We start from the raw sequence: 54,786 nt of genomic DNA on the forward strand, positions 1-54,786 counted from the left end.
CGGGACCGTCGGCGGACAGGCGGGAATAACGCGAAGGGGCAGGCACGGAATCGACCCTATTCGCTTACGCCGACGCCGTGGTTGGCTGTGGCGCGTAACACGGCCGGCACACGGAGGATCACCCGGATGCGACCGGCCCCTTCGACCCGCGGACTCGGCCTCGCCGACGCCGTTTTCCCGGGCCTGGACTCGATGATCCGGGGCCGGCGACGCACGCCGCGGGCGCCGGGCTCTTGCCCGCGCTGCTCGTCGCTTACTGCAATGCGACATCTTCCGCGCGCCTCGCGGCGATTCACCCGGAATCCGGCGGAACCCAAGTTCACGGCCGGGAAAGGCTCGGTGAATTCTGGGTTACTCGCGGGCCGGGGATTCGTCACGGACAAGACGGCGAGCCGCGCGGTGATGGCGCTGACCGCCGTCGCGTACGCCGCGCCGGGCCTCGGGCAGCCGTGGCGGAGCCTGCTCGCGGCGGCGACGATGGGCGCCGGGCCGCTCGTCGCCTACCCGGTACCGGTGGGATCCTCGAAGCGGCCGGGCTGCTCGCCTTCGCGGGCTATTACGCGGCGGCGCGGACCCTGCGTTCGTCACGCTGGGTCGCCGTTCTCGGCATGGCGAGATGCGTGGTGCCGGCCGGCGCGGGCTACGGCGTTCGCCGGACCCGTCGGTGAGAAATCACCCAACCGCCCGAAACATCCGAAGAAAGTCGGTTGTCCGGGTGTGCGGGCACCTGGTGTAGTCGTGGGGCCGCCGTCGGCAACCGCTTCCTTTGTGGACACTGGAAGGACTGATCCCCTTGGCTCCCAAGCGCTGGTTCACCCTGCTCAGAAACGTCACCACCGCCGTAGCGGCCGTCGCCGCGGCCGCGTCGTTCGCCACCCCGGCGATCGCCACCGCCGCCCAGCCGCCGTCCACCGACGTCGTCGGCGGGACCCGGGCCGCCCAGGGCGAATTCCCGTTCATGGTGCGGCTTTCCATGGGCTGCGGCGGCGCGCTCTACACGAATCAGATCGTGCTGACGGCCGCGCACTGCGTCAGCCGGACCGGCTCGAACACGTCGATCACGGCGACCGTCGGCGTCGTCGACCTCAACAGCACGAGCGCCAAGAAGATCAAGTCGACCTACGTCTACCAGTCCCCCACCTACGGCACCTCGACCGGCGGCGACTGGGCGCTGATCAAGCTCGCGAGCCCGGTCACCGGCCTTTCGACCTTGCCGATCGCGAAGACCTCGACGTACAACACCGGCACGTTCACCGTGGCCGGCTGGGGTGCGGCGACCGAAGGCGGCGCGCAGCAGCGTTACCTGCTGAAGGCGACCGTCCCGTTCGTGGCCGACAGCACCTGCGCCGCCCAGGGCGGCAGCTACCCCGACCTGATCCCGAGCGCGGAGATCTGCGCCGGCAACCTGACCGCGGGCGGCGTCGACACCTGCCAGGGCGACTCCGGTGGCCCGATGTTCCGCCGGGACAGCGCCAACGCCTGGATCCAGGTCGGCATCGTGTCCTGGGGTGACGGCTGCGCCCGGCCGCACGCCCCCGGCGTCTACACCGAGGTGAGCACGTTCGCGTCGAAGATCGCCGCGGCCGCCGCTTCGCTGTAGCCCCAAAGCCGTGAAGGCCTCCTTACCGGCTCTTATGGCCGGTAAGGAGGCCTTCACGGCTTTCAGCGGGTCTTGTCCAAGCGGGACAGTGCGGCTTCGTAGCCGGTCACCAGGTCCGCGACGACGTCGGCGACCGGGCGGACGCCGTTCATCCGGCCGACGATCTGCCCGACCGGCATCGACACCACACTCGGGTCGCCCGCCGCGTGGATCCGGTTGTGCGCGTGGGAAACCAGCAGGTTCTGCAACGGCATCGGCAACGGCTCGGGCGCGTCCGCCGCGGCCCACGCCTCGGTCCAGCGCGTCTTCAGCAGCCGCGCCGGCTTGCCGGTGTAGATCCGCGTGCGGACGGTGTCGGACGACGTCGCCGCGACCAGCGCCTGCTGCATCGCCGCCGACTCGCCCATCGTCTGCAGGTACTCCTCGGTGGCGAGCCAGTACGAGCCCATCCAGACGCCGGACGCGCCGAGCGCGAGCGCCGCGGCGACCTGGCGCCCGGAGCCGATCCCGCCGGCGGCGAGCACCGGCACGTCGACGGCGTCGACGATCTCCGGCACCAGCACCATCGACGCGATCTCGCCGGTGTGCCCGCCGGCCTCGTAGCCCTGCGCCACCACGAAGTCGACGCCGTTCTCGACGTGCCGGACCGCGTGCTGGGCCTTCCCGGCGAGCGCGGCGACCGGGATGCCGCGGTCGTGGCACTGGGCGATGACGTCCGCCGGCGGTGAGCCGAGCGCGTTCGCGATCAGCTTGATCGGGTGGTTGAGCGCGACCTCGACGTGCGAGCGGGCGACCGAGTGCAGCCAGCCGAGCACACCCGCGCGTTCGTCGGTGTCGTCCGGCAGCGGCGGCACCGCGAGGTCGCGCAGCACGCGGTCGACGAATTCGCGGTGACCGTCCGGGATCATCTTCGCGAGGTCGACCTGGGTGCCCTCGGCGGGGATCTTCGCCGGCATCACGATGTCGACTCCGTAGGGCTTGCCGCCGGTGTTCTCGTCCATCCAGGTCAGCACCCGGTCGAGCTCGGCCGCGTCGTTGAACCGGACGCAGCCGAGCACCCCGAGCCCGCCGGCCCGGCTCAGCGCCGCGGCGACGTGCTCCGACGGCGTGAACCCGACGATCGGCAGATCGATGCCGAGCCGGTCGCACAGCGATGTCCGCACTCTGGTGTCCTCCTCAGACGGGCTGGGCCGTCGCCGGTTCGTGCTCGGCGGCGTAACGCTGGGCCCACGGGTAGTCCGGTTTGCCGCTGGGCGAGCGGCCGATCTCCGCGGCCAGCCACACGGTGCGCGGCACCTTGTAGCCGGCGACCTCGTGGCGGACGTGCTCGTCGATCCCGGCCAGATCCGGCTCGGCGCCTTCCCGGAGCTGGACGACGGCGGCGACGCGCTGGCCGGTCCGCTCGTCCGGGATGCCGATGACGAGCGCGTCGAAGACGTCGGGGTGCGACTTCAGCGCCCCTTCGACCTCTTCGGGGTAGACCTTCTCGCCGCCGGTGTTGACGCACTGGGAGCCGCGGCCGAGCAGGGTGACCGTGCCGTCCTCTTCGTAGCGCGCGTAGTCGCCGGGGACGACGTAGCGAACGCCGTCGAGGTCGACGAAGATCGTCTTGCTCTTCTCGGGATCGCCGTAGTAGCCGAGCGGGACGTGCCCGCGGCGGCCGATCAGCCCGATCGCACCGGCCTTCGGCTCGACCAGGTGGCCGTCGTCGTCGAGCAGGATGGCGTCCTTGCCGAAGCTGACGCGCGGGCCGGCGCTGTGGTCGGAATCCTTGCCCACCATGCCGATCCCGGTGAAACCGCTTTCGGACGAGCCGATCGCGTCGGTGATCACGGCGTTCGGCACGAGCGCGACGAACTCCTGCTTGACCGACTGCGAGAACAGCGCGGCGTGACTCGAGACAGCGACGAGCGACGACGCGTCGTAGTCACCTTCGCGGAAGGCCTCGATGAGCGGGCGCGCCATGGCGTCGCCGACGATGGTGAGCACCTGGACCTTGTTCTGCTGCAAGGCTTTCCACACCTCGTGCGCGTCGAAGCGCGGCACGAACACCACCGGGCTGCCGGTGAACAGCGCGCCGAACGCGGCCCACTGCGCGGCGCCGTGGATCAGCGGCGCGGCGGGCAGCCGCGTCAGGCTGCCGGCCTTGCCCTGCTCGGCGAGCGTCCACTCGTCGGGGACGTACTCGCCGGTGACGAAGTTGATGCCGCCGCCGAGGGCGCGCCAGATGTCCTCGTGGCGCCAGAGGACACCCTTCGGGTAGCCGGTGGTGCCGCCGGTGTAGAGGATGTAGAGGTCGTCGTTGCTGCGCTCGTCGAAGTCGCGCTCGGGCGACTGTTCGTTCAGAGCTGCTTCGTATTCGACGCCGCCATAGCTCGCGAAGTCACCGTCGCTGCCGTCTTCGATGACGACAACGTGTTTCAGTTTCGGCGCTTCGGGCAGGACGGCCTTCACCTTGTCGGCGTAGCTTCTCTCGTGCACGAGCGCGACGAGATCGGCGTCCGTGAAGAGGTACGCGAGTTCGCCGTGCACGTAGCGGTAGTTGACGTTGACGGCGATCGCGCGCAGCTTGTACGCGGCGATCATCGCCTCGAGGGCCTCGATCGAGTTGCGGGAGTAGACCCCGATGTGGGATCCGCGTCCCACGCCGTGCGCGGCGAGGTGGTGGGCGAGCCGGTTGGCCCGCGCCTCCAGTTCGGCGAAGGTGACTTGCCGGTCGCCGCACACGACCGCGACGCGCTCCGGCACGGCGTCGACGGCGTGCTCCAGAAGATCCGCGATGTTGAGTGCCACGCCCTCAAAGTAGAACATGTTATCGTTCTGGGCAATGGCAAGGCGTTGTTCGAGGAGGTTTCGATGGGTGAACCGCACGCGCTGGTTTCGCAGGACGGGCCGACGCTGATCGTCACGATGAACCGCCCGGAGGCCCGCAACGCGATCACGGGCGAGATGATGTCGATCATGGTCGACGCCTGGGACCGGGTGGATTCGGACGACTCGATCCGCAGCTGCGTCCTGACGGGCGCGGGCGGCGCGTTCTGCGCCGGCGCCGATCTGAAGTCGATGTCGCGGAACTCGCCTTCGGAGTCTTTCGCCGCGGGCAAGTTCGACCCTGCGCACATCCCGGGCCTCTTGAAGGGCCGGCGCCTGACGAAGCCGCTGATCGCGGCGGTCGAGGGCCCGGCGATCGCGGGCGGCACGGAAATCCTGCAGGGCACGGACATCCGGGTGGCGGGCACGTCGGCTCGGTTCGGCGTGTCGGAGGCGCGCTGGGGCCTGTTCCCGATGGGCGGTTCGGCGGTGCGGCTGCCGCGCCAGATCCCGTACACGGTGGCGGCGGACATCCTGCTGGCCGGCCGTCACCTGTCCGCTGCGGAGGCTCTCGCCATCGGCTTGATCGGTCACGTGGTGCCTGATGGAACTGCGTTGTCCCGCGCCCTCGAGCTGGCGGCGCTGGTGAACGCGAACGGCCCGGTCGCGGTGCGGGCGATCCTCCGGACGATCCGCGACACCGAAGGACTCCACGAGGAGGAGGCCTTCAAGCTGGATTCGCAGTACGGGATCGAGGTTTTCGCCTCGGAAGACGCGAAGGAAGGGCCGCGGGCGTTCGCGGAGAAGCGGAAGCCCGAGTTCCGCGGCCACTGACACCGTGATCCGAGGGGCATCGCCGAAGGACGACAGGCCGAAGGGACGCCACCTACCAGCCCATGTCCTTGGCGACTTCCTCCTGCGCTGCCGCGATTTCCTCGGTTGTCACCCCGGTGACGCCGGCGTCTTGTTCCAGCCGGGACAGCAGGTCGGCCAGCGCCTGCTTCTGCGCCGGGTGCGTGATCGGCACCGCGTCGAGGTCGGTGCTCATCAGCCAGTCGAACAGCACGACGGCATCGGCACGCCACAAACGCACGGTGACAGTGGGCAGGTCTGCGTCCATGCGAACGCATCCTGCCGCAACTCGGGTTACGACACGTATTTCGCTCGTAGGTGGCGCTTGTACAGCTTGCCGTTCGGGTCCCGCGGCAGCTCTTCCAGGTAGTCGATCGACTTCGGCAGCTTGAACTTCGCCAGCCGCGTTGCCGCGTACGTCAGGAGTTCCGAAGTCAACTCAGGCGAAGGTGAGACTCCGGCGACGGGCTGGACCACCGCCTTGATCTCCTCGCCCCAGTCCTCGTGGGGGAGGCCGAAGACCGCGACGTCCGCGACCGATGGGTGCATCACCAGCTCGCCCTCGATCTCCGCCGGGTAGATGTTCACCCCGCCCGAGATGATCAGGTCCGCCTTGCGGTCGTGGAGGAACAAGTACCCGTCGGAGTCCAGGTGGCCCATGTCGCCCAGGGTGAACAGCTTGCCGACGCGGGCGGCGGCCGTTTTCTCCGGGTCGTTGTGGTACGAGAACTCCGACGACCCCATCTGCATGTACACCGTGCCGGTCTCGCCGGCCGGAAGCTCGAGCCCGGCATCGTCCAGGACCTTGATCGTCGAGCCCGGCCACGGGAGGCCGACCGAGCCCGGCTTGCGCAGCCAGTCCTCGCCGTTGATCACCGTGCCGCCGCCCTCGGTCGCGGCGTAGTACTCCGTCACCACCGGGCCCCACCACGCCAGCATCTGGCGTTTGACTTCCAGCGGGCACGGCGCCGCGCCGTGGATCATCACCCGCAGCGATGACAGGTCATAACGAGCGCGGACGTCAGAAGAGAGACCCAGCAGCCGGCGGAACTGGGTCGGCACCATGTGGCTGTGCGTGACGTGGTGCGCCTCGATCAGGCGCAGCATGTCCTCGGCGTCCCAGCGGTCCATCAGCACCGCCGAATGCCCCAGCTGCAGCGAAATCGCCACGAAGTTCAGCACCGCCGTGTGGTAGAGCGGCGAGCCGCACAGGTGGACGTGGTCGTCGTGCGGGCCGAGGCCGAACACGCCGAAGAACCACGTCGACGCCGCCGGCACCTCGTCCGGGTCGGTGCCCGTCAGGGGACGCCGGACGCCCTTGGGCCGGCCCGTCGTGCCGGACGTGTACAGCATCGGCGAGCCTGCCGTACGCCGTGCGGGACGTCCGTCGCCTTCGCCGGCCCCCAGCTCTTCGATCCGGCGGAAGCCGGGGACCTTCCCGACCGCGAAGCGCGCCGAAGCGGGCAACCCGGCTTCGTCGGCCGCGGCGACCGCGACGTCGGCGAAGCGCTCGTGCGCGAGGAACGCCTTTGCGCCGCTGTCGCCGATGATGTATGCGACCTCCGGGCCGATCAGGTGCCAGTTGACGACCACGACGTACAGCCCGGCCTGGATCGCGGCGAAGTAGGCCGCCACCAGCTCGTCGCCGTTCGGCTGGAGCAGCACGACGACGTCGCCGACGTCGAGGCCCAGCTCCTGCAGGCCCCGGGAGTACCGGTTGGCCTTCGCGGCCAGCTCGCCGTAGGACACGCAGCGGCCGTCCGGGTCGACCAGAGCCGTCTTCCCGGGCTCTTCCGCGGCGATGTTCCACAGGCCCAGCGTCTTCGCGGCAGTCGTCGTCATACCGCAAATCTAGAACGCGTTCCACCTACAGGCAACCGTCCGGCAGTGAATCTTGCCGACGAATCGAGAACGTGTTTCACTCAAGCACGTGACCGAGACACCGCTCGCCGCACCCCTGAACGTCGGCTTCGACTACACCCGCTCGACCGGGCCGGTGCTCGGCCGGTTCGTCAACGCGCTGCGCGAGCGCCGCATCGAAGGCATCCGCGGCAGCGACGGCCGGGTGCACGTCCCGCCGGTGGAATACGACCCGGTGACGGCCGACCCGCTCAGCGAGTTCGTCCCGGTCGCCGAGGAGGGCACCGTCGTCTCCTGGTCGTGGTGCCCGCACCCCCTCGACGGCCAGCCGCTGAGCCGCCCGTTCGCCTGGGCCCTGGTCAAGCTCGACGGCGCCGACACCGCGATGCTGCACGCCGTGGACGCCGGCTCGCCCGACAAGATCCACAGTGGACAGCGCGTCCGCGTCCGCTGGGCCGACGACACCGTCGGGCACATCCGCGACATCGCCTACTTCCTCCCCGCCGACGCCGCGGACACGACACCGACCGAGCCCGCTCCTCCGGTCGCCGAGCGCGAAGAGGGCGCCCCGGTCAGCATCGTCATCACGCCGGTGCACCTGCGCTACCAGCACTCCGCCTCCCCCGAGGAGAGCCGCTACCTGCGCGGACTGGCCGAAGGCAAGCTGATCGGCCAGCGCTGCCCCGCCTGCCGGAAGGTCTACATCCCGCCGCGCGGCTCCTGCCCGACCGACGGCGTGCCGACCACCGACGAGGTCGAACTCCCGGACACCGGCATCGTGACGACGTTCTGCATCGTCAACGTCCCGTTCCTGGGCCAGCGGATCAAGCCGCCGTACGTCGCCGCGTACATCCTGCTCGACGGCGCCGACATCGCGTTCCTGCACCTCGTGCTCGGCTGCGACGCGAAGGACGTCCGGATGGGCCTGCGCGTGCGCGCCGCGTGGAAACCGCGCGACGAGTGGTGGACGTCGCTGGAGAACATCGACCACTTCGAGCCGACCGGCGAGCCGGACGCGGCCTACGAAACCTTCGCCCACCACCTGTGAGGTCCTGATGCCAGACGTCGCGATCGCGGGCTTCGCGCACGCCCCGAACGTCCGGGAGACCCCGGGCACCACCAACGGCGTGGAGATGCTCGTCCCGATCTTCGCCGAGGTCTTCGCGCAGACCGGGCTGTCCAAGCAGGACATCGGGTTCTGGTGCTCCGGCTCCTCGGACTACCTGGCCGGGCGCGCGTTCTCCTTCATCGCCGCGGTCGACGCGATCGGCGCGTTCCCGCCGATCCACGAGTCGCACGTCGAGATGGACGCCGCCTGGGCGCTCTACGAGGCGTGGCTCAAGATCCGGATGGGCGAGGTCGAGACGGCGCTCGTCTACGGCTTCGGCAAGTCCAGCGCCGGCCAGCTGCGCCGGGTGCTCGCGCTGCAGCTGGACCCGTACGTCGTCACGCCGCTGTGGCCGGACTCGATCTCGATCGCCGGCATTCAGGCACGGATGGGCCTCGACGCCGGGCTGTGGTCCGAAAAGGACCTCGCCGAGGTCGCCGCCCGCAACCGCGACCTCGATGCCGCCGAGCTGCTGGACACGCCGTACGTCGCGGACCCGTTGCGCGCGCACGACATCGCCCCGATCACCGACGGCGCCGCCGTGGTCATCCTGTCCACAGTGGAACGGGCGAAGGACATCGTCGAGCACCCGGCGGTGATCGCCGGGATCGAGCACCGCGTCGACTCCCCCGTGCTCGGCGCCCGCGACCTGACGCGGTCGCCGTCGACCGAGATCGCGGCGAAGGCCCTCGACCTCGACGGCCTCGACCTCGCCGAGCTGCACGCGCCGTTCACGCACCAGGAGATCATCCTGCGCACCGCGCTCGGGCTCAAGGACGGCGTGAACATCAACCCGTCGGGCGGCGCGCTCGCCGCGAACCCGATGTTCTCCGCCGGCCTCGCCCGCATCGGCGAGGCGGCCCGGCGGATCCACAGTGGAGAGTCCCGCAAGGCCGTGGCGCACGCGACGAGCGGACCGGCCCTGCAGCAGAACCTCCTGGCCGTGCTGGAGGCACGATGACCAAGCAGCTCACGGCCGTGCTCGGCACCGGCCAGACGCACCACCGCGCCAAGCGCACCGACGTCTCGATGCCGGGCCTGCTGCGCGAGGCGATCGACCGCGCGATGCTCGACGCCCAGGTCGGGTGGGCCGACATCGACGCCGTCGTGCTCGGCAAGGCGCCGGACCTGTTCGAGGGCGTCATGATGCCCGAGCTGTTCCTCGCCGACGCGCTGGGCGCGAACGGGAAACCGTTGCTGCGCGTGCACACCGCCGGTTCGGTCGGCGGGTCGACGGCGCTGGTCGCGGCGTCGCTCGTGCAGTCCGGCGTGCACCGCCGCGTGCTCACGGTGGCGTTCGAGAAGCAGTCCGAGTCGAACGCGATGTGGGGCCTGTCGATCCTGCCGCCGTTCCAGATGCCGGTCGGCGCCGGCGCGGGCGGTTACTTCGCGCCGCACGTCCGGTCCTACATCCGCCGCTCCGGCGCGCCCGAGCACATCGGCGCGATCGTCGCGGCGAAGGACCGCCGCAACGGCTCGCTCAACCCGTACGCGCACCTGCGCCAGGCCGACATCACCGTCGAGTCGGTGCAGGCGTCGCAGATGCTGTGGGATCCGATCCGCTACGACGAGACGTGCCCGTCGTCCGACGGCGCGTGCGCGATGGTGCTCGGCGACGAGGCCGCCGGGGACGCCGTCGAAGGCGGCGCCGCCTGGATCCACGCGACGGCGATGCGCACCGAGCCGACCACGTTCGCCGGCCGCGACCAGGTCAACCCGCAGGCCGGGCGCGACGCCGCGGCCGCGCTGTGGGCCGAGGCCGGGATCAAGGACCCGATGTCCGAAGTGGACGTCGCCGAGATCTACGTGCCGTTCTCCTGGTTCGAGCCGATGTGGCTGGAAAACCTCGGCTTCGCCGCCGAAGGCGAAGGCTGGAAGGTCACCGAAGCCGGTGAGACGGCGATCGGCGGGCGCCTGCCGGTCAACCCGTCGGGCGGGGTGCTCTCGTCCAACCCGATCGGCGCGTCCGGCATGCTTCGCTTCTCCGAAGCCGCGAAGCAGGTCATGGGCCGCGCTGGGGACTACCAGGTCGAGGGCGCGCGCGTCGCGCTCGGGCACGCCTACGGCGGTGGGTCGCAGTACTTCTCGATGTGGGTGGTCGGCGCCGACAAGCCGCGTTGATACGCTCGACCCACCATGCCGAGACTCGCCGACCACGAGCAACGCCGCCGCCAGATCGCCGAGGCCGTCTGGCGGATCGCCAGCGCGCGCGGACTGGAAGACGTGTCGCTGCGCAAGGTCGCGGCCGAGGCCGGCGTCTCGCTGCGGCTGGTCCAGTACTACTTCGGCACGCGCGACGACCTGCTGCTGGGCGCCCTCGAAATCCTCAACAAGGACGCCGAAGAACGCACCCGCGCCGAGGTCGGGCCGGCGGCGGACGCGACGCCGCGCCAGGTCCTGCGCACGATGCTGGTGCGGATGCTGCCGCTCGACGACGAGCGTCGCACGCGCTACCTCGTGTACCTGGCGTACTTCGTCCGGTCGCTGACCGATCCCGATCTCGCCGCGGCGTTCAGCGCGGCGCCGCCCGAGCTGGAACGGCTGACCGCGGACCTGCTGGCCTGGGGTCAGCAGCGTGGCGAGGTGCCGCCGGACCTCGACCTGATGCCGGAGGCCGAGCTGCTCCTCTCGAGCGTCGACGGCCTGCAGACCAGCATCATCCTGGGCCAGCGCACGCCCGAGGCGGTGTTCGCGCTGATCGACCACCAGCTCGGCAGGCTCTTCAGTCTCTCGAACGTCGCCACCTGAGCGCGAGCAGCGTCCCGACCACCCCGGTCACCACACCGATCGTGGCCGGCACCGCGACCGGCGGGTCCACCACGATCACCGGCTTCAGTTCCACCGGCGCGGGCGGCTGCACCGGCTTGGGCGGCGCGTCCGAACCGGTGGCCGTCCACGCCGTGACGTAGACGAGCATCCGCGCGATCAGCGAGATGAAGAAGATCAGGCCGATCACCGAGCCGAACGCGATCCCCGTCGGCGAGCTGCCGATCAACCGCAGGTAGAAGCCACCGGCCAGCTTGAGCGCCTCGAACCCGAGGGCCAGGGCGATCGCGCCGCGCACCGCGCTGCGCACGCCCACCGGCTGACGCGGCAGCCGGGTCAGCACCCAGAGGAACACCAGCCAGTCGGCGGCCAGCGAGAGCGGCACCGAGGACACGGAGACGAGCTGGTGCCCCCAGCTCGTGTCGTCGAGGCCGGCCAGCCGGAGCAGGTAACCGCCGAGCGCCGTGCCGGAGATGGTGATCGTGAACGACACCAGCAGCGCCGCCGTCAGGCCGAGCAGCGCGAGCAGGTCGACGGCGATCAGCCGCAGCAGCGACTGGTCCGACCGGTTCTGCCCCCACAGCGCGGTGAGCGAGTCCCGCAGCGCGTTCATCCAGTTCCAGCCCGAGTAGAGGCCGATCACCAGGCCGAACGCGCCGACGCTCGTCCGCTGGTCGACGAAGCCGGTGAGCAGGTCGGTGGCCTTGTCCCCCAGCCCGCCGGGCAGCGTGCTGACGATCGCGCGCACCATCGTGTCGAGCAGGTGCGGCTGGCTGGCCAGCACGAACCCGGCCACCGACGACGCCACCATCAGCAGCGGCACGAGCGACAGCAGGCTGAAGTAGGTGATCGACGCGACGTAGTGGTAGCCGCCGCTGTCGACGTAGCGGTTGGTCGCGCGGGCGATGTGGTCCAGCCACCGGTACCGGGCGCGGGCCCGCGCCCAGGGGCTGGGGGCCTTGGGGGAACTCTTCACGCACACTGTCTACCCAGCCGGGAGCCTCCTCGCGCACCCAACACGCACTCCGGGCACCCCATCACCCGCTCGCCGGACGTCCGGGGGCCCGATCGGGAGGCCGGCCAGCGGCGTCAGCCGAGGACGACCAGGTCGGACCAGTCGTCCTGGGGCAGCTCGGCGTCCGTCGTCGCGAACACCGAGCTGCCCAGGAAGTCCAGGCTGCAGCCGAGGGTGGCCAGGAACGACGTGTCCGCGGCGTCGCGGCCGGTGGAGATCCGGAGCATGGTCTGGCGCGGGGCGAGGTGCGTGGCGTCGAAGACGTACCAGTGGCCGTCGATCGCGGCCTCGAAGACGGCGTGGAAGTCCATCGGCGACAGGCCGGGCGCGTAGACGCCGACGTACCGGGCCGGGATGTCGAAGTACCGGCAGAAGGTGACGCACACGTGCGCGAAGTCGCGGCAGACGCCTTCGCCGGCGAGGAGGGTGTCGATCGCGTCGTCGGTCGGCCGGGTGGCGCCGACGGTGTAGAGGAGCCGGTCGTGGACGTTCCGGACGATGGCGTCCACAGTGGACCGCGCGTCCGGGTGGCCGTACAGCTCCGGCGGCGCCAGCCCGCCGATCCGGTCGGACGGGCAGTACCGGCTCGGCCGGGTGAACACGGCGACGTCGGCGAGGGTGACCGGCTCGGGTTCGGCCTCGGCCAGGTCGCGCTCGGCGTGGTAGGTGACGCGGTGTTCCCCCAGCGGCAGGTCGAAGACGTCGGCGCGGGTGCCGTGCTCGAACAGGACGGCGTCGCTCCCGCCGCCCCAGGAGACGGTCAGGTCCTCGGTGTCGGCGTCGGCCGCGGAGACCGAGATCGCCGCCCGGCCGGGTTCGGTGACGCGGATGGTGAACTCGACGTCGACACTCGCTCGCGGGGCCATCGCGCCATGATGACAGCCGGGCCGCGTGCGACCATCACCCCATGGTGAACATCGTGGTCTTCCATTCGGTGCTGGGACTGCGGCCGGTCGAACTCGGTGCCGCCGAACGCCTGCGCGCGGCCGGGCACGACGTCGTCACGCCGGACCTCTACGCCGGCTTGACCGCGGCCACGCTCGACGACGGCTTCGCGCTGATGGACCGCGTCGGCTGGGCGGCCATCAGCCGACGCGCCGCGGAGGCGGTGCGCGGCCTGCCGCCCTCCACCGTGCTGCTGGGAGTGTCGATGGGCTGCGGCGTGGTCCAGAGCGTCCTCCCGGACCGTCCCGCCGCGGCCGGTGTCCTGCTGCTGCACGCGTTGGCGGTCATTCCCGCGTCGGCGCGCGACGGTCTGCCGGTGCAGGTGCACGTCGCCGACCCGGACCCGATCGCGCCGCCGGCCGAGGTCGCGGCTTGGCGTGAGGCCGCTCCCGGGGCCGAGGTGTTCACCTACCCCGGCGCCGGTCACTTCTACACCGACGCCGAGGATCCCGGGTACGACGAGGTCGCGGCCGCCCTCACCTGGCGGCGCGCACTCGGCTTCCTCCGGACGCTGCCTCAGGCGGACTAGGTTTCCCGGTGGCGATCTGCTTCCTGCTCGACATCGACTTCGACTTCGGGACCGACTCGGCCGAGGCCGCGCGCCGGCTGATCCGGGCCGGTCCGCGCCTGCGGGCCGGCGCACTGCGGATGATGGTCGGCACCGGATCGCGCGTCAACGCCGTGCCACGAGGGGTCGGCTACGGAGTGCCGGCGGAGTTCGCCGAGCGCACCCGGCGCCTGGACCTCACGGCCGAGGAGCGTATCCGACGACGTCCACCGGAAGCTGCCCGCTGCGAAGGGTTCGAGCCGTTCGCGCCCGGCTACCAGTGGCTGCCCTGCCGAGGCGAGACAGCCACTTAGCAGCCGGAACCCCCGCTCAGGCGTAGCGGACCGGGTAGTGCTTGATGCCGTTGAGCCAGCTGGACCGCAGCCGGACCGGTGGCGCCGCTTCGGTGATGTCCGGCATCACGTCGGCGATGGCGTTGAAGATCAGGTCGATCTCCAGCCGGGCGAGGTTGGCGCCGATGCAGTAGTGCGAACCGGTGCCGCCGAAGCCGACGTGCGGGTTGTCCTCCCGCAGGATGTCGAACTTCTCCGCGTCGTCGAACACATCGGGGTCGAAGTTCGCGGAGCTGTAGAACATCCCGACGCGGTCGCCGCGCTTGATGTGCGCGCCGCCCAGCTCGGTGTCGCGCGTGGCGGTGCGCTGGAAGGCGACCACCGGGGTGGCCCAGCGGACGATCTCGTCGGGCGCGGTCTTCGGACGCTGCTCCTTGAACAGGTCCCACTGGGCCGGGTGGTCCAGGAACGCCTTCATGCCGTGGGTGATCGCGTTGCGCGTGGTTTCGTTGCCGGCCACCGCGAGCAGGATGACGAAGAACCCGAACTCGTCGGAGCCCAGCGCCTCGCCGTCGACGTCCGCCTGGATCAGCTTGGTCACGATGTCGTCCATCGGGCACTTGCGGCGGTCCTCGGCCATGTTCCAGGCGTAGCCGATGAGCTGGGTCGACGCCTCGAGGGGCTCGACCTGGTACTCGGGGTCGTCGTAGGCGACCATCTGGTTGGACCAGTCGAAGATCTTGAGCCGGTCCTCCTGCGGGACGCCGATCAGCTCGGCGATGGCCTGCAGCGGCAGCTCGCACGCGACGTCGGTGACGAAGTCGCCCGTGCCCTTCTTCTTCGCCTCGAAGACGATCTTCTCGGCACGGTCCCGCAGCGTGTCCTCGAGCTTGGCGATCGAGCGCGGGGTGAAGCCCTTCGACACGATGCGCCGCAGCTTCGTGTGCTGCGGGGCGTCCATGTTGAGCAGGACCAGGCGGTTCGCGTTGAGGCGGTCCTCGGTCATGCTCTCGTCGAAGCGGATGATGGCGGTCTTCTCGCTCGACGAGTAGAGCGTGCTGTCGCGCGAGACCTCCTTGACGTCTTCGTGCCGCGAGACGACCCAATAGCCGTCGTCGCCGAAGCCTGCGGTGTTGGTCTTCTGAGGGTTCCACCACACGGGGGCGGTCCGCCGGAGCTCGGCGAACTCCGCCAAGGGCAGCCGGTGGGCGTAGAGGTCCGGGTCCGTGAAGTCGAAACCTGCGGGGATGAGCGGAGCGGCCACGTTGCCTCCCACGGTTCGGCTTTTGAAACACGTTCTAACCGGATTGAAGCATACGGTGTTAACTAACGGAAGGCCGTTCAGTGAAACCCGTTAACTTTACCGATGAGGCCAGGTGAACGAGCGCTCACTCGGTCAAGATCGAGATCACGCCAACACTGCGGCGCCTTGCGCAGAACGATAACTTGTTCTAGTTTTCGGGTTACTCGACAGTCTTCCCGAGGAACCTCCCGACGAAGGGGACGAGATGGGCGTGCCGGTCATCGTCGAAGCCGTGCGGACTCCGATCGGCAAGCGGGGCGGCCTGCTGGCCGGCCTGCACGCGGCCGAGCTGCTGGGGGCCGCGCAGCTGGCCCTGCTGGACCGGGCCGGGATCGACCCGGCGCTGGTCGAGCAGCTGATCGGCGGTTGCGTCACACAGGCCGGCGAGCAGTCGAACAACGTCACGCGCACCGCGTGGCTGCACGCGGGCCTGCCGGAGACGGCGGGCGCGACGACGATCGACGCCCAGTGCGGCTCGGCGCAGCAGGCGACGCACCTGATCGCCGGGCTGATCGCGGCGGACGCCATCGACGTCGGCGTCGCCTGCGGCGTCGAGGCGATGAGCCGCGTCCCGCTGGGAACGAACCGCGCGGGCGGCTCCCCGCGGCCGGCGTCGTGGTCGATCGACCTCCCGAACCAGTACGGCGCGGCGGAGCGCATCGCCGCGCGCCGAGGCTTGACGCGTCTTGACGTCGACACTTTCGGCGCCGCGTCCCAGCAGAAAGCCGCGGCCGCATGGGAAGCCGGCCACTTCGACCGCGAGGTGGCGCCGGTGAAGGCCCCGGTGCTCGACGCGTCGGGCGCGCCGACCGGCGAAACCCGGCTGGTCGGCCGAGACCAAGGCCTGCGCGAGACGACGGTCGAAGGCCTCGCCCGCCTCAAGCCGGTGGTCGAGGACGGCATCCACACGGCGGGCACGTCCTCCCAGATCTCCGACGGCGCGGCAGCCCTGCTGCTGATGGACTCCGCCCGCGCCTCTTCCCTCGGACTGCGGCCGCGCGCACGGATCATCGCGCAGGCACTGGTCGGCGCGGAGCCGTACTACCACCTGGACGGCCCGATCCGCGCGACCGAGCGAGTGCTGTCGCGAGCGGGCATGACGATCACCGACCCGGACCTGTTCGAGGTCAACGAAGCGTTCGCCTCGGTAGCGCTGTCGTGGCAGCGGGTTCTGGAGCCCGACGAGTCGCGAGTCAACGTCAACGGCGGCGCGATCGCCCTGGGCCACCCGGTGGGCAGCACAGGAGCGCGCCTGCTGACGACGGCGTTGCACGAGCTGGAACGCCGCGACGCAGCGACGGCGCTGGTGACGATGTGCGCCGGCGGAGCCCTGTCGACGGCGACGATCATCGAACGCCTCTGACCCGCCGCCCCCGGCCGCCCGGCCACCGTGTCGGCCACTCCGCCGGCTTGTTAGCCACTCCGGCCGCTCCGGCCGCTCCGGTCACCAAGTTGGCCGCTGCGGTCACCGTGTCGGCCACTCCAGCCGGCATGGTGGCCGCTGCGGTCACCGTGTCGACCACTCCGGTCATCGTGTCAGCCATTGCCGTCGCTGTGTTGGCCGTTCCGGTCGCTGTGTTAGCCACTCCGGTCACCGTGTTGGCCGCTGCGGTCCACCGTGTTGACCACTCCGGCCGGCGTGTTGACCGCTGCGGTCCACCGTGTTGACCACTCCGGCCGGCGTGTTGGCCATTGCGGTCGCCGTTGGCCATTGCGGTCACCGTGTTGGCCGCTCCGGTCAGCGCCTTGGCCGCTCAGTCGCGAAGTTGGCCGCTCCGGCTACCTGCGTTGGCGATGCCCGCGCGGCGGACGTGACCGCCCGGCTGCTCAGCCGACGACGGCCGGGCCGATGTTGTCACCGACTCCGCTCGCAGCACCCGACCGGAACGGCCAACACACCGACCGGAGTCGCCAACACACCAGCGGGAACGGCCAACACACCAACCGGAACAGCCAACACCCGGCGGGCGTAGCGCCGAGCCAGCCGCACGCCGTCGCCGGCTCGGCCACGCCTGTGCCGGAGCCGGCAGGCGCGGTCGACACCTCGGGCTCGCGGTGCTTCTTCTGCCACCAAAGGCATTCCTCCTCGAAGACCCGCCGCCCGCTACTTCACCACCTCCGCCGGGCCGTTGCCCGGCCTGGCGAACTTCACCGTTCCCCTTCCCTCCTTCCAGCTCTCCACGAAGAGCGTGTCCTCGGCCACCCACGTCAGCACGACCTCCTTGAGGTCGAGCCGGAACAGGTGACACGGTTCGTCGTTTCCTTGCAGCGCCGCGATTTCCGCCGTGTCCGTCAGCTCCGCCACCACACCCGCCAGCTTCGCGTCGCCGCCCTCCTCGATGCCTGGGTAGGCGTGGATCGCGAACCGGTTGTCGCGCCGCAGGTCGCGGGCCTTCAGCGCGTCCAGCATCGACCCGATGTACGCCTCCTCGCCACGGAAGTCCACCTCGGAGCCGCTCACCCGGGGCGAACCGTCGCGCCGCAACGTCGCCAATACGTGCGACTCCCCCGCCGTGAACCGCGCGTGCACGCGCGAAGCCAGCGAGGGTGACTGCGCCGAGAACTCCTGCCAACTCGTCATGCCCGGCAGCGTCCCACCCACCACCGACAGTTTTCAGAGCCCGCCCACGACCAGGTGAACGAACGTCCCGGACAGCCCGTAGGTGCTGACTCCCGCCAGCGCCCGCCCCGGGTAAGGCCATTCGACCGGTGAAGACGCGAGCGCGAGACCGGCCCAGTCGACCGCCGAGGTCGGACGCGGGCAGTGCAGGGTGGCCGGAATCCGCCGTTCGCGGACCACCAGCGCCGTCTTGAGCAAGCCCGCCAGGCCGCCCGCGGCCTCCGGGTGGCCGATGTTCGACTTCACCGAACCCACCAGGCACGGCTGACCCGCCGGCCGCCCGGAGCCGATCGCCGCGCTGATCGCCTGCAGCTCGACGACGTCCCCCGCCGGGGCCGCGTTGCCGTGCGCCTCCACGTAACCGATCTCCGCGGGCGCGATCCCGGCCTGCGCGCACGCCCGGGCGATCACCTGCAGGTAGCCCTCGACCGACGGCGCGATGATCGCCTTGGCCGTCCGGCCCTTGCTCGCCTGCGCGCTGCCGAGGATCAACGCGTGGACGCGGTCGCCGTCGGCCAGGGCATGCCCCAGCCGCTTGAGGACGACGACGCCCGCGCCGTCGCTGCGGACGAAACCGTCCGCGTCCTCGTCGCCGAAACGGCAACGCCCGGTGGGCGACAGCATCCCCGCCGCCGAGTAGCCGAGCGTGTGGTCGGTGCCCAGGACCAGGCTGACGCCGCCCGCCACCGCCGTGTCGCACTCCCCCGTGCGCAGGCTCTGGCACGCGAGGTGCACGGCCAGGGTGCCCGACGAACACGCCGCGTCGACCGTGGCGCACGGGCCGCGCAGGTCCCACGCGTAGCTGATCCGCCCGGACGCCATGCTCCGCGCCGCCGCGCCCGCGATCGCGTACATGTCGGCCGTCCCCTGCCGGCCGTCCCAGTGCTCGCCGGTGCTCTGCCCCATGAAGACGCCGATCTCGCGGCCCTCGACGCCGTCGAGCCCGGCGTCGGCCAGCGCGTCGCGCGTGGTCGTCAGGAGGACGCGGTGCTGCGGGTCGAGCACCGCCGCTTCCCGTTCGCTCACACCGAAGAACCCCGGGTCGAACTCTTCGGAGCCGAGGAAGCCGCCCGCCAGGCTGACGAGCCGGCCGCGGCGGCGGGGCACCGGGTCGTACAGCTCCGCCGCGTCGAACCGGGCAGCCGGTGCGGCGCCGACGACCGCGTCCCCGCGCGTGTCGAGCAGCTCCCAGAGCGCGTCCGGGCCGGCCGCGCCGGGGAACCGGCAGCCCATGCCGACGATCGCGATCGGCTCGTTCATCGTTCTCCTGTCGGGATGTCCACTGTGGACGGCAGATTCACCCGTCCGTGGCAGCGCGGGTTCCCGCGGCCGCGCACACCCTATGTGATCATTCAGGCCGCCCGGGTGATCGCCTCGGCGATCTCCCCTTCCCCGGAGGAATCCCCGTTATGTGTGGCATCGCGGGCTGGGCCGACCCCAGCTGCCCGCTCCCGGACGGCGGCATGACCGTGCACCGGATGACCGAGACCCTCGCCGCCCGCGGGCCCGACGACGCCGGCGTCTGGGCCGCGGCGCACGTCGCGTTCGGGCACCGCCGGCTCGCCGTGCTCGACCCCGCGAACGGCCGGCAGCCGATGGTGGCCTACGACGACCGGGACGAGGCCACGACCGTCCTGTCCTACAGCGGCGAGGTGTTCAACCACCGCGAACTGCGTGTCGAGCTGGAGCTGCTGGGGCACAAGTTCCGCACGGACACCGACACGGAAGTCGTGCTGCACGCCTGCCTGGAGTGGGGCACCGACGCCCCGCGCCGGCTCAACGGCATGTTCGCCTTCGCCGTCTGGGACGCGCCGCGCCGCCGGTTGCTGCTGGTTCGCGACCGGCTCGGCGTCAAGCCGCTCTGCTACGCGCGCCGCGGCGACGGCGTCCTGTTCGCCTCCGAACCCAAGGCGCTGTTCGCGTCCGGCTTGGTCGCCCCGGCCGTCGACGACAACGGCCTGCGCGACTTCCTGGCTTCGGTCCGCACCCCCGGCATGACGCTCCACCGCGGCGTCCACGAGGTCCGGCCGGGCACGATGCTGCTGGTCGACGCCGACGGCGTCCGCGAGCGCCGCTACTGGTCACTGGACGCGCAGCCGCACGAGGACGACCTCGCCACGACCGTCGACCGGATCCGCGAGCTGCTGGAAGACATCACCGAACGGCACGTGCGGGCCGACGTCCCGCTCGGCGCGCTGCTGTCGGGCGGGCTCGACTCGAGTGCGCTCGTCGCGCTCGGCCAACGGTTCACCGCCGGGCCGCTCCGCACGTTCTCCGTGGGTTTCGCCGGCGAGTTCGTGCCCGACACCCTGCGCGCCACGCCGGACGCGCCGTACGTCCGGGACGTCGTCGCGCACTGCGGGCTCGACCACCGCGACCTGGTGCTCGGGTCGGCGGCGCCGGCCGATCCGGCGGTGCGCCGGGCCGTCGTGGACGCGCGGGACGCGCCCGCGACCGGCGACATGGACACGTCGCTCTTCCTGCTGTTCAAGGCGGTGCGCGAGCATTCGACGGTGGCGCTGTCCGGGGAGAGCGCCGACGAGGTCTTCGGCGGCTACCCGTGGTTCCACCAGCCGCTCGCCGAGGGCTATCCGTGGCGTTACTTCACCGGCCGCAGCGGGACGTACCTCGCGCTGCTGCGCGACGACGTCGCCGCCGAGCTCGCGATCGGCGCCCATCGCGAGGCGCACTACCGGCAGTCGCTCGCGGAAGTGCCGGTGCTGCCAGGGGAACCGGCCGAGCGGCACCGGATGCGCGAGGTGTTCCACCTGCACCTGACCCGCTGGCTGCCCGACCTGCTCGACCGGAAGGACCGGCTCAGCATGGCCGTCGGGCTGGAGGTCCGGGTGCCGTTCTGCGACCACCGGCTCGTCGAGTACGCCTTCAACGCGCCGTGGTCGTTCCAGACGTTCGACGGCCGGGAGAAGTCCCTGCTGCGGGCCGCGGTGTCCGACCTGCTGCCGCGCAGCGTCACCGAGCGGGTCAAGGCGCCCTACCCGGCGACGCACGATCCCGGTTACGACGTCGCGATCCGTTCGCAGGCGGCGGATCTGCTGGCCACGCCGAACGCGCCGGTCTGGACGTACCTCGACCCGGCGCGGCTGAGCGAGCGCCTGGCGCGCCCGGAGACCGACCGGGCGACGCGCGCGGGCATCGACTTCGCGCTCAACCTGGACCTCTGGCTGACCCGCTAACCGGGCCGGTGCGCGTCGACCTCGATCTCGATCTTCATGCGCGGGTCGGCCAGGCCGCACACCAGCATCGTCGCGGCCGGGCGGACCTCGGCGAACGCCTTGCGCAGCACCGGCCAGCACGGCTCGAAGTCCGCCCGCGACGGCAGCAGGTAGCGCACCCGGACGACGTCGGCGAGGGTGCAGCCGGCCTCGGTCAGCGCCGCCTCGATGTTACGGAGGCACTGGGCCGCCTGCTCGACGACGTCGTCGGAGATCGTCATGGTCGAGTAGTCGAAGCCGGTGGTGCCGGAGACGTACACGCGACCACCGTCGACGACCGCGCGGGCGTAGCCGATCTGCTCCTCGAAGGTGGAGCCGCTGAGAATGGTTTGACGCGCCATACGCGCACGCTAGCGGCTCGCGCCAACCGGTTTATCCGGCGTCGTAGACCGACCGCGCGATCACCCGGGACGACGTCGCCGAGTCTGGCGGAGCTGAGTAGCACCGGCGAACATCGGCTCGAGATCCGAACATGAGTGAAAATTCAACCCTAAGATCACCCTGTGACATAGGTCACATTATGTGTGCAAACCTACGGTTCCGTAGCTTTGCCAAGCGAAAGTTTCACATTGCCCTTGCGCAATGCAAGACGCAAAACCATGCCCGACTACGTTGCGCAACAAACGTGAGCCGAGCCGGGGAACCACCCCCGGACTGCGGCTCACGTCTTGACCGCAGTAAGCCGGACTCGACGAAGAGAACAGACCCTGCGCAGCACTTATGCTACCAACAGCCAAGGTCGAATGTTTCAGAATCAGCATTTTCGAGCCAATTATTTGTCAAGTCGGCATTCACTCGTCCGGATTCCCACGGAGCGATCTCCATCGACATAGGTAGTCACCCAGGGTAAACAATCAGACTCGAGGTCGCCATGATCAAGAGAGGTCTGCCTTACTTGACCACGGACGGGTTCACACGGCTGTAACGCGGCGTAACGCCTAGGTCCCCCGCTGACCACCATCTAAAGTCCTGTTAACTCAAAACGGTGACGGGCGCACTGACCACGCGAGCACTCCCGCCATCTCTGCACGGACTCGACGAGGAAACAACCCAGCAAAGGGGTACAACCGTTATGGTACAGACCAGTCGTGATCATTTGACCATGATTGTCTTCTCGGTCGTCGTGATCTTTTACTTGATGTTGATCGCGTATCTCGCGCGGCTACTGCTCGCACGACCGACCCGGCACCCGGTGCTTTTCCTCGCGGCCGTGACATCGCTCGTCGCGACACTGCCGGTGATCTTGTCCGCGCTCTCGGCGGCGGTGGCCTGACCATGCCCAGCTCGCACAGTAGTGACGCTCAGTCGTGGGACGTCATCCAGCAGCTTCCCGTTCAGGACTACAAGACCCTGCGGCGCGCGGGACGGATGATCGAGTGCAGAGGGGGCACGAAGATCTGCAACCAGGGCGAACTGGACGCCCCCGTGTACTTCCTCCGCACCGGGATCGTGAAGGTCAGTCGCACGGCACTTCCGGGGAGCCCGGAAATGATCGTCGACGTGAGCGGCGCCGGCGACATCTTGGGCGCGGAAGCGTGCCTGCGGAACAAGCAAAGTCACGTGTCCCTCACGGCCACGAAGGACGTGACCGCGCTCGAGGTGCCCCGGGTCGCCTTTCTCCAGTTCCTGGAGCGCCACCCCAAGGCAGCCCTCCTCCTCATGGCGGCGATCGCCGAGCGTGGTCGCGTCCGCGACGCGACGCTCGCCTTCGCCGCGCACAAGGTCCACGATCGCCTCCTGGCCTTCCTCTACCGGCAGGCACAGCGGCACGGCACCGAGGACGACTCCCACGCGGTCACCATCGACATCGGTTTCAGGCTGGTTGACGTCGCCGCTGCGATCGGCGGCTCCGTCGCGTCCGTCAGTACGGAACTGGAGAGGTTCAAGGCCGACGGGCTCATCGAGACGGGATACAAGTCGATGAAGGTGCCGAAGCAGGTTTTCCGCGATCACCGCAAGCTGCTGAAGGCGGAGCCGTACTTCATCGACGACGTCGGCGAAGGGCAGCAGAGATGAGCGCAGGTGACGGACGACGCCACGATGTCCACCTCGATGCGGCATACATCCCTCCGGCCGATGGAGTAACGCAACGTACGTCGCAAGCCGTCCTCGGGCTGTTACAAGATCACCGAGCCCGGACCGGATAGTCGTTCACCGTGCCCGGAGTCGGTCGACGTCAGGAGCACCTTGCCGAGTGCCTCAGGCGCCGTAGACCGGCTCCGGGTCGGTCGCCTCCGACAGCAGTTCCGCCACCACCGGGCCCAGCTCGGCCGGCGCCCAGCGAGCGCCCTTGTCGCGTTGCGGGCCGTGGCGCCAGCCGTCTGCCAGGCCCACTCGGCCTCCGTCGACCTCGAAGACCCGGCCGGTCACTCCCGACGACTCCACGCTGCCCAGCCAGACCACCAGCGGGGACACGTTCTCCGGGGCCATCGCGTCGAAGCCGTCGTCGGGGGCCGCCATGTCGAACGTCTTCTCCGTCATCCGGGTGCGCGCGGCCGGGGCGATCGCGTTGACCGTGACGCCGTAGCGGCCGAACTCCGCGGCCGCGACCGTGGTCAGGCCGAGGATGCCCGCCTTCGCCGCCGAGTAGTTGCCCTGGCCGACGCTGCCGAGCAGGCCCGCGCCGGAACTCGTGTTGATCACCCGCGCGGTCCGCGTGCGCCCCGCTTTCGCCTCCGCGCGCCAGTACTCCGCCGCGTGCCGCAGGGGCGCGAAATGGCCCTTCAGGTGCACCCGGACGACCGCGTCCCACTCCTCCTCGGCCAGGTTGACCAGCATCCGGTCGCGCAGGAAGCCCGCGTTGTTGACCAGGACGTCGAGGCCGCCGAAGGCGTCCAGAGCCGTGCGGACCAGCGAAGCCGCGCCGTCCCAGGACGCGACGTCGTCGGTGTTGGCCACCGCTTCCCCGCCCGCCGCGTGGATCTCGTCGACGACCTGCTGCGCCGGGCCCGCTTCACCGCCGCGGCCGTCCAGGGCCGCGCCGAGGTCGTTGACGACCACCCGCGCGCCCTCGGCGGCGAACGCGAGCGCGTGCGCCCGGCCGATCCCGCGTCCGGCTCCGGTGACGATCACGACGCGCCCTTCGACCAGCCCGTTCATTTGTTCTCCTCCATCGCGTCAAGAAACGCCGGACGCTCGCCGCCGCCGTGCACCACGAGCCGCGCGCCGCTGACGTAGGACGCCAGCGGTGAGGCCAGGAACACCGCGCACGCGCCGACTTCCGCCGGTTCGGCGAGCCGGCCGAGCGGCACGGTCGCGCCGAGCGCCGCGGGGTCGCCGTACCCGTTGTCCGTGCGCACCATGCCGACGTCGAGCGCGTTGACCCGCACCTTCGGCGCCCATTCGACGGCGAGCGTGCTGGTCAGGTTGTCGAGCCCCGCCTTCGCGGCGCCGTAGGACGCGGTCCCCGGCGACGGCCGCAGCGCGCTCACGCTGCTGATGTTGACGATCGAGCCACCACGCTCCTGGCCCTGCATGACGGCGTTCGCGGCGCGCGAGACGATCAGCGGCGCCAGGAGGTTCAGCCCGATCACCTTCTCGTGGAAGCGCGGCGAGGCCGTGGACGTGTCCGCGAAGGGCGCGCCGCCCGCGTTGTTCACCAGGACGTCGAGCCGGCCGAAGCGTGCGGTGATCGCCTCGACCAGCGCGGCAACGGCGTCCGGATCCCGGATGTCGCAAGGGAAGAACGCCTCCCCCGGCGACGACTCCGGCGTCCGCCGCGCGCAGGTCACGACCCGCGCGCCCGCCTCTTCGAAGGCCTGCGAGATGCCCAGGCCGACACCACGGACGCCGCCGGTCACCAACACGACCGCGCCGTCCAAGCCGAGTTCCAGGGCCACCGGTGACCTCCCGCTTTTGTCGTCCCGATGCTAACGTACCAAGCAAGTGCTAGGTTGTTAACCGCGAGAGGGTGCCGATGACGGTTTCGACGCACACCCCGGAGCCCGGGATCGCCGTGATCACCGTGGCCGCTCCCCCGGTGAACGCGCTGACCGTGCGCGGCTGGTTCGACCTCGCCGAGGCGATCGGAAAAGCCGGCCGTGACCCAGCCGTGCACGTGGTCGTCCTACGCGCGGAAGGCCGCGGGTTCAACGCCGGCGTCGACATCAAGGAGATCCAGCGCGACCCCGGGTACGACGCGCTGATCGGCGCCAACGAAGGCTGCGCGGCGGCGTTCTCGGCGGTGTACGACTGCCTCGTGCCGGTGATCGTTGCGGTGCAGGGGTTCTGCCTCGGCGGCGGCGTCGGACTGGTCGGCAACGCCGACATCGTGGTAGCCAGCGAAGACGCCGAATTCGGACTGCCCGAAGTGGACCGTGGCGCGCTCGGCGCGGCGACACATCTGGCGCGGCTCGTGCCGCAGCACCTCATGCGCGCCCTGTACTACACGGCGTCGAAGATCAGCGCGCAGCAGCTGCACCACCACGGCTCGGTGTACGCGGTCGTCAAGCGCGAAGAACTCGACGAAACCGCGCTCGGCGTCGCCCGGCAGATCGCCGCGAAGGACACGCGCGTGATCCGCGCGGCGAAGCAGGCCATCAACGGCATCGACGTCCAGCCCGTGCACCGCAGCTACCGGTTCGAGCAGGGGTTCACCTTCCAGCTCAACCTCGCCGGCGTCTCGGACGGGGCGCGCCAGGAGTTCTTGGAGAAGGGAAAGCCTTGAGCGACAAGCGGATGAGCGTCGACGACGTCGTCGGCGAACTGCGCGACGGCATGACGCTCGGCATCGGCGGCTGGGGTTCGCGGCGCAAGCCGATGGCGCTGATCCGGGCCATCCTGCGGTCGCCGGTGAAGGACCTCACGGTCGTCTCGTACGGCGGCCCGGACGTCGGGCTCCTGGCGTCGGCGGGCAAGATCCGGCGTTTGGTCTTCGGGTTCGTGACGCTCGATTCGGTGCCGTTCGACCCGTGGTTCAACCGGGTCCGCGAAGCCGGGTCGATCGAGGTCACCGAATACGACGAGGGCATCCTCGGTACCGGGCTTTCCGCGGCGGCACAACGGCTTCCGTTCCTGCCGACGCGCGCCGGGCTCGGCTCCGACGTCATGACGTTCTCGCCGTCACTGAAGACCGTCCGATCGCCTTACGAGGACGGCGAGGAGCTGCTGGCCGTGCCCGCGCTGCGGCTCGACGCGGCGCTCGTGCACCTCAACCGCGCGGACGCCCGCGGCAACGCGCAGTACCTCGGCCCGGACCCGTACTTCGACGAGCTGTTCGCCCTCGCCGCCGACAAGTGTTACGTGTCAACGGAAAAAGTGATCCCCACCGACGAGCTGACGGCGACCGCGCCGGTGCAGAGCCTGCTGCTCAACCGCGCGAGCGTGCACGGCGTCGTCCAAACCCCGCGCGGCGCGCACTTCACGTCCGCCGCACCGGACTACGGCCGGGACGAACGGTTCCAACGGCACTACGCCGCGGCGGCGAAGGACCCGGACGCCTGGCCGGCGTTCGCGGACCGGTTCCTGGCCGGCGACGAGACGGACTACCAGCGGGCCGTCACGCGGTTCGCGGAGGAGGCGGCATGACGCGCGCGGACGTCGCGGTCGTCGCGTGCGCGGAGCTGTTCCGCGGCGACGGCGAGATCCTGATCAGCCCGATGGGCTACGTCCCGGCGCTCGGCGCGCGGCTCGCGCGGCTGACGTTCGAGCCGGACCTGCTGCTGTCGGACGGCGAGGCGTACCTGCTCGAAAGCCCGGTCGGCAAGCCGGTGATCGAGGGCTGGCAGCCGTTCCGGAAGGTCCTGGACACCGTGGTGCCGCACGGGAAGCGGCACGTCGTGATGGGCGCCAACCAGGTCGACCGGCACGGCAACCAGAACATCTCCGCCATCGGCGACCACCAGAAGCCGAAGAAGCAGCTGCTCGGGGTGCGCGGCGGGCCGGGCAACACGGCCAACCACCGCACCAGCTACTGGGTACCGCGGCACAGCACCCGGGTGTTCGTCGACCAGGTCGACGTCGTCTCCGGCGTCGGTTTCGCCCGCGCACGCGAGGCGGGGCTGCACTACCACGACGTCCACCGCGTGGTGACCAACCTCGGCGTGCTGGACTTCGGCGGGCCGGACCACGCGGCGCGGCTGGTGTCGACGCACCCCGGTGTCACGGTCGACGAGGTCGTCGCGGCGACGGGGTTCCCGCTGGTCACCGACGGCGTCGCCGTCAGCAGGGAACCGACCGCCGAGGAACTGGACCTGATCGCCCAGCTGGATCCGAAGTCGCTGCGGGAGAAGGAAGTCCCGGAATGAGGACGCGGCTGACCGAGCTGACCGGCGTCCGGCACCCGGTCGTCCAGACCGGGATGGGCTGGGTGGCGGGGCCACGGCTGGTGTCGGCGACCGCGGAGGGCGGCGGGCTCGGCATCCTCGGCTCGGCGACGATGACGTTCGACGAGCTCGAAGCCGCCGTCAAGGAGGTGAAGAGCCGGACGTCCGCGCCGTTCGGCGTCAACCTCCGCGCGGACGCCGACGACGCCGGCCGCCGCGTCGACCTGCTGATCCGCGAGAACGTGCGGGTCGCGTCGTTCGCGCTGGCCCCCAAGAAGGACATGATCGCGAAGCTGAAGGACCACGGCGTGGTCGTCGTGCCGTCGGTGGGCGCGGCCCGGCACGCCGAGAAGGTGGCGTCGTGGGGCGCGGACGCGGTTGTCGTCCAGGGCGGCGAAGGCGGCGGGCACACCGGCGGGGTGGCCACGACGCTGCTGCTGCCGTCGGTGCTGGACGCCGTCGACATCCCGGTGGTCGCGGCGGGCGGGTTCTTCGACGGCCGCGGGCTGGCCGCGGCACTGGCGTACGGCGCGGCCGGGATCGGCATGGGCACGCGGTTCCTGCTGACGCAGGAGAGCACCGTGCCGGACGCCGTCAAGCAGGCCTACCTGGCGCGGGACCTGAACGGCACCGTCGTCACCCGTAAGGTCGATGGCTTACCTCACCGTGTGTTGCGGACGGGTCTGGTCGACGGACTGGAGACGTCCGGGACGCTCGGCGGGCTCGGCCGGGCCACGGCGAACGCCGTCCGGTTCCGGCGGCTGACCGGGCTCTCCTGGACGTCGCTGGTGCGCGAGGGCGTCCGGATGAAGCGCAGCGGGCAGCGGACGTGGGCGCAGGTGCTGATGGCCGCCAACACGCCGATGCTGCTGCGCGCGGGGCTCGTCGACGGCGACCTCGGGGCCGGCGTGCTGGCGTCCGGGCAGGTCGTCGGGCTGCTCGCGGATCTCCCCCGGGTGGGTGACCTGATCGAACGGATCGTGAGCGACGCCGAAGGAATCCTGCGCGGGCTGTGTGCTTGACTTTCCGGCATGATCTCGGAAAGCCGTTGCCCGGTGGAGGACGGTGAGCTCCAGGTCCGCCGCGGCGGCGCGGGGCCGGTGCTGCTGCTGATCGCGGGCGGTACCGGATCGGGTGACGCCTATCGGGCGCTGGCGAAGCACCTGTACGAGCACTTCACGGTCGTCACCTACGACCGGCGCGGCCACTTCGGCAGCACGGACACCACGACCGGCCCGGTCCCGGTGTCGCTGCAGGCCGACGACGTGCTGGCGGTGCTGAACCACGTGACCGACGCGCCGGCCCGGGTGTTCGGCTCGAGCGCGGGCGCCCTGATCGGCCTCGACCTGGTGGCCCGCCACCCGGGCAGCGTCACGACGCTGGTCGCGCACGAGCCCCCGGCGGTCCACCTGATGCCGGACGCGAGCGGCTGGCTCGAAGCGGCGGCCGAACAGGTGCGGTTGGCCCGTTCGGGTGACCTGATCGGGGCGGTGACGCGGTTCGCGGACGCGATCGCGGGGGCGGCGCTGCCCAACCTGCCCAACATCCGGCTGCCCCACGAGGCCGACTGGATCCGGCTGTTCGACCGCGAGCTGACGCCGTTCTTCGACTACCTGCCGGACCTGCGAGCGCTGCGGCGGGCGAGCACGGAGATCCTGCCGGTGGCGGGCGAGGGCAGCCGAGGCCGGTACCACTACCAGCCGGCGAAGATCCTGGCGCTGGAACTGGGCTTGCCGTTCACGGAGACCCCCGGAGCGCACCTGGCCCCGCAGCGAAACCCGGCGAAGTTCGCCGCGGCCCTGCGGGACCTGATCTCCCCGGAACTCCCGTAATCGGGCTTTCGCCCCTTTTCGGCAGCGAAAAAACCTCGCCGCCGTAACGCGATCCGCCATCGCCGCGACCCATGGACCGGTGCGGCCGGTTTCGGTGGCGAAGGGGCGGACATGGAAAGCAAGACCCGCGGTGGTTTTGTCATCGCCGGCAGCGTCATCGGTTTCCTCGGGTTCGTCCTGCCGTCCTTGTACGGCGCGACTTACGAGCCACCGCCCGGTTCCCCGCTGGCGCACGTCGTCCTGACCGGCCTGAAGGACTTCGGCGGCGGGGTCGGGGGCGGGAACTTCGCCGTTTTCAACGGTTTCGCCGGACCGGTGAATTTCCACCCGACGTTGTATTCGCTCATCGCGCTGACCTTGATCGGAATCGTCGGCCTGAACTGGAACATCGACAACGCGACCCTGATCGCGAAAGTAGCGGGCTATTCCGTCAGCGCCGTCGCGATGCTCTGGCCGATCGCGCAGTTCATCTGGGAATTCCGCTACGACCGCACACCGGCCACGATCAGGGACGTCTTCGTCGCCGATCTCGGCGGTGGGCAGAACGCCGTCACCGCGGCCCAGTACGTGCACGGCGAGCTGGGCCTCGGCACCCTGATCCTGGCGTTCGGCCTGCTGGTCGCCGGGGTCGGCGTCAAGCCGATCGTCGGCTGGCCGCTGCTCGGCGTCACCGTCACCGGCTTCGTCGTCCTGGTCGCGGTCAGCTCCTAGACCACCCGGGTGCCGTCCTTCCAGACCTCGCGGATGGCGGAAGCCAGCCCCGGGAAGTCGTACGGGTCGCCCGCCACCACCACGAGGTCCGCCCGCAGCCCCGGCTCGATGCGGCCCAGCTCGCCGTCCAGCCCCATCAGCCGGGCCGCCGACGACGTCGTCGCCTCCAGGACATCGCCCGGGGTCATGCCGCACGCCGCCATCAGGGCCAGTTCCTCGAGGTTCGTGCCGTGCGGGCCGACGCCGCTGTCCGTGCCCATCGCGATGCGGACGCCGGCGGCGTACGCGCGCCGGACCGAGTCGCGGTGGGCTTCCACCACCTCGCGGGCTTTCGCGACGACCGCCGAGGGCAGGTCGACCCCCGCGTCGGCCGCGCGGACCACGTTCACCGGGGCGATCAGCGTCGGGACCAGCCACGTGCCGTGGCCGAGCATCAGCTCGATCGCCTCGTCGTCGAGGTAGATGCCGTGCTCGATCGAGCGGACGCCCGCGCGGACGGCGTTCTTGATGCCCGCCGCGCCCTGGGCGTGCGCCATCACCGGACGGCCCTGCATCGCCGCCTCGGCGACCAGGACCTCCAGCTCTTCCGGCGTGAACTGCGAATGCCGCGGATCGTCACGCGGCGACAGCACACCCCCGGTCGTGCACACCTTCAGCACGTCCGCGCCCGCGCGCAGCAGCGTCCGGGCGACGCGGCGCATCTCGTCGGGGCCGTCGGCCCTCGCGTCCGGGCGGCCCGGGTGCGGCACCAGCAGCGGGACACACATGCCCGACGGGCTCCACGCGTCGCCGTGGCCGCCGGTCTGGCTGATCAGCCCGATCGAGATCTGCAGCCGCGGGCCCGGGATCAGGCCGTCGTCCACCGCCTGCTTGATGCCGAGGTCCGCGCCGGACGCGTCGCGGACCGTCGTGATGCCCAGCCCGAGGGTCGCCCACAGGTTCCGCGCGGCCTCGTAGAACTGGTAGGAAAACGGCTTCTGCACCCGCGCCAGCAACCCGATGTCCGACACCGTGACGTGCACGTGGCAGTCGAACAGCCCTGGCAGCAGCACCGCGCCGGCGCAGTCGACGCTCTCGTCGCCGTCCAAGTCCGTCCCGACCTCGACGATCCGGCCGTGCTCGACGACGACGTCGGCCGCCGCCGGGTCCGAGCCGGTGCCGTCGAACACCGAACCGCCGGTGAACACCGTGCGAGTCACGCCGCCTCCTGGGGAGAAACCTGTCGTTGGACCAGTGCGGCCGAGGCGAGGACGACGACGTTCGCGCCGAGCCCGACCAGGCCCACGTTGACGGTGCCGACCAGGTGAGTGTCCACAAAGGTCAGCCAGATGACGACGAGCTCGCCGGCGACCAGCCCGGCGAGCACCGGTCCCTTGCCGACCGGCACGCGCCGGAGGAAGCCCAGCAGATTGGCCGGGGCCAGCTGGACCGACCCCGAATAGGTGAGCAGCAGCAGGTTGGCCAGCAGATCCGGCCGGAAGATGCCGAGCACGAGCGCAAGAGTACTCGCGAGCACAACCGCCCCGTGATTGATCCAGAACTGCTTGCGGCCGCTGCGCACGCGGACTACGTTGCGCGCCACCAGCGACGAGATGCCGATCAGGATCCCGGCCGCCGGGACCATCGCGGTGGCCGTCGCGGCGACCACGACAACGCCGGTCACCCAGCCCGGCAAGGCATCCTTCGACAGCGTCAGCAATACGCCGTTCGGGTCTGCTTTGTGAGAGGCGCTGTCCTTGGGCACCACGAGGATCGCGGCGAACCCGATGATCATCGGCAGCAGCAGGCACAGCTCGTACACCGGCATCCAGGCGTAGTTGCGCCGCAGCACCTTCGGGTCGCGCGCCGACATCAGCGCCGGCCACGAATGCGGCAGCGTCATCAGACCGACGCCGATGGCGCTGACCAGCATGCTCGTGACGAACCAGACGTGATCGTTCGCTCCACTGTGGACGATCAGCTTCTCGGGGTGCAGCTGCTCGATCTTGCGGAACACGCCCCCGACCCCGCCCGCGAAGTGCGTCGGCACGGCGATGATCAGCACCACCAGCGCGACGAGCATGATGCCGTCCTTGAAGTAGGACGTCGCCGCGACGCCGCGCAGCCCGGCCCACAGCACGAACGCGACGATCAGCACGCTGCCGGTCACCATGCTGAGCGTGCCCGACGCGCTGTCGCCGGTGACCAGCCGGACGATCAGGCCGAGCCCGGTGATCTGCAACTGCAGGTAGGGCAGCACGAAGAGCACGCCCAGCACGGCGGACAGCGTGCCGAGCGTCCGGCTGGAGAACCGGTCCTCGAGGAAGTCGCCCTGGGTGAGGTAACCGCGGTCCTTCCCCATCGTCCACAGGCGTTCGGCCAGGAAGAACAGCACGACGTAGGCGATCGGCACGTACGGCAGCGCGTACATCGCGGCGACACCGCCGGAGAACGCGAGCCCGGCCATGCCGAGGAAGGTGAAGGTGGTGAACACCTCCCCCTCCTGCAGGAACCACATGGTCATGGCGCCGAACCGGCGGCCGCCGACGGTCCACTCCGCCAGGTCGGCGACGGGTCTGCGGCGGCCGACGAAGCCGAGCACGCCGATCAGGACGATGCCCACCAGGGTGAAGGTGAGGATCACGCGTCGTCCTCCTCCCCCGCCGCGCGCAGCAGGCGTTCGGACAGCAGCAGCGCCGGGGTGAACATCAGGCACCAGAACGCGCCCCACACCACCATCCGCGGCAGCCCGAGCCACAGCCCGGTCGTGTTGACGAACGGCAGGAACGGCATCAGGACGAGCGCCAGCACCGGGAGCAGCGGCGGCCAGTGGTAGCTGCGCACGGCGTCACCCGGCCAGGAGCGCGAGCCGGCGGATCGCGAGCTCGGCCAGCAGCGCGGCGCCGTCGCCGAGCACGCTGTCGTCGAACCTCGCGCGGGGCGAGTGGTTGTCCGGCGCGGTCGCCGGGTCCGTCGGGCACGCGCCGAGGAACAGGTAGGCGCCGGGCACGCGCTCGAGGACGCGGGAGAAGTCCTCCGACCCGGTGATCGGTTCGGCCATCTCGGTGAACCGCTCCTCGCCGAAGACGTCGCGGATCGTGTTCGCGACGAAGTCGTACGCGCCGGCGTCGTTGACCGTCGCCGGGTACTCGGGTTCGAAGGTGACATCGATGTCGAGGCCGTGCGCGGCGGCGATGCCCTGGCAGACCTGGACGGCGCGGTCGCCGACGCGCGCCGCCGTCTCCGGCGAGAAGGACCGCAGCGTCGCCTCGAACACCGCGTCGTCCGGGATGATGTTGCGCCGGGTGCCGGCGTGGAACATCCCGACGGTGACGACGACCGGGTCGAAGACGTCGAAGCCGCGCGTCACCATCGTCTGCAACGCGGTCACCATCTCGCAGGCGGCCGGGATCGGGTCGCGCGCGTCGTGCGGTGACGAGCCGTGGCCGCCCTCGCCGCGGACCCGGACGGCGAGCGCGCCGGAGGCCGCCATGAGCGTGCCGGGGCGGGCGGTGAACTGGCCCTTCGCGTAGCTCGCGGCCGAGACGTGCAGGCCGTACGCGGCGTCGACGTGCTTGCCGGACGCCGTCAGGACACCTTCGTCGATCATGTGGCCGGCGCCGTCCCAGCCTTCTTCGCCGGGCTGGAACATGAACACGACGTCGCCGGGCAGGTCGGCTTTGCGGGCGGCAAGGAGCCGGGCCGCGCCGACCAGGCCGGCCGTGTGGAGGTCGTGGCCGCAGGCGTGCATGGCGCCGTCGAGGGTCGAGGTGAACTCCTCGCCGGTGGCTTCGGTGACCGGGAGCGCGTCCATGTCGCCGCGCAGGAGGACGGTGCCACCGGGCTTGCCGCCGCGCAGGACTCCGGTGATCGACGAGAGCTTCTCGCCGAGGGTGAGTTCGAGGCCGAGGCCGTCGAGCGCGGCGAGGACGCGGTCCTGCGTGCGCGGTAGGTGCAGGCCGATCTCGGGGATGCGGTGCAGGTCACGGCGCAGGGCGACCAGATCGTCGAGCAGGACGGCGGCGTCGGAGCGCAGGGTCATCCGCCGATCATGCGAGAGTCGAGCACAATGGCTGGGAAAAACCGACGGAACCACCGTTTCGAGGGCTGATGAGCGAAGAATCCGCCATGTTGGACGAGCAGGACCTCAAACTGGTCGACGCGCTGCAGGCGGCACCGCGGGCGTCCTGGTCGACGCTCGGAAAGGCGCTCGGGCTGGGCGCGGTGACCGCCGCCCGGCGGTGGGACGGTCTCGTCGGGCGCGGCGACGCGTGGCTCACGGCGTACGCGGGCGGCGAGCTCACCGCGCAGCTCGCGTTGGCGTTCGTCGCGATCGACTGCGCGCCCGGCGCGGCTGTGCGCGTCGCCGCGGAACTGGCCTCGGACGTCCACGTCGTCACGGTCGAGTGCCTGGCCGGGCCCTGCGATCTGCTCGTCCACGTCGTCGCGCCGACGCTGCGGGAGCTGGGCGCGCACGTGCTGGACCGGGTGGCGGCGGTGCCCGGGGTGGCGCGTGTGCGGACGGTGCTGTCGCCGCGGATGTTCACCGAGGGCAGCCGCTGGCGGGTGCGGGCGATCTCGCCCGGGCAACGGGAAGCGCTGACGCCGAAACCGGTGCGGCACCGCGCCCCGCTGCGGTTCGACGACGCCGACCGGGCCCTGATCCTGGCGCTCGGCGTCGACGCGCGGGTGTCGGCGGCGGCACTGGCGGCCGAACTCGGCGTCGGCGCGACGACCGTGCGGCGCCGGCTCGACGCGCTGCTGGCCCGCGGCGCGATCCGCGTGCGGTGCGAGATCGCGCGGTCGGCGTCGCCCGCGCCGGTCACCGTGACGCTGTGGCTGCGGGTACCGCCGGACAAGCTGGAGACGACGGCGCGGTCGCTCGCCATGCTGCCGGAGGTCCGGATGTGCGCGGCGCTGTCCGGCGAGACGAACCTGATGCTGGTGGTGTGGCTGCCGACGCAGCACGACACGGTGGCGCTGGAGGGGCTGATGGCCGCGAAGCTGCCGTGGCTGGAGATCGCCGGCCGGGCCGTCACACTGCGGAGCGTCAAGCTGATGGGCCGGCTGCTGGACTCCACCGGCCGGGGCGTCGGCCGGGTCCCGCTGGACTTCTGGGCCGCGGTCCCCGTACCGGAGCACGGGGACCGCAGCTGAGCCGGTCCGGAGGATGAGGGGGGTGAGGTGGAGGGAAGCATCCACCGGACCGGGGACTTCGGGGCCCGCGACCGAGGGGGCGGTCGCCGGGCCGGGATCCGGGCGGAGCGTGGAAGCTCGGACCCGGACTCGCGGGACCGGAAGCGGATCTCGCGTCACTGGGGACGTGACTCACGTGATGGAGGACGTAAGTCGCGTGTCCAGAGGGGAATCTCGTGTGTCTGGAGAGGCATCTCGCGTGACTGGAAGGTCAACTCGCGTGATTGAGGGGTCGACTCGCGTGATTGGGGGGTGGGTGAAGGAGTTCCGGGCCGGCGGGCGAGGGGGGTGAGGTGGAGGGAAGTGCTCGCCGGGCCGGAACTCGAGGGGCGGGGGTCTGCGCCCGCCTTGTCCTCCTTCGTCTGATCCGCGGGGGATCGTTGTGGGGAACGGAATCCCGGCCCGGTGGACGAGGGGGTGAGGTGGAGGGAAGTCGTCCACCCGGCCGGGGCTCGGGGGCGGGACCGTGGTCCCGCGTACTTCGGGGTGGTGCTGACCGGCCCGGCGGACTGGGGGGGGTGAGGTGGAGGGGAAGCGTCCGCCGGACCGGGTCTCGCATTCACGCACCGGCCTGGTGGGCAAAGGGGTGAGGTGGAGGGAAAACGCCCACCGGGCCGGAATTCACGACCGGGACCGTGGTCCCGGGTACTGCAACCGGCCCGGCGAACGGGGGGGGGTGAGGTGGAGGGAAGTGTTCGCCGGGCCGGGGATCGTGGGGCGGGTCAGTACCCGCCGGATGAGGAGGACGTCGCGACTGCCTGCCGGGCTTCGGGTCTGCGGGCCGGGTCGACCTTGCAGCCGCTGGGTTCCACGGCGTACCAGGTGTTCCCGACGCCGTGCCCGTTGGCTTCGCCGGGCGCGTCGTCCTTGCTGTAGCTGTAGACCGGCCAGCCGCCGACGGTCACCTGCATGGTGCCGTCCGAGCGCCGGATCCGGCCGATGAGGCCTGTGTCGACGCTCTCGGCGACGGTGATCCGGCCGTCCACCCGCACCGGCGGCCACGTCTTCGCGCACGCGCCGTCGCAAGTGGACGTTCCGGAGTCCTTGCCGTCCTTGGTGAAGAGGTAGAGCGTGTCACCGGCCTGGTCGGTGAGCACCGGGCCGAGACCGCCGACGTCGGTGGTGCCGATCGTCTTCGGCTCGGCGGGTCCGACGGGCTCGGAGGGCTCGGTGGCCGAGGCACCGCCACTGTCCCGGCCGGCCACCGCCTTCTCCCCCGCCGGCGTGATCGCCGCCCAGTCCGCGCTGACGTTCTGGCCGAGCGCGATGCCCCGGCCGGTGTCCTTGGCGTACCGGTAGACCGGCCGGCCGCCGACGGTCACCTGCCGCTGCCCGTCCGGCCTCGTGACCTCGCCGATGAGCTGCGCGTCCACCCCGGCGGCGAGCACCGGGGCGTCGGAGACCAGCGGGGGCCACGTTTCCGCGCACGCGCCGGCGCACGTGGCCTTCGGGGGCTTGGCACTGTCTTTCGCGTACCGGTAGAGGGTGTGGCCTTCGGCGTCGGCCAGGACCGTGCCGAGACCCTCCACTGTGGACGAGACGAGCTGGGTCCGCCCGGCACCGGCCGGAACCGTGCTCGCCGGTTGCTGCTGCTGTACGCCGAGGGCGACGGGCTGGACCGCGCCGGACGTGGCGTACGGGTTGGACCCGCAGGCCGTGACCAGCGCGAGGCCGGTGACGGCGAGCAGAGCGGCAGCGACCGGGCGAGCACGGTTCATGACGTTCACCCTTCCTGGAAGGTGGCCGGTTGCGAAGGTGGAGCCGTTATTCCTTGCAGGTCTTGCCGAAGTTGACGCAGCTGACGACGCGGCTCATGATCTTCTTGCTCATCACGTTGGCGAAGTCGTCGTGGTCGGAGCGCGGGTTGTGCTTCTCCTGGGCGAACGCGTCCACTTTGTACTGGCCCTTCTGCTGGACGTCCTGCGGGACGTTGTAGACCAGCGTCACCTGCAGCTGGGGCACGTTCTTGAAGCCCTGCGGGCACTTGCCGGCCTGGTCGGAGAACACGATGTGGGTGCGGTGGTTCGCACTGTCGGTGTTCTTGCCGTCCCAGCAGTTCGGGAAGGCGTGGATCCGCTCCACCTTGCTGCCCGCCGGGCAGATCGGGTAGAGGTCGGTCAGCCGGTCCTCGAACCCGGTGCAGGTCCAGCTCGGCCGGGCGTTGGCCGGGCCGTTGGTGCTCTGCTTGGCGTCACCGTAGAGGACCCGCAGGCCGAGCGGCATCGCGACGACGTTCTGCGCGCCACCGCCGATGAACTTCAGGGTCGCGGACTCGGGCTCGACGATCTCGCCGTCGTTGTCGCCGACCTCTTCGTTCGCGCCTTCGGGGCCGCCCAGTACCTCGGACGGCGGTGCCGCGGCACTGCTGCTCTGGTTCTGGCCGCCGTTCTGGCCACCGTTCTGACCGCCGTTGTTCTGGCCGCCGTTCTTGCCGCCGCCCTGGTTCTGGCCGCCACGACGGCGGTCCTGGGCCTGCTGCTGGTCCTGCTGGTTCTGACCGTCCTGCTGCTGGGCGTTCTGGTCGCCGCGCGTCGCGCCGCCACCGGTGTTCTTTTTCTTCTGCTGGCCGTTCTGGTCCTGCGTCGCCGTGTCCGGGGCGCCGGAGTCCTCAGTGGCCTGGCCGTCCTGCGCATTCTGGTCCTGGGCGTTCTGATCCTGAGCCGCCTGGTCCTGCGCGTCCTGGCCCTGTCCGGCCGCGTCCGCGGCCTGGGCGTCCGCCGCGCTCTGGTCCTGCTGGACGTCGCCGGTCTTGCCCTGCTGCGACTGCTGGGCCTGCTGGTTCTCGCTCGCGTTCGCCGCGTCGTCCTCGCGGTCGATGCGGATGACCGGCCAGAAGTAGGCGGACTGGTCACCGTTCTTGCAGGTGGTGTCGCCGGCGAGGAGACTCTTGAGGCTCGAGTCGGCGTCGGTGGTCACGTTGCCGACGTAGTCGTGCAGGTGCTGGGCACCGTTCTTGATCCCGGGCTGGGCGATGAAGTTGTCCGGGTTGTGGTGGGCGCCGTCGGCGTTCGTTCCGCAGTCGACGGTGAAGGAACCCTTGGCACCCTTCTTCTGCAAGGCCGCGTTGACGTTGTTGCCGGCGGGGACCTTGTTGATGTCGATGAAGAACGACGGGTCGGCGGGGTCCGCACTGGCCTCGCCCGTGCGGCCCGTCGAGACCGCGACGGCGAGTGCGCCGACGGCGATCGCCAGGCCGAGCGCGCCCATCGCGATCTTGGTTCGGCGGGCAACACGATGCTTGCCCGTCACGGGGGACCGAGAATTCCGGGGCATGGACTAGTTCACCTCGTTCGTTTTTCCGGGCGCGCCGAACAGCGCGGCAGCCCGGGCAAGAACTACCGATAATTGCGTCGTTATTGGTGCGGAACCCGGGGGAAGTGCTTACCGGGGCCTGCCGCCGTGCGTTCCGGCGTCGCTGCCCGGTGCCACTTGGTTCCGGTTCGGGGGTCTTCCGAGTGCATCGGGGGATGCATTGGGGGATACGGACGCTGGACGGGAGAGGTTCAAAAGCGACCGGTCCGTTATCTGTTCGTTATCTAACATCGTGCAACCGGACAGCGTTCACCCAGGTCACCGGGGATCGGCGGGAAAAATGATTTAACGTTGCACCATGACGAGAACGGTGCCGTCCTCGCCACGGACCTCGAACCGGCCGATCTGGTCCATCGCCATGAACGTGGACCCCTGCAGCCGTAGAGGTTCGGGTGAGCCGGGGATGCCGAAGCCCTTCGGCGGCACGGACCAGCCGGTGACGACGCGTTCCTCGCCCGAGGCGGAGATGGCGACCAGCTGGCAGTTGAGCGGCCCGACGATCCCGCGCAGCTCGAGCTCGACCCGGCTGCCCCACTCGACGGGCAGGACGGTGACGAGCGCGGTGACGGCGGACCCGCCGCTGCCGCGGCCGTAGGTCTGGCCGCCACCGGGCGGCCGGCTCGTCGACGCGGACGGCGGCGCGGTGGACGTCGCGGGGACGCTCGTCACCGCGGACGCCTGCTTGCTGCTCGGCGCGGACAGGGAGGCGGGCGGGACGGCGTCGGCGGGCCGGACGGCGAGCGTCACGAGCGGGCCGGCGACGACGAGCGCGGCGGCCGCGGTCCCGGCGATGATGCCGAGCCGCTTGCGCCGCCGGCGTTTGACGGACGCCTCTTCCATCAGGCCGCGCAGCACGCGGGGCCCGGGGGCGAGGGTCCGCGGGCCGGGCGCGGGCATCGGGGGCTCGGGCCAGCTGCGCTTGACGAGGTCGAGCACGTCCGGCAGCTGGTACAGCTCGATCAGGTCGAGCTGGCAGTTCGGGCAGTTCATCAGGTGGGCTTCGAACTGATTGCTCTCGGCCTCACTGAGCACGCCGAGCACGTACGCGGCGACGTCGGTGTGTGCGGACCCGGCCAACCTCAGCTCACCCCCGCTCGCGCAGGGCTCGGCGCAGGGCGCGGACGGCGTGGTGGATGCGGGACTTGATGGTGCCCGGGGGCACGCCGAGGGTGGCCGCGACCTCGTTCACGGTGCGATCGCGCAGGTAGGTCTGCTGGATGGCCTCCCGCTGCTCGGGCGAAAGGCCCTGCAGCGCTTCGTAGACGATCATCGCGGCGAGCGTGCGGTCCGACTCGTCGGACACCGTGATCGCGTCGGATTCGATCTCTTCGAGCTCCTGGGGACGGACACTGCGGCTGCGCCAGCCGTCGATGACGATCCGCCGGGCGACCGTGAACAACCACGCGCGCAGCATCTCCGGCCGGCGGTCGAGTTTGTCCGCGTTCCGCCACGCCTTGATCAGGGTCTCCTGCACGACGTCTTCGGCCCACTGCCGGTCGTGGCCGGTCAGCCGGAGTGCGAACGCCATGAGGGACCCACCGAACTCCTGGTAGAGCGCCTTCGCCAGATCATCGGAGGCGTCGTTCGACTCGACAACGACGTCTTCCGGATCTTCGACGGGTCTCAGCGCTCGAGTGTGCCGTCCCACGCGGGACATCCTGGTGCCCCGGAGGCCCGGAGTCCAGTCCCAACTGAGCCCGAAAGTTTTTTGAACCGTTTCCGGACCGTGTCCGTATCCCCTACCGAAGACCCCCGACAAGGCGTTGTCCCCCGCAACGCTCCACCTCCACCCCGGACCAGTCGTCCACAGTGGATCTTTCGCGCGCTTTTCCGTTGCACCCCCGGCAACAGCGCGTAGTCATGCCCCACGGAGGAGCAGTGATCCGCATTCCCCGACCGGTGGTCCCCGCCGCCGTGTGCCTCACCGCACTCGCTCTGCTCACCGCCTGCACCGCCGGCGCCGCGACCACCTCAGGTGGTTACGCCGCAGGTGGCGGCATGCAGATGCCCGCCCAGCAACCGGGCCAGATGACCCTCGCCATGCCCCAGCCGATCACGGCCGACCCGAACGACCCCGCGAAGAGCCAGCTCCGCGCGGCGAAGGCGTTCGACCTCGGGCCGATGCTCGTCGACGGGACCGGCTTCACCATCTACCGCTACGACCGGGACACGAGCGACCCGTCCCGGTCGAACTGCGTCGGCGCGTGCGCCACCAAGTGGATCCCGGTCAGCGCCGGCGGCAATCTGGCGCCGATCGGCGTCGACCCGTCGCTGATCGGGCAGCTCACCCGCGACGACGGCACCCAGCAGGCCACTCTCGGCGGCTGGCCGCTCTACCACTTCACCGGTGACACGGAGCCGGCCGACACCGCGGGCCAGGGCGCCGACCAGGCGTGGTACCCGATCGCGCCGGACGGCAAGAAGATCACGATGACCCAGGACGAGTGGAGACAAAATGCGTTCGGCGTCTGAGCTGACCGTGCTGGAGCTCGACCCGCCGTCCGCCGTCGAACGCTCCCGGCCGCTGGTCCGGATCCTGTTCGTGGTCGTCGCGGTGCTGACGCTGCTCACGCCGGGCACGGCTTCGACCGCCCAGACCACCGCGGTCTCGGCCACCGACGCGGTGCTGCTGACCAAGGTCCGCCAGGCCGGTCTGTGGGAGATGCCGTCGGGCATGATGGCCATGCAGAAGGGCAGCCCGCTGGTCAAGGAAGTCGGCTTCGCGATCATGATGGATCACGGCCGGCTCGACGTCGCGACCCGCGCGCTCTCGGCGAAACTGAACTCGCCGGTGCCCGACCAGCCCTCCGACGAACAGCGCGGCTGGCTCCTCGAAGAGATGAACGCGGCCCCCGGGCCGGCGTTCGACCGCGTCTTCGCCAACCGGCTGCGCGCGGCGCACGGCCAGGTCTTCGCCATCCTCGCGCAGCTGCGGGCCGGTACCCGCAACGACGACGTGCGGGCGTTCGCGACCGTCGGCAATCAGGCCGTGATGCGGCACATGACGATGCTCGAGAGCACCGGGATGGTCGACTACACGGCGCTCCCCGAGCCCGCGGTCTCCACCACCGCGGCGCCCGCCGGGGCCCCGCTCGGCCTCGACCCGTCCCAGATCGCCGTCGTGGTGGCGCTGTTCCTGCTGGTCGGGGGTGGCCTGTTCTACGTGCTGCGCCAGATCAAGGGCAACCGCAGCCGCGCCCGGACCTCGTCCCGCCCCACCGCAGCGGTCCGTGCCGGGGGCAGTCATGGTTGAGACCTGGCACGACGCGACGCTCCTGATCACCCAGCAGTTCCAGCCGAAGACCGACCCGGCGGCGCGCGGCCTCGCGGCGTTCGCGGCGCGGGCGTCCTACGCGGCGATGATGCTGACCCTCACCTGGGGGGTGCTCACCGCCACGGGCTGGGTGCGCTCGGTCACCGGCCGCAAGGCGCTGCGCAGCTCGCACATGGTGCTCGCGACCGGCACGATCATCTTCGGCGGCATCCACGCGCTGGGCTTCTTCTACCTGACGATCCAGCCGTACAGCCTGCAGTACCTGTTCCTCCCGTTCCTGTCCGGCCAAGAGGTGCGTCACAGCATCGGCATCGTCGGCTTCGAGGTCATGGTGGCCATCGCGCTCACCGCGGGCCTGCAGCGGTTCACCGCCTACCGCCGCTGGCTGTGGTTGCACCGCTGCGCCTACCCGGCCGTCGCGCTGACCGCGTTGCACGCCTGGTTCGGCTCGATCGCCAACGGTCACCTCGCGGTGGTCTGGCTGGGCGGCATCACGCTGCTCATCCCGGCCGCGACGGTGTCGCTGCTGCGGTTCCTGCCGGCCCGCACCCTCGAACGCATCGGACTCGTGGAAGAGCAGGTGGCTTGACATGCCGCTCCGTTTGCCCGGTAGCGGGCCCCGGATCAGCGTCGACAACGACCGGTGCGAGCTCTACGGCATCTGCGCCATGGAGGCGCCGGACGTGTTCGACCTCGGCCAGGACGGCCGCCTGCGCTTCCGCACGCGGCTGCTGGACGAAACCACCATGGAACAGGCGAAGATGGCCGCTCGCTGCTGCCCGATGCAGGCGGTCGTGATGAGAGGGGACCTCGATGGCTGACGGCGACCGGATCGTCATCGTCGGCGCGGGTGTCGCAGGGTTGCGCGCCGCGGAACGACTGCGGGAACAGAACTTCGACGGCGAGATCGTGCTCATCGGCGACGAGGCCCGGCGCCCCTACCACCGGCCGATGGTCTCCAAGGCACTCGTGATGGGGACCGAACGGCCCAGCGACGTGGGCCTTTCGCACTACCTGCCGGACCTGGACGTGCACTGGCGCCTCGGCGCGCGGGTCACGCACCTCGACACCACCGAGCGGGTCGTGCACCTGCCCGGCGGCGAATCCCTCTGGTACGACGGCCTGATCGCCGCGACCGGCGTCTACCCGCGGCACCTGCCCGGAGCGCCGCGGCACGACCCGCGCGTGCGGATCCTGCGCACGGTCGAGGACTCGATGGCGGTGCGGCGCTGCCTCAACGCCAGCAAGAAGCCGGCCGTCGTGATCGGCGCCGGCCTGATCGGCAACGAGTTCGCCGCGAGCATGCGGCACATCGGCCGGGACGTCACCCTGGTCGGCCACGCGAAGGCGCCGCTGCACCGCTTCGGCGACCGCGTCTCCAGCGGCATCGTCGAGGCGCACCACGAGCACCGCGCGAACCTGGCGATGAAGAGCGAAGTGCGGCACTGGATCAGCACGAAGGACACCGTCGGGCTGCACCTGACGAACAACCAGCTGCTGGTCGCCAGCGTCGTCGTGCTCGCCATCGGCAGTGTCCCGTCGGTCGACTGGATGCGCGGCTCCGGCCTCGACATCAGCGACGGCGTGCTGTGCGACGCGAAGCTGTTCGCCGAGGGCGCCTCCGACGTCGTCATCGCCGGCGACATCGCGCGCTGGCCGAACCTGCGCTTCGACGAGACCCCGCGGCGGGTCGAGCACTGGATCAACGCCGTCGAGTCGGCCCGGCACGCGGCGGACAACCTGCTGCTGGGCCAGTCGAGCGCCAAGCCGTTCACCCCGCTCCCCCGGGCCTGGTCGACGCTGTACGACACGCGGCTGCAGATGTGCGGCATGCCTTCGCTGGCCGAAGACACCGTGACCCTGGCGGACGGGATCACCGGCTTCATCCGCGACGGCCGGCTGGTCGGCGTCTCGTCCTGGGACAAGCCGCGGGCGATGCTGGACTGGATGGCCGAGCTGGACCGCCGGCTGCCTGCCCCGGACTACATCCCGGAGCCGGAGCCCGCTCCCGCGGTGGCCGAAGTCCCGGTCGTCGAGCCGTCGATCGCGGCGCTGGCAGCCGAGGTGCCGCCGGAGTTCGAGAGCGGCTTCGACGCCCAGGCCTTCGAACGCGAGTTCGAGAGCGAGTTCGCGAACAACATCCCGACCACCGCGTTCGCCGCGCAGTCCCTGCCGGTCGTCCCGGCGGGAGTCACCACGGCGTTCCCCGCGCAGTCGCTGCCGACGATGGCCATCCCGATGGGGAGGTAACCAAGACGGGGGCGAGGCTGCGCGCGGCGGCCCTCGCCCCTCGGCCGGTCACCACACACCCTCCGCGGCTGGGTGGTGGTGGTGACCGGCCCCCACAACGTCCCCCTGCCCGCCTCGCGCCCGGACTCGGGCCGAGCGTCCGGCGGGCCAGAAGAGGGCCATCCCGAGGGAACCCGACACCCCTCGAGATGGCCTTCTTCCGGCTCGCCGGACGGGGGTCCGGGGTCGTGCGCCACGGCGGTCCGCTGCCGGGGCGTGTGCCTCGTGAAGGTCTTCCCGCCGGAAGGGTATGCCGACGGGAAGGCCTTCACGGGGACTGAGTGCACAATCGGGGTTGCACCGGCCAGGGCCGGTTCGAGGGAACGGGAACCCTCGAACCGGCCTTCGCTGTGCCGCGTCAGGTCAGGTTTTCGACGATGGTCACGTTGGCCGTGCCGCCGCCTTCGCACATCGTCTGCAGCCCGTAGCGGCCGCCGCGGCGCTTCAGTTCGTGGAGCAGCGTCGCGAACAGCTTCGTGCCCGACGCGCCGATCGGGTGCCCCAAGGCGATCGCGCCGCCGTTGACGTTCACCCGGGACGGGTCGGCGCCCGTCTCGTCGAGCCACGCCAGGACCACGCTGGCGAACGCCTCGTTCACTTCGAAAAGATCGATGTCACCGATCGTCAACCCGGTGCGACGCAACGCGTGCGCGGTCGCCGGGATCGGGCCGGTGAGCATCCAGACCGGGTCCGCCGCGCGGACCGAGAGGTGGTGGATGCGGGCCATCGGCGTCAACCCGTGCTCTCGCACGAATGACTCCGACGCGATCAGCGTCGCGCTCGCGCCGTCCGAGATCTGGCTCGCCACCGCCGCCGTGATGCGCGATTCCGGGGACAGCGGCTTCAAGCCCGCCATCCGTTCCAGGGAAGTGTCGCGGCGCGGTCCTTCGTCCTTGCCGAATTCTCCGTAGGGCGCTATTTCGTCGTCGAACAATCCGCCGTCGGACGCCGCCGCCGCGAGCTGGTGACTCCGCAGCGCGAATTCCTCCATCGCGACGCGGGAAATGTCCCAGTGCCCGGCGATCATGTCCGCGCTGCGGAACTGCGACACCTCACTCGCGCCGAAGCGTTCCTGCCAGCCCTTCGAACCGGAAAACGGATCCTCGAACCCGTATTCGCGCCCGGCGAGCATCGCGGCGCCGATCGGGACCGCGCTCATGTTCTGCACGCCGCCCGCCAGCACGAGGTCCGCCGTGCCGCTCAGCACCGCCTGCGCGGCGAAGTGCACGGCCTGCTGGCTCGAACCGCACTGCCGGTCGACGGTCACCCCGGGCACGTGCTGCGGGTAGCCGGCCGCGAGCCACGACGTCCGCGCGACGTTGCCCGCCTGCGGGCCCAGCGTGTCGACGCAGCCGAAGATGACGTCCTCCACCAGCTCCGGGTCGACGCCCGTGCGCTCGACGACCGCGCGGATCACGTGCGCGCCCAGGTCGGCCGGGTGGACCGTGCTCAGCGCTCCCCCGCGCTTGCCCACCGGCGTCCGGACCGCGTCCAGGACATACGCCTCAGCCACGTCGTCTCCCCTTTGCGATGCCGTCCAGCAGGATCCCGAGGTACTGCTCCGCGACGTCCTGCGCGGTGAGCGCGCCGTCGGGGTTGTACCAGCGCACGGCCACCCACACCGTGTCGCGGATGAACCGGTAGGTCAGCTCGACGTCGAGGTCCGCGCGGAACACACCGTCCGCGACGCCGTCGGTGAGGATGCCGTTCCACAGCTTGCGGAACTCGGCGTTGCGGTCGTTGAGGTAGGCGAAGCGCGGCAGCTGCATGAGGTGCTTGGCCTCGTTCTGGTAGATCGCGACCTGCGCCGGGCGCCGGTGGATCGAGTCGAACGACGCCACGACGACCGCTTCGAGGGTCTCACGCGGCCCCAGGCCCCGGGCGACGATCTCCGCGTAGGAGCCGAACAGCTCGTCGAGGAAGCCGGTGAGGATCTCGTCGGCCATCGACTCCTTGGAGTCGAAGTGGTGGTACAGACTGCCGGACAGGATGCCGGCGGCGTCGGCGATGTCCCGCACGGTGGTGGACACGTACCCGCGCTCGGCGAACAGCCGCGCGGCCAGGTCCAGCAGCTCCGCACGCCGGCTGTTCTTCTGAGAGCTCTTTTGGGGGCTCATCGGGGCACCTCACGCATGTTGCGAACTCACGGACACGACCTCGCCGGTGAGGTACGACGCGTACTCACTGGCGAGGAACACGATCACATTCGCCACTTCCCACGGCTGCGCCGCCCTCCCCGAAACCTCGCGGGCGGTCAGTTCTTCGAGCAGTTCGTCGCTGGTCACCTTGGCCAGGAACGCGTGCATCGCCAGGCTGGGCGCGACGGCGTTGATCCGGACGCCGAGCGGCGCGGCGTCGACGGCCGCGCACCGCGTCAGGGCCATCACGCCCGCCTTGGCCGCGGCGTAGTGCGCCTGGCCGCCCTGGGCCCGCCAGCCGAGCACGGACGCGTTGTTGACGATCGCGCCGCCGTCACCCTGCTCCGCGAACCGGCGCAGGGCCGCGCGGGTGGCGCGGAAGGTGCCGTTGAGGGTGACGTCGAGGACCCGCGTCCACTCCTCGTCGGTCATGTCCACCAGGGACTTCGTGCCGCCGAGCCCGGCGTTGTTGACCACGACGTCGATCCGGCCGAAGTGCTCGACGCTGCCGTCGATGAGGGCCTGCACGTGGTCTTCCTTCGTGACGTCACAGGGGATCGCGTGGACGTCGCCGAGGTCCGCCAGCTCCGCGGCCTTCTCGCCGAGCCGGCGTTCGTGCCAGTCGCTGACGACGACCTTCGCGCCCTCCTCGAGCGCGCGTTTCGCCGTGGCGGAGCCGATCCCGGTGCCGGCCGCGGCGGTCACGACGACCACCTTGTCCCGCAGCAGGTTCGCGCCCTCGGGGTACTTCGGCACGGTGATCACGGACGGGCCTCCCGGGGCAGGCCGAGCACGCGCTCGGCGATGATGTTGCGCTGGATCTCGTCGGAGCCGCCGTAGATCGTGTCGGCGCGGGTGAACAGGTACAGCCGCTGCCAGTCGTCGAGGCCGCCCGGGGTGAGCATCCCGGCCGCGCCGCGGATCGCCATGGCCAGCTCGCCGAGGGTGCGGTGCCAGTTCGCCCAGACGAGCTTCGCGACCGACGCCGTGCCGGGGCCGGTGTCGCCGAGCGTGCGGATCGCGTGCGCCCGCATGACTTCCAGGCCGAGCCAGGCCCGGTCGACGCGCTCGGCGAGCACCGGGTCGTCGAGGGCGCCGCTGTTTTTCGCGAGCTCGGTCAACGCCGCCAGCTCGCGCCGGAAGCCGACCTGCTGGCCGAGGGTGGCGACGCCGCGCTCGAAGGCCAGGGTGCCCATCGCGACGCGCCAGCCGTCACCCGGCTCCCCCACGGCCAGGTCGCGGTGCGTGCGGGCGCCGTCGAAGAAGACCTCGTTGAACTCCGCCGTGCCGGTCAGCTGGACGATCGGGCGAACGTCCACTCCGGACTGTCGCATCGGGACGAGAAGGTAGGACAGTCCCTTATGGCGTTTCGAGCCGGGTTCGGTGCGGGCGACGACAAAACACCAGTCCGCGTGCTGTGCGAGCGACGTCCAGACCTTCTGCCCGGTGATCACCCACTCGTCGCCGTCGAGCCGTGCCGACGTCGAGACGGCGGCGAGGTCCGAGCCGGCGCCGGGTTCGGAGTACCCCTGGCACCACAGTTCTTCCGCGGCGACGATCGGCGGCAGGAACCGGCGCTGCTGCTCCGGCGTGCCGAACGCGATGAGCGTCGGGCCCAGGAGTTCCTGGCCGAAGTGCCCGACCTTGGCCGGGGCGTCGGAGAGGGCGTACTCCTCGTGGAAGACGACCTGCTGTTCGAGGGTGGCGCCGCGGCCGCCGTGCTCGACGGGCCAGCCGACGCAGTTCCAGCCCCCCGTGGCGAGTTCGCGTTCCCACGCCAGCCGCTCCTCGAACGCCTCGTGTTCGCGGCCGGGACCGCCGCGGCGGCGCAGCTTCGCGAAGTCACCACGCAGGTGTTCGGCCAGCCAGGTCCTTACTTCGTCACGGAAGTCCTGGTCGGGCACCGGCACCTCCTCTGGCCAAAAGCGGGGCTCCTGCGTAGGCTACCCTACCAAGCACTTGCTAGGGAGGCCGTGATGACGGAGACCGTCCCGGCGGCGCTCGACGCCGCGGCGGAGCGGTTCCCCGCCCGTGAAGCACTCGTGGACGGCGACGTCCGGCTGACCTGGCCGGAGCTGGCTTCCCGGGTGCGGCGGTGCGCGAACTTCTACGCCGCCGCGGGGATCGGGCCGGGTGACCGCGTCGCGGTCTGCGCGCCCAACACGTGGCACTGGCCGGTCGCGGCGCTCGGAGCGCACTACGCGGGCGCGACGCTGGTGCCGATCAGCACCCGGTTCACCGCCCGGGAAACCACCGACATCCTGACCCGCGCGACGGTCTCCGCCCTCGCCATCACCGGGACGTTCCTCGGCACGGACCGGCTCGCGGCCCTGACCGAACGGCCGCCCACGGTCCTGCGGATCCCCGTCGAGGGCCCGGAAGACCCGGTCGACGGCGTCACCGAATGGGACGCGCTCGACGGCTTCGACGACACGTTCACGAGCCCCGCGCAGCCGGACGACGTCAGCGACATCCTCTTCACCTCGGGGACGACCGGCCGCAGCAAGGGCGCGATGTCGTCGCACCGGCAAGCTCTCGGCGTCGCCGCCGCCTGGGCGGACTGCGGCGAGCTGGCCGAGCACGACCGCTACCTGGTGATCAACCCGTTCTTCCACAGTTTCGGCTACAAGGCCGGGATCCTGGCCGCCACCCTGCACGGCACGACGCTCGTGCCGCAGCGCACCTTCGCCGTCGCCGAGACCCTCCGGCTGATCCGGGACGAGCGGATCTCCGTGCTGCCGGGCGCCCCGACGATCTTCCAGGTCCTCCTCGACGCCCCCGACCGGCCCGCGTACGACCTGTCGACGCTCCGGCTGGCCGTCACCGGCGCGGCGACCGTCCCGGTGGCGCTCGTGGAGCGGATGCAGGCGGAGCTGGGCTTCGATCTGGTGCTCACCGCGTACGGGCTGACCGAGGCCGTCGTGGCCACGATGTCGCTGCGCACCGACCCGCCCGAGCTCATCGCGCGGACCGTCGGCCGGCCTGCCGCCGGGTTCGAGGTCCGCCTCGGCGACCGCGACGAGGTGCTGCTGCGCGGCCCGAACGTGATGCTCGGGTACCTCGACGACCCGGCCGCCACCGCCGAGGCGATCGACACCGGCGGCTGGCTGCACACCGGCGACGTCGGCGTGCTCACCGAATCCGGGCACCTGCGGATTGTCGACCGGATCAAGGACATGTACATCTGCGGCGGCTTCAACGTCTACCCGGCCGAGGTCGAGCAGGCACTCGGCTGGCTGGACGGCGTGGCCGAGGCCGTCGTCGTCGGCGTGCCGGACCCGGTCTACGGCGAGGTCGGCAAGGCCTACGTCCAGCTGCGGCCGGGTGTCACTCTGTCCACTGAGGACGTCCTGAACCACTGCAAGGCCAACCTGGCGAACTACAAGCGGCCCCGGCACGTCGAGTTCCGGGACGAGCTGCCGCGCACGCCGTCGGGCAAGGTGCTGAAACGAGTTCTGCGGGAGGAAGCATGAGCGACATCGGCGAGGAGGTCACGTACGAGGTGCGCGGGCCGGTCGCGGTCGTCACCCTGAACCGGCCCGAGTACCGCAACGCGCAGAACTCGGCGATGACCTACGCGCTCGACGCCGCGTTCACCCTGGCCGTCGACGACGCCGAGGTGAAGGTGATCGTGCTGGCGGGCGCGGGCAAGCACTTCTCGGCCGGGCACGACATCGGCTCGCCGGGCCGCGACGCCGACGTCTCGTTCGAGCGCAAGGCCGTGATGTGGTGGGACCACGTCGACGCGGCGGGCGGCGACCAGCGGTTCGCGCGGGAGTCCGAAGTGTACTTGGGGATGTGCCGCCGCTGGCGGGAGATCCCGAAGCCGACGATCGCGTCCGTCCAGGGCGCGTGCATCGCCGGGGCGCTCATGCTGGCCTGGGTGTGCGACCTGATCGTCGCCTCCGACGACGCCTTCTTCGCCGATCCCGTGGTGCGCATGGGGATCCCCGGCGTCGAGTACTTCGCGCACCCGTGGGTGCTCGGGCCGCGCCGGGCCAAGGAAGTCCTGTTCACCGGCGAGCGCTTCACGGCCCAGCAGGCCCTCGACTGGGGCATGCTGAACCGGGTCGTCCCGCGCTCGGACCTCGAAACCGAGACGATGGCGCTGGCCACGAAGATCGCCGAGATGCCCCGGTTCGGGCTCGCGCTGGCCAAGAAGGCCGTGAACCAGGCCGAGGACCAGATGGGCCTGCGGTCCGGAATGGACAGTGTGTTCGGCCTGCACCACTTCGCGCACGCGCACAACGCCGAGACCGCCGGCGACTCCCTGGCGGGGTTGGACGCCCGGTCCATGCGGGATCGCTGATGGACCTCGACCTCTCCCCCGAAGCCGAAGCGTTCCGCGACGAAGCCCGCGCATGGCTGGCGTCGCACGTCCCCGCCGAGCCCCTCCCGTCGTTCGACACGCCGGACGGGTTCGCCGCCCACCGCGAGTGGGAGGCCGGGCTGGCCGACGCGCGCTGGTCGGTCGTCTCCTGGCCGGCCGAGTACGGCGGCCGCGACGCGAGCCTCCTGGAATGGGTGCTGTTCGAGGAGGAGTACTACGCGGCCGGCGCGCCGTTGCGGGTCAACCAGAACGGCATCTTCATGCTGGCGCCGACGCTCTTTTCGCACGGAACCGACGAGCAGCTGGCCCGGATCCTGCCGAAGATGGCCCGCTCCGAAGAGGTGTGGGCGCAGGCCTGGTCCGAGCCGGAGGCGGGCAGCGACATCGCCGCGCTGCGCAGCACGGCGTCGCGGGTGGACGGTGGCTGGGTCCTCAACGGACAGAAGACGTGGAGTTCGCGAGCGGCCTACGCCGATCGCGCGTTCGGCCTGTTCCGCAGCGATCCCGAAGCCGAACGGCACCGCGGCCTGACCTACCTGATGGCGGACCTGCGCGCCGACGGCGTCACCGTGCGGCCGATCCCGCAGCTCGACGGCGAGCCGGGGTTCGCCGAGATCTTCTTCGACGACGTCTTCGTGCCGGACGCCGACGTCATCGGCGAGCCCGGCGCCGGCTGGAAGGTCGCGATGACCACGGCCAACAACGAGCGCGGGCTGTCGCTGCGCAGCCCCGGCCGGTTCCTCGCGGCCGCCGGCCGGCTGACGGCGTTGTGGTCCGACGCGGGCCGGCCCGAAGCCACCGCGGACCGGGTCGCCGACGCGTGGATCGGCGCCCGCGCGTACCAGCTCTACACGTTCGGCACGGTCACGAAGCTCGCCGAAGGCGGGCAGCTCGGGCCGGAGTCGAGCGTCAACAAGCTCTTCTGGTCGCACCTGGACGTCGAGCTGCACGAGACGGCGCTCGACCTGCTGGGCCCGGACGCCGAGCTGCGCGGCCGCTGGAGCGACGGCTGGCTGTTCTCGCTGGCCGGGCCGATCTACGGCGGCACCGACCAGATCCAGCGCACGATCGTCGCCGAACGCCTGCTCGGCCTGCCCCGGGAGGACCGATGAGGTTCGGATTGACCGCCGAGCAGACGGCGTTCGCCGGCTCCCTGCACGACCTGTTGTCCACTTCGGTCGACTGGCCGAAGCTCGCCGAGCTAGGCGTCACCGCGCTCGGCATCGCTGAGAAGCACGACGGCCTCGACGCGTCGCCGGTCGATCTCGTGGTCGCGTTCGAGGCGCTGGGCCACCACGGCGTCCCGGGACCGTGGACCGACACGGTCGCCGTGCTGCCCGCGCTCCTCGACGACCCGGTGCTCACGTCGGTGGCCTCCGGCGAGACCCGGGCCTCGGTGGTCTTCGCACCGCACGTCCCCTACGCGCTCGACGCCGACACCGCGGACCTGCGTGTCCTGGTGGACGGCGATCGGCTCAAGACCTTCACCCCGGGGCGTGAACTGTCCTCGGTGGACCCGTCCCGGCGGTTGTTCGAGGCCGTCCCCGGCGACGACCTCGGCCCCGCGCTGGACCCGGCGCGCGCGTTCGACCTCGGCGTCCTCGCGACCGCGGCCCAGCTGCTCGGCGCCGGGAACTGGCTGCTCTCGACGTCGGTCGACTACGCCGGGCAGCGCCGGCAGTACGGGCGCGAGATCGGGAAGTACCAGGCGGTCAAGCACCTCCTCGCCGACGTCATCACGGCACTGGAGCTGGCGCGGCCGCTGCTGTACGGCGCGGCCGTGACCCTGTCCCCCGCCGACGTCTCGGCCGCGAAGGTGGCGTGCGGCGACGCGGCGCTGCTCGCGGCCCGCACCGGACTGCAGGTGCACGGCGCGATCGGCTACACCGCCGAGCACCCGCTCGGCCGGCGGCTGCTGCGGGTCCGGGCCCTGACCACGGCCTGGGGCACCGGCGCGGTGCACCGGCGGCGCATCCTGGCGGCCGTCGGATGACGCCCGAACAGGACGAACTCCGCGTCACCGTCCGGAAACTCCTGGAGCGGGAAGCCACGCCGTGGCCGGCGCTCGTCGAGATCGGCGTCCCCGCGCTGGCCATCCCCGAGGAGCACGGCGGGCTCGGCGCGGGCCTCACCGAACTCCGGATCGTCGCCGAAGAACTCGGGCGGGTGCTGTCCGACGTCCCGTTCCTCGGCTCGGCCGTCGCGACGCAGGCCGTGCTCGCCACGGGTGACGACCACCTGCTCCCCCGGCTCGCCGAGGGCGCTGTCGCCGCGCTGGCCTGGACCGGCGAGGACGGCCGTTGGGACACCGCCGTCTGCCGGGGTGATTTGTCGACTGTGGACGGTCGCGCGCACTACGTCCTGGACGGCGACACCGCGTCGATCCTCCTGGCCGCCACGGAAGACGGACTGTACGAAGTGGACCCCGCCGACGCGGTCCGCGAGCACGTCCCGGCACTCGACGAGACCCGGCGGTTCGCCACCGTCACGTTCGACCACGCGCCCGCGCGCCGGCTCGGCCCCCTGGACCCGGGCCCGGTCCGGGACTTCGCGTGCCTGCTCCTCGCCGCCGAGCAGACCGGTGCGGCGGCGCGAGCCCTCGAGCTGACCGTCGAATACACGAAGCAGCGCCACCAGTTCGGCCGCCCGATCGGGAGTTTCCAGGCGCTCAAGCACCGCATGGCGGACCTGCACGTCCTGGTCGAGACGGCTCGCTCGGCGGCCTACGCGGACCTGCCCGCGGTCGCCAAGGTGCACTGTTCCGAGGTGCTGTCCGAGGTCGCGGCGGAGATGATCCAGCTGCACGGCGGCATCGCGATCACCTGGGAGCACCCGGCGCACCGCTACTTCAAGCGCGCGCACTCGTCGTCCCTGCTGTTCGGCGCGCCGCACCACCACTTGCCGCGCGTGCGCCCGAACTAAGGCTTCGTGTAGAGGATTTCGCGGGCCTGTTCGGCGGCGCGGGTGATGTTCTCGCCGACGAAGTCCACGAAGCGGGCGATGTTCTCGAGGCGCACGGCGGCCGGGCTGCCGGCGCCGAGAACGGTGACACCCTGCCGCGCGGTCGCGGCGAACAGCGCGTTGGACCGGGCGGTGGCGAGCATCGACTGGTACCAGACGTCGTCGTCGACGATGTAGCGCTCGCGGCGGCCTTCGTCGCGTTCCCGGCGGATGAGGCCCTGGCTTTCGAGGAACGCGACCGCTTTCGAGACGGACGCCGGGCTGACCTGCAGGTGCCGGACGATCTCGGCGGCCGTGAGGCTCCCCGCGTCCGTGGTGTAGAGGCAGGTCAGCGTCCTGGCCGTCATCTTGGGCAGGCCCGACTGCATGAGGTACGTCGTGAGTGTGTCCTCGTACTCGCGCACGGCGTCGGCGTCACGCCCGTCGGCCTGCGGGCGCGCCTGCGGCCCCCGGGGGGCGCCCGCCTGCTTGCGCCGGTGGGCGCGACGTTCGGTGGCGTGGTGGGCCAGGTCGGCGCGGTAGCCGGCCGGGCCGCCGTTGCGCAGCACCTCCCGCGTGATCGTCGAGGTGGGGCGGTCGAGGCGCCGGGCGATCTCCGCGTACGCGAGGTCGTCGGCCAGGCCCAGCGCGATCCGCTGCCGTTCCTGCTGGGTGAGCCTGCCTCCGGGCATCGCGATCTCCTTCGTCCGTCTTCGCCGCCAGCATAGCGTTCACGTTCATATCATTGCAACGAACTGGTGGCCCCTGTTGCATTAGATTCTCGCTCGTTGCAACAATTACACGCCTTTGAACTGGGCTTATGCACATCTTTCGCAACAACATTGTTGCCCGATCCGTGAACGCAACGTAGCGTTTCCACCATCAGAAACAACAAGCCACAGGAGCTGAGCACGATGCGGAAGTTCACCACCACCGCCCCGATCACCACCGTCCTCGACATCCCCGCCGGCCTCGTCCGGTTCATCGCCGCCGACCGGGCCGACACGACAGTCGAGGTACTGCCCGCCGACGCGTCGAAGAGCCGCGACGTGAAGGTGGCGGAGCAGACCACGGTCGAGTACCACGACGGCGTCCTGCGGATCCAGGCCACGGCGAAGCACCAGATCCTCGGCAGCTCCGGTTCCGTCGAGGTGACGGTCCAGCTGCCCGCCGGGTCCCGCGTCGAGACGAAGGCGGCCAGCGCCGAACTGCGGGGCGTCGGGCGCCTCGGCGCCGTCACCTTCGACGGCGCGGAGGGTGTCGTCAAGCTCGACGAGGCCGCGAGCGTCCACCTCACCACGCACGCCGGGAACGTCACGGTCGGCCGCCTCACCGGCGACGCCGGGATCAGCACCGGCAAGGGCGACATCCGGATCGCCGAAGCCGTGCGCGGCAAGGTCGTGCTGACCACCCAGGCCGGCGACGTCACGGTCGGCGCCGCCGCCGGCGTCTCCGCGTCCCTGGACGCCGGCACCACCTACGGCCGGATCCACAACTCGCTCAAGAACACCGGCGAGCCCGACCTGATCATCCAGGCCACGACCGCCGCAGGCGACATCACCGCCAGCA

56 protein-coding genes and 1 pseudogene (2 of these 57 cut by a window edge) are annotated in these 54,786 nt (G+C 70.8%); 31 read left to right on the top strand and 26 right to left on the bottom strand.

The window, feature by feature from the left end; translation table 11 throughout:
• Nucleotides 1-46: the 5' portion of a GntR family transcriptional regulator gene (locus OG494_RS22730; protein WP_328458818.1), read on the bottom strand. The gene continues 731 nt to the left of window position 1, outside the view; the window shows 46 of its 777 coding nt (coding positions 1-46); the start codon lies at nucleotides 44-46; its stop codon lies off the left edge, out of view.
• An 80-nt stretch (nucleotides 47-126) separates the two neighbouring features.
• Here OG494_RS22730 and OG494_RS22735 point away from each other — a divergent pair.
• Nucleotides 127-557, top strand: a pseudogene (locus OG494_RS22735) (amino acid permease); the annotation flags it as partial.
• A 236-nt stretch (nucleotides 558-793) separates the two neighbouring features.
• The gene (locus OG494_RS22740; protein ID WP_328458819.1) at nucleotides 794-1,600 is read left to right on the top strand and encodes a S1 family peptidase; all 807 of its coding nucleotides are present in this window, start codon (nucleotides 794-796) and stop codon (nucleotides 1,598-1,600) included.
• A gap of 62 nt (nucleotides 1,601-1,662) precedes the next feature.
• Here the strand turns inward: OG494_RS22740 and OG494_RS22745 are convergent, their stop codons facing one another.
• Both OG494_RS22745 and OG494_RS22750 read right to left on the bottom strand, forming a co-directional pair.
• A complete protein-coding gene (locus OG494_RS22745) occupies nucleotides 1,663-2,763 on the bottom strand; it encodes an NAD(P)H-dependent flavin oxidoreductase (protein WP_328458820.1) in 1,101 nt (366 codons plus the stop codon).
• A 13-nt stretch (nucleotides 2,764-2,776) separates the two neighbouring features.
• The gene (locus OG494_RS22750; RefSeq protein WP_328458821.1) at nucleotides 2,777-4,393 is read right to left on the bottom strand and encodes an acyl-CoA synthetase; all 1,617 of its coding nucleotides are present in this window, start codon (nucleotides 4,391-4,393) and stop codon (nucleotides 2,777-2,779) included.
• Between the two features lie 63 nt (nucleotides 4,394-4,456).
• On the opposite strand from OG494_RS22750, the gene OG494_RS22755 reads away from it, so the two are divergent.
• A complete protein-coding gene (locus tag OG494_RS22755) occupies nucleotides 4,457-5,245 on the top strand; it encodes a crotonase/enoyl-CoA hydratase family protein (RefSeq protein ID WP_328458822.1) in 789 nt (262 codons plus the stop codon).
• Between the two features lie 52 nt (nucleotides 5,246-5,297).
• Here OG494_RS22755 and OG494_RS22760 read toward each other — a convergent pair whose 3' ends face one another.
• On the bottom strand, nucleotides 5,298-5,531 hold the full coding sequence (locus tag OG494_RS22760) for a hypothetical protein (protein ID WP_328458823.1): 234 nt from the start codon (nucleotides 5,529-5,531) through the stop codon (nucleotides 5,298-5,300).
• Between the two features lie 26 nt (nucleotides 5,532-5,557).
• Nucleotides 5,558-7,105, bottom strand: coding sequence for an acyl-CoA synthetase (locus tag OG494_RS22765; protein WP_328458824.1), 1,548 nt, complete (start codon nucleotides 7,103-7,105; stop codon nucleotides 5,558-5,560).
• A gap of 88 nt (nucleotides 7,106-7,193) precedes the next feature.
• Between OG494_RS22765 and OG494_RS22770 the strand changes: the two genes are divergently transcribed.
• From OG494_RS22770 to OG494_RS22785, 4 genes are read left to right on the top strand one after another with little or no spacing between them, the layout of a single operon-like run.
• Nucleotides 7,194-8,171, top strand: a complete 978-nt coding sequence (locus OG494_RS22770) for a Zn-ribbon domain-containing OB-fold protein (protein WP_328458825.1) — start codon at nucleotides 7,194-7,196, stop codon at nucleotides 8,169-8,171.
• 7 nt (nucleotides 8,172-8,178) lie between these two features.
• Complete coding sequence (locus OG494_RS22775) at nucleotides 8,179-9,192, top strand: thiolase domain-containing protein (RefSeq protein ID WP_328458826.1); 1,014 nt, start codon at nucleotides 8,179-8,181, stop codon at nucleotides 9,190-9,192.
• A complete protein-coding gene (locus OG494_RS22780; RefSeq protein WP_328458827.1) occupies nucleotides 9,189-10,352 on the top strand; it encodes a thiolase domain-containing protein in 1,164 nt (387 codons plus the stop codon). The genes OG494_RS22775 and OG494_RS22780 overlap by 4 nt, the downstream gene beginning before the upstream one ends.
• 15 nt (nucleotides 10,353-10,367) lie before the next feature.
• Nucleotides 10,368-10,979 carry a TetR/AcrR family transcriptional regulator gene (locus OG494_RS22785; RefSeq protein WP_328458828.1) on the top strand — a complete coding sequence of 204 codons (612 nt, stop codon included), beginning with the start codon at nucleotides 10,368-10,370 and terminating at the stop codon, nucleotides 10,977-10,979.
• Here the strand turns inward: OG494_RS22785 and OG494_RS22790 are convergent.
• Nucleotides 10,954-11,973 carry a YhjD/YihY/BrkB family envelope integrity protein gene (locus OG494_RS22790; protein WP_328458829.1) on the bottom strand — a complete coding sequence of 340 codons (1,020 nt, stop codon included), beginning with the start codon at nucleotides 11,971-11,973 and terminating at the stop codon, nucleotides 10,954-10,956. The two genes, OG494_RS22785 and OG494_RS22790, sit on opposite strands and share 26 nt — an antisense overlap.
• A 113-nt stretch (nucleotides 11,974-12,086) precedes the next feature.
• Entirely contained in the window at nucleotides 12,087-12,878 is a 792-nt protein-coding gene (locus tag OG494_RS22795) for a transglutaminase-like domain-containing protein (RefSeq protein ID WP_328458830.1), read from the bottom strand.
• A 41-nt stretch (nucleotides 12,879-12,919) separates the two neighbouring features.
• Between OG494_RS22795 and OG494_RS22800 the strand changes: the two genes are divergently transcribed.
• Together OG494_RS22800 and OG494_RS22805 are read left to right on the top strand one after the other, a co-directional pair.
• Complete coding sequence (locus OG494_RS22800; protein ID WP_328458831.1) at nucleotides 12,920-13,486, top strand: dienelactone hydrolase family protein; 567 nt, start codon at nucleotides 12,920-12,922, stop codon at nucleotides 13,484-13,486.
• A gap of 8 nt (nucleotides 13,487-13,494) precedes the next feature.
• Nucleotides 13,495-13,818: a hypothetical protein gene (locus OG494_RS22805; RefSeq protein WP_328458832.1), complete on the top strand. Its 324-nt coding sequence runs from the start codon at nucleotides 13,495-13,497 to the stop codon at nucleotides 13,816-13,818.
• A gap of 16 nt (nucleotides 13,819-13,834) precedes the next feature.
• On the opposite strand, the gene OG494_RS22810 is transcribed toward OG494_RS22805, so the two are convergent.
• Nucleotides 13,835-15,061 (bottom strand): cytochrome P450, encoded by a 1,227-nt coding sequence (locus OG494_RS22810; protein ID WP_328458833.1) that lies wholly within the window; start codon nucleotides 15,059-15,061, stop codon nucleotides 13,835-13,837.
• Nucleotides 15,062-15,305: 244 nt separating this feature from the next.
• Here OG494_RS22810 and OG494_RS22815 point away from each other — a divergent pair, with 244 nt between their 5' ends.
• A complete protein-coding gene (locus OG494_RS22815; RefSeq protein ID WP_328458834.1) occupies nucleotides 15,306-16,463 on the top strand; it encodes a steroid 3-ketoacyl-CoA thiolase in 1,158 nt (385 codons plus the stop codon).
• A gap of 741 nt (nucleotides 16,464-17,204) precedes the next feature.
• On the opposite strand, the gene OG494_RS22820 is transcribed toward OG494_RS22815, so the two are convergent.
• Together OG494_RS22820 and OG494_RS22825 are read right to left on the bottom strand one after the other, a co-directional pair.
• Entirely contained in the window at nucleotides 17,205-17,681 is a 477-nt protein-coding gene (locus tag OG494_RS22820) for a pyridoxamine 5'-phosphate oxidase family protein (protein WP_328458835.1), read from the bottom strand.
• Between the two features lie 33 nt (nucleotides 17,682-17,714).
• A complete protein-coding gene (locus tag OG494_RS22825; protein WP_328458836.1) occupies nucleotides 17,715-18,980 on the bottom strand; it encodes a beta-ketoacyl [acyl carrier protein] synthase domain-containing protein in 1,266 nt (421 codons plus the stop codon).
• Nucleotides 18,981-19,129: 149 nt separating this feature from the next.
• Between OG494_RS22825 and asnB the strand changes: the two genes are divergently transcribed.
• Complete coding sequence (gene asnB / locus OG494_RS22830) at nucleotides 19,130-20,914, top strand: asparagine synthase (glutamine-hydrolyzing) (protein WP_328458837.1); 1,785 nt, start codon at nucleotides 19,130-19,132, stop codon at nucleotides 20,912-20,914.
• Here the strand turns inward: asnB and OG494_RS22835 are convergent.
• Complete coding sequence (locus OG494_RS22835; protein WP_328442414.1) at nucleotides 20,911-21,294, bottom strand: RidA family protein; 384 nt, start codon at nucleotides 21,292-21,294, stop codon at nucleotides 20,911-20,913. The two genes, asnB and OG494_RS22835, sit on opposite strands and share 4 nt — an antisense overlap.
• Nucleotides 21,295-22,055: 761 nt before the next feature.
• Here OG494_RS22835 and OG494_RS22840 point away from each other — a divergent pair.
• The gene (locus tag OG494_RS22840) at nucleotides 22,056-22,226 is read left to right on the top strand and encodes a hypothetical protein (RefSeq protein ID WP_328442416.1); all 171 of its coding nucleotides are present in this window, start codon (nucleotides 22,056-22,058) and stop codon (nucleotides 22,224-22,226) included.
• A gap of 2 nt (nucleotides 22,227-22,228) precedes the next feature.
• Entirely contained in the window at nucleotides 22,229-22,969 is a 741-nt protein-coding gene (locus tag OG494_RS22845; RefSeq protein WP_328442418.1) for a Crp/Fnr family transcriptional regulator, read from the top strand.
• A 183-nt stretch (nucleotides 22,970-23,152) separates the two neighbouring features.
• On the opposite strand, the gene OG494_RS22850 is transcribed toward OG494_RS22845, so the two are convergent.
• Complete coding sequence (locus OG494_RS22850; protein WP_328442420.1) at nucleotides 23,153-24,052, bottom strand: SDR family oxidoreductase; 900 nt, start codon at nucleotides 24,050-24,052, stop codon at nucleotides 23,153-23,155.
• A complete protein-coding gene (locus OG494_RS22855; RefSeq protein ID WP_328442422.1) occupies nucleotides 24,049-24,792 on the bottom strand; it encodes an SDR family oxidoreductase in 744 nt (247 codons plus the stop codon). Before OG494_RS22855 ends, OG494_RS22850 begins: the two co-directional genes overlap by 4 nt.
• A 77-nt stretch (nucleotides 24,793-24,869) precedes the next feature.
• Between OG494_RS22855 and OG494_RS22860 the strand changes: the two genes are divergently transcribed.
• The 6 genes from OG494_RS22860 to OG494_RS22885 all read left to right on the top strand — a co-directional run bounded on the left by OG494_RS22860 (nucleotide 24,870) and on the right by OG494_RS22885 (nucleotide 29,759).
• Complete coding sequence (locus tag OG494_RS22860) at nucleotides 24,870-25,619, top strand: enoyl-CoA hydratase family protein (RefSeq protein ID WP_328442424.1); 750 nt, start codon at nucleotides 24,870-24,872, stop codon at nucleotides 25,617-25,619.
• Nucleotides 25,616-26,479 carry a CoA transferase subunit A gene (locus tag OG494_RS22865; RefSeq protein ID WP_328442426.1) on the top strand — a complete coding sequence of 288 codons (864 nt, stop codon included), beginning with the start codon at nucleotides 25,616-25,618 and terminating at the stop codon, nucleotides 26,477-26,479. Before OG494_RS22860 ends, OG494_RS22865 begins: the two co-directional genes overlap by 4 nt.
• Nucleotides 26,476-27,198 carry a CoA-transferase subunit beta gene (locus tag OG494_RS22870; protein ID WP_328442428.1) on the top strand — a complete coding sequence of 241 codons (723 nt, stop codon included), beginning with the start codon at nucleotides 26,476-26,478 and terminating at the stop codon, nucleotides 27,196-27,198. The genes OG494_RS22865 and OG494_RS22870 overlap by 4 nt, the downstream gene beginning before the upstream one ends.
• The gene (locus OG494_RS22875) at nucleotides 27,195-28,238 is read left to right on the top strand and encodes an NAD(P)H-dependent flavin oxidoreductase (RefSeq protein WP_328442430.1); all 1,044 of its coding nucleotides are present in this window, start codon (nucleotides 27,195-27,197) and stop codon (nucleotides 28,236-28,238) included. The genes OG494_RS22870 and OG494_RS22875 overlap by 4 nt, the downstream gene beginning before the upstream one ends.
• Nucleotides 28,239-28,247: 9 nt before the next feature.
• On the top strand, nucleotides 28,248-29,048 hold the full coding sequence (locus tag OG494_RS22880) for an alpha/beta fold hydrolase (protein ID WP_328442431.1): 801 nt from the start codon (nucleotides 28,248-28,250) through the stop codon (nucleotides 29,046-29,048).
• A 111-nt stretch (nucleotides 29,049-29,159) separates the two neighbouring features.
• Nucleotides 29,160-29,759, top strand: coding sequence for a hypothetical protein (locus OG494_RS22885; RefSeq protein WP_328442433.1), 600 nt, complete (start codon nucleotides 29,160-29,162; stop codon nucleotides 29,757-29,759).
• Here OG494_RS22885 and OG494_RS22890 read toward each other — a convergent pair.
• From OG494_RS22890 to OG494_RS22905, 4 genes are read right to left on the bottom strand one after another with little or no spacing between them, the layout of a single operon-like run.
• On the bottom strand, nucleotides 29,756-30,958 hold the full coding sequence (locus tag OG494_RS22890; RefSeq protein WP_328442435.1) for a metal-dependent hydrolase family protein: 1,203 nt from the start codon (nucleotides 30,956-30,958) through the stop codon (nucleotides 29,756-29,758). The two genes, OG494_RS22885 and OG494_RS22890, sit on opposite strands and share 4 nt — an antisense overlap.
• Nucleotides 30,955-32,382: a sodium:solute symporter family protein gene (locus tag OG494_RS22895; RefSeq protein ID WP_328442437.1), complete on the bottom strand. Its 1,428-nt coding sequence runs from the start codon at nucleotides 32,380-32,382 to the stop codon at nucleotides 30,955-30,957. Before OG494_RS22895 ends, OG494_RS22890 begins: the two co-directional genes overlap by 4 nt.
• On the bottom strand, nucleotides 32,379-32,582 hold the full coding sequence (locus tag OG494_RS22900; protein WP_328442439.1) for a hypothetical protein: 204 nt from the start codon (nucleotides 32,580-32,582) through the stop codon (nucleotides 32,379-32,381). The genes OG494_RS22895 and OG494_RS22900 overlap by 4 nt, the downstream gene beginning before the upstream one ends.
• Before the next feature lie 4 nt (nucleotides 32,583-32,586).
• On the bottom strand, nucleotides 32,587-33,780 hold the full coding sequence (locus OG494_RS22905) for a M20 metallopeptidase family protein (protein ID WP_328442441.1): 1,194 nt from the start codon (nucleotides 33,778-33,780) through the stop codon (nucleotides 32,587-32,589).
• An 86-nt stretch (nucleotides 33,781-33,866) separates the two neighbouring features.
• Here OG494_RS22905 and OG494_RS22910 point away from each other — a divergent pair, with 86 nt between their 5' ends.
• Nucleotides 33,867-34,895 carry an Lrp/AsnC family transcriptional regulator gene (locus OG494_RS22910; protein WP_328442443.1) on the top strand — a complete coding sequence of 343 codons (1,029 nt, stop codon included), beginning with the start codon at nucleotides 33,867-33,869 and terminating at the stop codon, nucleotides 34,893-34,895.
• 761 nt (nucleotides 34,896-35,656) lie between these two features.
• On the opposite strand, the gene OG494_RS22915 is transcribed toward OG494_RS22910, so the two are convergent.
• The 4 genes from OG494_RS22915 to OG494_RS22930 form a co-directional block, all read right to left on the bottom strand.
• A complete protein-coding gene (locus OG494_RS22915) occupies nucleotides 35,657-36,652 on the bottom strand; it encodes an SCO0930 family lipoprotein (protein ID WP_328442445.1) in 996 nt (331 codons plus the stop codon).
• A gap of 46 nt (nucleotides 36,653-36,698) precedes the next feature.
• Nucleotides 36,699-38,207, bottom strand: a complete 1,509-nt coding sequence (locus OG494_RS22920) for a DUF1996 domain-containing protein (protein ID WP_328442447.1) — start codon at nucleotides 38,205-38,207, stop codon at nucleotides 36,699-36,701.
• A 324-nt stretch (nucleotides 38,208-38,531) separates the two neighbouring features.
• Nucleotides 38,532-39,323: a zf-HC2 domain-containing protein gene (locus OG494_RS22925; protein WP_328442449.1), complete on the bottom strand. Its 792-nt coding sequence runs from the start codon at nucleotides 39,321-39,323 to the stop codon at nucleotides 38,532-38,534.
• A gap of 7 nt (nucleotides 39,324-39,330) precedes the next feature.
• Nucleotides 39,331-39,894 carry a sigma-70 family RNA polymerase sigma factor gene (locus OG494_RS22930; RefSeq protein WP_328442451.1) on the bottom strand — a complete coding sequence of 188 codons (564 nt, stop codon included), beginning with the start codon at nucleotides 39,892-39,894 and terminating at the stop codon, nucleotides 39,331-39,333.
• A gap of 230 nt (nucleotides 39,895-40,124) precedes the next feature.
• On the opposite strand from OG494_RS22930, the gene OG494_RS22935 reads away from it, so the two are divergent.
• Genes OG494_RS22935 through OG494_RS22955 form a run of 5 tightly spaced genes read left to right on the top strand, consistent with a single transcriptional unit; the run spans nucleotide 40,125 to nucleotide 43,770 of the window.
• Nucleotides 40,125-40,718 (top strand): hypothetical protein, encoded by a 594-nt coding sequence (locus tag OG494_RS22935; protein ID WP_328442453.1) that lies wholly within the window; start codon nucleotides 40,125-40,127, stop codon nucleotides 40,716-40,718.
• Complete coding sequence (locus OG494_RS22940; RefSeq protein ID WP_328442455.1) at nucleotides 40,702-41,499, top strand: DUF4142 domain-containing protein; 798 nt, start codon at nucleotides 40,702-40,704, stop codon at nucleotides 41,497-41,499. The genes OG494_RS22935 and OG494_RS22940 overlap by 17 nt, the downstream gene beginning before the upstream one ends.
• Nucleotides 41,492-42,109: a hypothetical protein gene (locus tag OG494_RS22945; RefSeq protein ID WP_328442457.1), complete on the top strand. Its 618-nt coding sequence runs from the start codon at nucleotides 41,492-41,494 to the stop codon at nucleotides 42,107-42,109. The genes OG494_RS22940 and OG494_RS22945 overlap by 8 nt, the downstream gene beginning before the upstream one ends.
• 1 nt (nucleotide 42,110) lies before the next feature.
• Nucleotides 42,111-42,341: a ferredoxin gene (locus OG494_RS22950; protein WP_328442459.1), complete on the top strand. Its 231-nt coding sequence runs from the start codon at nucleotides 42,111-42,113 to the stop codon at nucleotides 42,339-42,341.
• Nucleotides 42,334-43,770 carry an NAD(P)/FAD-dependent oxidoreductase gene (locus OG494_RS22955; RefSeq protein ID WP_328442461.1) on the top strand — a complete coding sequence of 479 codons (1,437 nt, stop codon included), beginning with the start codon at nucleotides 42,334-42,336 and terminating at the stop codon, nucleotides 43,768-43,770. Before OG494_RS22950 ends, OG494_RS22955 begins: the two co-directional genes overlap by 8 nt.
• A 397-nt stretch (nucleotides 43,771-44,167) precedes the next feature.
• Here OG494_RS22955 and OG494_RS22960 read toward each other — a convergent pair whose 3' ends face one another.
• The 4 genes from OG494_RS22960 to OG494_RS22975 are packed head-to-tail and all read right to left on the bottom strand — an operon-like array spanning nucleotide 44,168 to nucleotide 47,851.
• The gene (locus OG494_RS22960; RefSeq protein WP_328442463.1) at nucleotides 44,168-45,322 is read right to left on the bottom strand and encodes an acetyl-CoA C-acetyltransferase; all 1,155 of its coding nucleotides are present in this window, start codon (nucleotides 45,320-45,322) and stop codon (nucleotides 44,168-44,170) included.
• Nucleotides 45,315-45,926 (bottom strand): TetR/AcrR family transcriptional regulator, encoded by a 612-nt coding sequence (locus OG494_RS22965; RefSeq protein ID WP_328442464.1) that lies wholly within the window; start codon nucleotides 45,924-45,926, stop codon nucleotides 45,315-45,317. The genes OG494_RS22960 and OG494_RS22965 overlap by 8 nt, the downstream gene beginning before the upstream one ends.
• Before the next feature lie 9 nt (nucleotides 45,927-45,935).
• The gene (locus OG494_RS22970; RefSeq protein WP_328442466.1) at nucleotides 45,936-46,712 is read right to left on the bottom strand and encodes an SDR family oxidoreductase; all 777 of its coding nucleotides are present in this window, start codon (nucleotides 46,710-46,712) and stop codon (nucleotides 45,936-45,938) included.
• Nucleotides 46,709-47,851 carry an acyl-CoA dehydrogenase family protein gene (locus tag OG494_RS22975; RefSeq protein ID WP_328442468.1) on the bottom strand — a complete coding sequence of 381 codons (1,143 nt, stop codon included), beginning with the start codon at nucleotides 47,849-47,851 and terminating at the stop codon, nucleotides 46,709-46,711. The genes OG494_RS22970 and OG494_RS22975 overlap by 4 nt, the downstream gene beginning before the upstream one ends.
• A 72-nt stretch (nucleotides 47,852-47,923) precedes the next feature.
• Here OG494_RS22975 and OG494_RS22980 point away from each other — a divergent pair, with 72 nt between their 5' ends.
• The 5 genes from OG494_RS22980 to OG494_RS23000 are packed head-to-tail and all read left to right on the top strand — an operon-like array spanning nucleotide 47,924 to nucleotide 53,199.
• Nucleotides 47,924-49,420, top strand: coding sequence for a FadD3 family acyl-CoA ligase (locus tag OG494_RS22980; protein ID WP_328442471.1), 1,497 nt, complete (start codon nucleotides 47,924-47,926; stop codon nucleotides 49,418-49,420).
• Nucleotides 49,417-50,256, top strand: a complete 840-nt coding sequence (locus OG494_RS22985; RefSeq protein ID WP_328442473.1) for an enoyl-CoA hydratase — start codon at nucleotides 49,417-49,419, stop codon at nucleotides 50,254-50,256. The genes OG494_RS22980 and OG494_RS22985 overlap by 4 nt, the downstream gene beginning before the upstream one ends.
• Nucleotides 50,256-51,389, top strand: coding sequence for an acyl-CoA dehydrogenase family protein (locus OG494_RS22990; RefSeq protein ID WP_328442475.1), 1,134 nt, complete (start codon nucleotides 50,256-50,258; stop codon nucleotides 51,387-51,389). The genes OG494_RS22985 and OG494_RS22990 overlap by 1 nt, the downstream gene beginning before the upstream one ends.
• Nucleotides 51,386-52,270, top strand: a complete 885-nt coding sequence (locus tag OG494_RS22995) for an acyl-CoA dehydrogenase family protein (protein ID WP_328442477.1) — start codon at nucleotides 51,386-51,388, stop codon at nucleotides 52,268-52,270. Before OG494_RS22990 ends, OG494_RS22995 begins: the two co-directional genes overlap by 4 nt.
• The gene (locus tag OG494_RS23000) at nucleotides 52,267-53,199 is read left to right on the top strand and encodes an acyl-CoA dehydrogenase family protein (protein WP_328442479.1); all 933 of its coding nucleotides are present in this window, start codon (nucleotides 52,267-52,269) and stop codon (nucleotides 53,197-53,199) included. The genes OG494_RS22995 and OG494_RS23000 overlap by 4 nt, the downstream gene beginning before the upstream one ends.
• Here the strand turns inward: OG494_RS23000 and OG494_RS23005 are convergent.
• The gene (locus OG494_RS23005; RefSeq protein ID WP_328442482.1) at nucleotides 53,196-53,909 is read right to left on the bottom strand and encodes a helix-turn-helix domain-containing protein; all 714 of its coding nucleotides are present in this window, start codon (nucleotides 53,907-53,909) and stop codon (nucleotides 53,196-53,198) included. The genes OG494_RS23000 and OG494_RS23005 overlap by 4 nt on opposite strands.
• 222 nt (nucleotides 53,910-54,131) lie before the next feature.
• Between OG494_RS23005 and OG494_RS23010 the strand changes: the two genes are divergently transcribed.
• Nucleotides 54,132-54,786: the 5' portion of a DUF4097 family beta strand repeat-containing protein gene (locus OG494_RS23010; protein ID WP_328442484.1), read on the top strand. The gene runs 8 nt beyond the window's last position; 655 of the gene's 663 nt are visible here — the first part of the coding sequence; the start codon lies at nucleotides 54,132-54,134; the stop codon falls past the right edge of the window.

Source organism: Amycolatopsis sp. NBC_00438 (assembly GCF_036026695.1).
Taxonomy (GTDB): Bacteria; Actinomycetota; Actinomycetes; order Mycobacteriales; family Pseudonocardiaceae; genus Amycolatopsis.

What these genes read in the sequence shown, in the direction of transcription:
- OG494_RS22755 (WP_328458822.1), top strand. Translation starts at nt 4,457, where the DNA reads ATGGGTGAACCGCACGCGCTGGTTTCGCAGGACGGGCCGACGCTGATC.
- OG494_RS22760 (WP_328458823.1), bottom strand. Translation starts at nt 5,531, where the DNA reads ATGGACGCAGACCTGCCCACTGTCACCGTGCGTTTGTGGCGTGCCGAT.
- OG494_RS22765 (WP_328458824.1), bottom strand. Translation starts at nt 7,105, where the DNA reads ATGACGACGACTGCCGCGAAGACGCTGGGCCTGTGGAACATCGCCGCG.
- OG494_RS22775 (WP_328458826.1), top strand. Translation starts at nt 8,179, where the DNA reads ATGCCAGACGTCGCGATCGCGGGCTTCGCGCACGCCCCGAACGTCCGG.
- OG494_RS22780 (WP_328458827.1), top strand. Translation starts at nt 9,189, where the DNA reads ATGACCAAGCAGCTCACGGCCGTGCTCGGCACCGGCCAGACGCACCAC.
- OG494_RS22785 (WP_328458828.1), top strand. Translation starts at nt 10,368, where the DNA reads ATGCCGAGACTCGCCGACCACGAGCAACGCCGCCGCCAGATCGCCGAG.
- OG494_RS22795 (WP_328458830.1), bottom strand. Translation starts at nt 12,878, where the DNA reads ATGGCCCCGCGAGCGAGTGTCGACGTCGAGTTCACCATCCGCGTCACC.
- OG494_RS22800 (WP_328458831.1), top strand. Translation starts at nt 12,920, where the DNA reads ATGGTGAACATCGTGGTCTTCCATTCGGTGCTGGGACTGCGGCCGGTC.
- OG494_RS22815 (WP_328458834.1), top strand. Translation starts at nt 15,306, where the DNA reads ATGGGCGTGCCGGTCATCGTCGAAGCCGTGCGGACTCCGATCGGCAAG.
- OG494_RS22820 (WP_328458835.1), bottom strand. Translation starts at nt 17,681, where the DNA reads ATGACGAGTTGGCAGGAGTTCTCGGCGCAGTCACCCTCGCTGGCTTCG.
- OG494_RS22825 (WP_328458836.1), bottom strand. Translation starts at nt 18,980, where the DNA reads ATGAACGAGCCGATCGCGATCGTCGGCATGGGCTGCCGGTTCCCCGGC.
- asnB (WP_328458837.1), top strand. Translation starts at nt 19,130, where the DNA reads ATGTGTGGCATCGCGGGCTGGGCCGACCCCAGCTGCCCGCTCCCGGAC.
- OG494_RS22835 (WP_328442414.1), bottom strand. Translation starts at nt 21,294, where the DNA reads ATGGCGCGTCAAACCATTCTCAGCGGCTCCACCTTCGAGGAGCAGATC.
- OG494_RS22840 (WP_328442416.1), top strand. Translation starts at nt 22,056, where the DNA reads ATGATTGTCTTCTCGGTCGTCGTGATCTTTTACTTGATGTTGATCGCG.
- OG494_RS22845 (WP_328442418.1), top strand. Translation starts at nt 22,229, where the DNA reads ATGCCCAGCTCGCACAGTAGTGACGCTCAGTCGTGGGACGTCATCCAG.
- OG494_RS22850 (WP_328442420.1), bottom strand. Translation starts at nt 24,052, where the DNA reads ATGAACGGGCTGGTCGAAGGGCGCGTCGTGATCGTCACCGGAGCCGGA.
- OG494_RS22860 (WP_328442424.1), top strand. Translation starts at nt 24,870, where the DNA reads ATGACGGTTTCGACGCACACCCCGGAGCCCGGGATCGCCGTGATCACC.
- OG494_RS22870 (WP_328442428.1), top strand. Translation starts at nt 26,476, where the DNA reads ATGACGCGCGCGGACGTCGCGGTCGTCGCGTGCGCGGAGCTGTTCCGC.
- OG494_RS22875 (WP_328442430.1), top strand. Translation starts at nt 27,195, where the DNA reads ATGAGGACGCGGCTGACCGAGCTGACCGGCGTCCGGCACCCGGTCGTC.
- OG494_RS22880 (WP_328442431.1), top strand. Translation starts at nt 28,248, where the DNA reads ATGATCTCGGAAAGCCGTTGCCCGGTGGAGGACGGTGAGCTCCAGGTC.
- OG494_RS22885 (WP_328442433.1), top strand. Translation starts at nt 29,160, where the DNA reads ATGGAAAGCAAGACCCGCGGTGGTTTTGTCATCGCCGGCAGCGTCATC.
- OG494_RS22905 (WP_328442441.1), bottom strand. Translation starts at nt 33,780, where the DNA reads ATGACCCTGCGCTCCGACGCCGCCGTCCTGCTCGACGATCTGGTCGCC.
- OG494_RS22910 (WP_328442443.1), top strand. Translation starts at nt 33,867, where the DNA reads ATGTTGGACGAGCAGGACCTCAAACTGGTCGACGCGCTGCAGGCGGCA.
- OG494_RS22915 (WP_328442445.1), bottom strand. Translation starts at nt 36,652, where the DNA reads ATGAACCGTGCTCGCCCGGTCGCTGCCGCTCTGCTCGCCGTCACCGGC.
- OG494_RS22920 (WP_328442447.1), bottom strand. Translation starts at nt 38,207, where the DNA reads ATGCCCCGGAATTCTCGGTCCCCCGTGACGGGCAAGCATCGTGTTGCC.
- OG494_RS22940 (WP_328442455.1), top strand. Translation starts at nt 40,702, where the DNA reads ATGCGTTCGGCGTCTGAGCTGACCGTGCTGGAGCTCGACCCGCCGTCC.
- OG494_RS22945 (WP_328442457.1), top strand. Translation starts at nt 41,492, where the DNA reads ATGGTTGAGACCTGGCACGACGCGACGCTCCTGATCACCCAGCAGTTC.
- OG494_RS22950 (WP_328442459.1), top strand. Translation starts at nt 42,111, where the DNA reads ATGCCGCTCCGTTTGCCCGGTAGCGGGCCCCGGATCAGCGTCGACAAC.
- OG494_RS22955 (WP_328442461.1), top strand. Translation starts at nt 42,334, where the DNA reads ATGGCTGACGGCGACCGGATCGTCATCGTCGGCGCGGGTGTCGCAGGG.
- OG494_RS22965 (WP_328442464.1), bottom strand. Translation starts at nt 45,926, where the DNA reads ATGAGCCCCCAAAAGAGCTCTCAGAAGAACAGCCGGCGTGCGGAGCTG.
- OG494_RS22980 (WP_328442471.1), top strand. Translation starts at nt 47,924, where the DNA reads ATGACGGAGACCGTCCCGGCGGCGCTCGACGCCGCGGCGGAGCGGTTC.
- OG494_RS22985 (WP_328442473.1), top strand. Translation starts at nt 49,417, where the DNA reads ATGAGCGACATCGGCGAGGAGGTCACGTACGAGGTGCGCGGGCCGGTC.
- OG494_RS22990 (WP_328442475.1), top strand. Translation starts at nt 50,256, where the DNA reads ATGGACCTCGACCTCTCCCCCGAAGCCGAAGCGTTCCGCGACGAAGCC.
- OG494_RS22995 (WP_328442477.1), top strand. Translation starts at nt 51,386, where the DNA reads ATGAGGTTCGGATTGACCGCCGAGCAGACGGCGTTCGCCGGCTCCCTG.
- OG494_RS23000 (WP_328442479.1), top strand. Translation starts at nt 52,267, where the DNA reads ATGACGCCCGAACAGGACGAACTCCGCGTCACCGTCCGGAAACTCCTG.
- OG494_RS23005 (WP_328442482.1), bottom strand. Translation starts at nt 53,909, where the DNA reads ATGCCCGGAGGCAGGCTCACCCAGCAGGAACGGCAGCGGATCGCGCTG.